Raw genomic sequence first — 57,671 nt, forward strand, 5'->3', positions numbered from 1 at the left:
ATGATACTGTTTATTCAATAAAAAATATGGTTGTCAGAGGTGCTCCTCTTATCGGTGTTACTGCAGCCTGGGGTTTTTATATGGCAATTAAAAAAACAGGTGCTGATGATGATTTTGTGCTTGAGACTGAAAAAAAAATAAACAGTTCAAGACCAACAGCAATGAATCTTTTTTATGCTACAAAAAAAGTAAGAACAGCTGTTTTAAAAGAAAGTTCCCTGGAAAAAAGAATTGAGGCTGCAAAAAAAATTGCTGAAGAAATTGAAGCCGCAGAAGTTTATAATTGTAGAAAAATAGGTGAATTCGGTCTTGGTCTTATTGAAGATATTTATTTAAATAAAAAAGATGTGGTAAACATTCTAACACATTGCAATGCAGGATGGCTTGCTTGCGTTGAATATGGAACTGCAACCTCTCCAATTTATTTTGCCCATCAAAAAGGAATTCCGGTTCATGTCTGGGTTGATGAAACAAGACCTTTAAATCAGGGTGCAAGACTCACTGCGTGGGAGTTGATGGAAGCAGGGGTTCCATTTACTGTAATTGCAGATAATACAGGTGGATATCTTATGCAAAATGGTCATGTTGATATGGTAATTGTGGGAAGCGATCGAACCACAGTTAACGGAGATGTGGCAAATAAGATAGGAACATATTTAAAAGCTCTTGCAGCAAGGGACAACAAAATTCCTTTTTATTCAGCACTTCCGGGTTCAACTATAGACTGGGAACTTGAAGATGGAGTAAAAAACATTCCAATTGAACTAAGAAATGAAGATGAAGTCAGATATATTGAAGGCCTTGGTTCAAATGGGGTGGAAAAAGTTCTTCTTACTCCTGAAAATGCCCGGGCTGCAAATTATGCTTTTGATGTTACACCTTCAAGACTTGTTACAGGAATTATAACTGAAAGAGGAATTGCAAGGGCTGAAAAAGAAGACCTTTTAAGGCTTTTCCCTGAATACAGATAAAATTTTATTTTAATGCTTAAAAAGATTTGGGGCTGCCATACTTAGCGGCAGCCTGTTTATTTTATTATTGGAATAATTTGTTTAGCTTTTAAGCTGAATTTTTATTGTTTTTGAAGAATCTAACTTTTAGAATCAACTGCCAAATCTGTCCTTACCAAACCACAGATAGAACATTTTGTATTTCAATAAATTGTTCTATGATTTTGTGTTTGTGCTTGTTCGTTAATTTTCTGCTTCGTATATCAAGGCCAAGGGTTCTTTGATTTTCTTTAATATCAGCTGAAACTGAAGTGTTTTGAACTATAATTGGATATTCCTTAAGTATTTTAAGGCATTGTTCTTCAATAAATTCAGCGTGGGTAAGTTCTGAAACTATTGAAATTTTACTGTATTTTACAGAAGGTATCATTCTGCCTATAGGATCTAATCCGATAAGGACAAAAAGGCCGATTGCTGTTCCTGCAATTGCAGGTATATAAAAACCAAGCCCTATTATTATACCTATTGCAGCAATAAACCATACGCAAGCGGCAGTTGTAAGCCCTCTTATCAAGTCATTTGACTTAAGAATAGTTCCCCCTCCAATAAAGCCCACACCTGTAACAATCCCTGCTGGAATTCTCCAGGGGTCTATTCTAAAAACAGAGTCTACTCCCATGGGGATATAAAACGCTTGAAGAGTTTGGGAGCTTGCCATTAACATTGTTGAGCCAAGGCATACAAAAATATGGGTTCTAAGCCCTGCGGCTCTGCCATGGAATTCCCTTTCCATTCCCACAAGACCACTTAAAAAGGTTGCAAGTAAAAGTTTAATTCCAAGCTCCATATATTCGTTTGAAATTTCAAACATAGCCTATCCTTTCATATCAAAAAAATTTACACTTTAATTGGTTTAAGTTAAGGACTGTTTTGAAAAAAAGTCAAATTTAAAAAGAGTTTGATTCAGTTTATTAAGAGGGTCAACTTAAAAATTTCTCTTTCCAGATTTCAGGCCTGTTGTAAATTTTAATTCTTTCTAAGAATCTATGAGCAAATGCTTCTTCGTAAGGTAGTTTAAGAGTTTTAGCTCTTTGGCATTCAATAATGTTTGCGGCATGAACTGCTCCGGTTACTCCAAATTCTTTGTCTGACGACATTGAGGGGTTGTGATGATATAAAATTGCTTCAATTATTTCAAGTGGAAGCCCCCAGGCCCCCATTAAAAATGCTCCGATTATTTCATGGGAAGAGTTGAAAATCAGCCTTTCTTCTTTAATAAAATCTGAGTTTTTGTTTTCAATATTTTCAAGAGCCTGTTTGTATTCTTCAGGAAAATTTGAAGCTAAAACAAGCTTTCCACAGTCATGAATAAGGCCTGCCATAAAAGCCTGGTCAGCACTGTAGTCAGATAGACCTTCCATAATTGCTATTTCTTTTGCAGTTTTTGCTGTTGCCATTGAGTGAAAGTGGAGTTCTTTTTGAAAATTAAGGAAGTGTTTTTCAAGCTTTAGTTTTGAAAAAATTTCATGGTTCAGCACAAGAGATTTTACAATGTCTATTCCAAGAAGAACAACAGCTTCATCAACTCTGGAAATTTTTCTAGGAAGGTAAAAAAAACCTGAATTTATCAGTTGAAGTATTTTAGATGTCATTGAGGGATCTGTTGAAATGATTTCACCTGTTTTTTTTGTGGATGATATTGGCGAATTAAGTTCCCTGACTATTTCATTGTATTTTGAAGGAAGACTTGGAAGAGAGTCAAGTTTTGAAATTGTTGTGCGTAAACTTTTGTTTTTTAGAATACTTTTCATTGCAATGGTTCGTTTAATCATTGATTTAAGCTTTGAGCCGCTTACAGGCTTGTAAATAAACTGATGGGCAATTGGAACTGCGGTCATTATTTTTTTTTCATCGGTTTCTCCGGAAAGAAGAACTCTGTCAGTATGGGGAAATCTTTTTTTTATTTCTTTTAAAAACTCATTGCCGTTTATTTCTTTCATTTTGTATTCTGTAATAATTATATCGGCTGGCTTTTTTTCCATAAATTCAAGTGCGGTTTTTGTTGAATCAAAAAAATGAAGATCCCATTGATTTTCATTGGATTTGAGCATTCTTTGAAGGCTTTTCAGGATGTTTTTATCTTCATCAACAAAAAAGATTAAAGGTTTTTCATCTGGTTTTGATTTCATCAACAGACTTTTTGATTCTTTTTTTGGTTCCGATTTTTGTGTTTCAGTTATAGCTGGAAGCGTTATTGTAAAAACAGTTCCAAATTCAGGGTTTGAAGAAACTGAAAGTTTACCATTATGCCTTTCAATTATTGCTTTTGAAATTGAAAGACCCTGACCTGTTCCCTTATTAATTTTTTTTGTTGTAAAAAAAGGATTGAAAATTTTATTTATTATGTTCTTTGGTATTCCTTTTCCTGAATCGCTTACTTTTATTTTTAAAAGGTTGTTTTCAAGGCTGGTTTTAATTTTTATAAGATGATTTTTTCTTTCTGTATTTTCCTCTATAGCATGAACGGCGTTGATTATAAGATTTATAATGACCTGGCTGATTTCTCCTGGCTGGCATTTAATTAAAGGAAGGTTGTTTTTAAAGCTGGTTTCAAGTTCTGCAGAGTTTTTCCATTTGCTTTTTGTAATGGTTACTGCATTTTCAATGATTTTATTTATATCTGAAGATACAGCTTGATGAACAACCTGCCTTGATATGTTTCTTATGGAAAGAAGAATAGCTGTGATTTTTTCTATCCCGTCTATAGACTGTTTTAAAGCTTGGGGGACTTCATCTTTCAAATAATCCAGATCTTGTTTTTTTGCTGATTTTTCTGCATCATAGATAGTTTTTTCGTTTATTTTTCCTTTTTTTGCACTTTCAATAAATTTTGAAAAACTGGTTAATGACTCAAAAATAATAGGAAGGGATTTATTAAGAAAACTCATATTGTCTGCAATATATTGAACAGGGGTTGCAATTTCATGCATAATTCCTGAGGTAAGTTTCCCAATTGTTTCAAGCCGTCCCCATTCAATTAGTGTATCCTGTGATATGTCTTTTATATCCAAAATCTTTTTTCTTTCAGACTTAATGTGTTTTATAGTCTTTGCAACCATGGTTTCAGCTTTGCTAAGTTTGAGCAAAGTATCTAAAGTTGAAAGGAAAAGGTTTTTATCAAGAGGTTTGATAAGAAAATTTTCGTAACCGTATTTTTTAAATTCTGGAATAAGATTAGAATTATCTTTGTTAAGTAAAATGGAAAAAATTGCTTTAAAGTTTGTTTTTGATGAATTTATTTTTTCAGGAAGTTCCTTAATACTTATTTGATCTGTTTTAGAATCCACAAAAATTATGGAAAAATCTGTTTTTGATGCTAGCTGAATAAGTTCTTCACTCGAATCTGTAAAAAACCCAAAAATATTTTTTGAATTAAGAAAGTCCTCAATCTCTGCTTTTTCTTTATCAGATTTTATAAGTGATATTATCTTTACTGTTTTTTCAGTATGATTCATTGGGTGTTCCTGTGTTTATTGTCTTTTATTTACAAATTTTTCAAAATCCAAAGTTAGAATTGGCGGTTCATTGTTTTCTTCAGGTTCGGGTATATTTGAAAAAGAAGTTTCAGGTTGAGGTTTATTGTCTAATAAAATTTTTTTGATAATTTCCAGTTCATTTGAAATTTTATCTGTATTTTCAACAAATTTTTTTAAAAGCCCTAGGGCTTCAATTTTATTTATTTCTTCATCGGGTTTAAATTTGTTTTTATCAGAAGTTTTTTTGGGTTGTTTTCTTATTTCTGAATTGTTTTTTCCAGAAGACTGTTTGACAAGTTTGAGACTGCTTTGAAAAAAATCAGAACAGTTTTTTATAAAAGAATCAAAGGTCTTTGTCTCATGGGGGGATTCATGCTCTGATTTTAAAATAAATTTTGTAATTTCATTTACTGCTTCAGAGGCAGGGCTGTCGGGGTATTTGATAAAAAAAGGGGACTGGCTTGAAACAGAATCAGAAACTCGCTCATCTTCTGGGATCATTCCAAGATATCTGAGATCAAGCTTTATATATTTGGAAACAGTTAGATTAAATTTTTCAAAAACCTTTTTACCTAAATTTAAGTTTTTGCATCTGTTTACAATTATATTGACCCTGTTTTTGTAACCGTTGAATTTAAGCACTTTCAAAAGGGAATATGCGTCTGTAAGGGATGTAGGCTCTGGAACAATTGCAAGAACAAGAAAAGATGAGGCAAGGCAAAATGAAATAACCTCCCTGGATATTCCTGCTCCTGTATCTATAATAATATAATCATAGCCCTTTAGGTTGGAAAATTGGTTCAAAAGACTGCCAAGGGTTTTTTTATCAATAAATTCAAATTGCTCAACGCCAGAGCTTCCCGGAATTATATCTATTTTGTTCCAGTTTTTTATTATTATTTCTTTTAGTTTCTTTTTGCCGGAAATTACGTCTTCCAAATTAATGGAAGAAGCAAGTCCCATTAAAATATTTACATTTGCAAGACCTATGTCTGCATCAAAAAGGCAGGTTTTATATCCTTGTGAGGCTAGTGAGACAGCAAGATTAACCGCTATATTTGTTTTTCCTGCTCCGCCTTTTCCGCTTGTTATTGTGATTATTTTCAAGAAAAACTCCTTTTAATTTTTTACAACCTGATAAGTTTTATCAAATTTTTCAGGATTTATTTTAAAATGTGAACCTTTACTGAATAGTTTAATCTGTCTGGTTTTTTGATAAAACAGGAGAGGCCATTATTTTTAGATTGTTATTGGGAAATTCAAACCAGAATGAGACGTTGCTGCAATCATACTCAGAGCATATTTTAAAATAGTTTTCCCTGATAAAGTCATGGAAGACTTTTCTGTCAGGGTTGAGGTTTTTGTCTTTTATAAGTTTAAGATATTTTTCAAAGAGGTCGTTTATCAGTCTGTATTGAGAATCAGGCTGGGAAATAACTGTTTTTTTGCCGGGGGTATAGGTATGTGAATGCCCTGCAATAAGATCGTTTGTTGTGTTTAAGATTTCTCCGTATAAAAGAGCATATAGTTGTTCAAACTTATTGTGAGTAATGAGAACACAGCTTATCTTTAGATCGCTGTATTTTGATATTATGTCATTTATATCTGCTACATGAGAAGGGTTGAACACTCCAATCATCAGGTTATTGTAAGTGAGTAAAATAGGAATTATAAAATTTTGTTCAGCTATTTTTCTGTCTACAATTCCCCTGAGTTCAATTTTTTGTGAGTCTGAATATGTAAAGTTTGATAGCTGTCTAAAAGGGATATTATATTGAATTGAAAGTGCAAAGTACAGTTGCTGAATAGAAATTTTTTTTTGGTTAACCAGGATACTTCCAAAGGAAAGGCCTGATTTTGATTGCTCTTTAAGGGTGTTGGAAAGTGTTTTTTCGTCTATTAAGCCAAGGTTTGAAAGAATTCCTCCCAGCTTAAGGGAGTTGTCTAGCTTAATGAAGATATGGTTAAGTTCGGAAAGGGTGACAAGATGCTGTTCATACAAGATTTCACAAAAGCTTATTTTCTTTTTTTGTTTTCTGAACGCTGCCTCAAGAGAATCTTCAAAGAGAAGACCCATGCTTGCTAGTGTTTTAGCGGCTGTCTTGAGATTTAAAACTTTATTTAAAAGAAGATTCCTTTTGTTTAAGGAAATTATATTGTTATTGGTAAGCTCATTTAAAAGTTTTAAGATGTTGTTATTTTTGCTTATATAGCTTGAAGTTTTGTTTTGATCTAAGCTTTTGTCGTTTTTAATAAGTTCTACTGCTTCCTTATAAACAGGTTTGGATGTCAATAGTTTTGTAATATCTGATTTTTTGAGCTGGTTTTCCTCTGCAAGAATAAGACAAACAGGAGTTGAAGCTCTTTTGTTAAATAAAAAGGCTGCTGATTTTGCCGTTTTTATTTCTTTTTGACTGGTAATTTTTTGATTCACTAAAAGCTGTTCTAGTTTTGAGCAGTCAGGTTGTTTAGGTAATTCTGCTGTCATTTTTTTCCCCATGATCTTTTCTTTTTGCCGCTTCCATCAATATGTTCATTAGAGGGGTCTCTATAATATTTTCATTTTTATGGCAGTAGTCTTCGATTTCAATTTCAGCTTTTTCCCAGCAAATAATAGTATAGGCAGCCTGTTTGCCAATAACTTCATTAAAAGAAGCGTCAATTAAAGAGCCTTTTTTGAAATACATGGTCCCTTGTTTGTCATCTTGAGTTATTTTAAGAGTGCAGGTTTTTTCTTCCATTTCAATCATTTGAAGAAATGTTGATATGCTTATCCCGTCAATTATTCCCTTTGGGCCCGAATAAAATTCTTCTGTAATTATTTGGCAGAGATTGTTAAAATTAATGGGTTTTTCAAAAACTTTGTCTATACCAAGTGGTTTAAGAGCGTTTTTTAAAGAGTTTGATTCATACCAGGTTGTTACAGCCACATTTATATCAGGATAATTCTTTTTTATTTTTTTTAAAAAGCTGCAATCATCTGCTTTTGCATGAGAAGAAGATATTAAAATTAAATTTATTTTTAAGATGTTAAGAATTTGCTCTGCAATATCAATGTTTTCTGCGGTAACAGATTCAATGTTTTTTTCATTATTCAAAGCAGAAGAGATAAGATGTAATTCCTCTTCGTCTTCATCTATGACAAGAATTTTTTTGCGATTATTTTTTTTACCTATTTGGTGAAAGTTGTCCTGGGCTTCTTTTTTTTCATTATATTTTTCAATGCCCTGTCTTATTGTTTGCTCAAGAATATTTATTTTGCATGGTTTGGTGAGAAATCTGAAGATATAGCCTTCATTGAAGGCTTTAAGAGAAGCTTTTAGTTCTGCAAACCCGGTAAGCATTATACATATGGTGAGAGGACTTTTTTTGTTCACTTGTGATAAAAATTCAAATCCGTCCATGTCGGGCATGTTCAAATCAGAAACAATAACTTGGAAGGGTTCCTCATTATCAATAAGTTTAAGCCCTTCAGCTCCGGAAGCAGCTACGTAAACATTAAACTCTTTTCTTAAATGCCTTTTGTATCCTGCTAATATATTTTCGTCATCATCAACTATAAGCAGTTTATACTTCATTTTGTTTATCCAGATTAGAAAATTTAAAAATTACAGTTTATATATTGAGGCTTAGATAAGAAAAATTCAAGGTCTTTATTCTTTATTTTGGAAGAAAATATTGCTAAAAACTAAAGTAAATTTTTTTAAAACATCAAAAAAAAGAAAAGACTATGATTTTTCATTAAGTAAAATATGAAATCATTGGAAATGATATACAATTTAATTGAAGTTGAACTTGATCCCGTGGAAACTGTGATTGCGAAAGCAGGTGCAATGAATTAAATGGATCATGAAATTAGTTTTAACCCCTGCCTGTTTTTGAATTGTTTTGTTAATTAATTCTTTTTGTATTATTATTGTAAAGATATGAGGTTAATGCTTGATGAGTTAAAAAATCAGATGGCTGTAAAATTTATACAGGTGAAAAAATGAAAAAGTTTTTAAAGAAAATATTTAAGTTCTTTTTATATTTAATTGGTTTTTTTCTTCTTTTATTACTGATTTTGTATTTTTTAAGAAATATTATCTTAGATTTTGCAATCGAAAAAGGCGGTTCAAAAATAAATAAGGCAAAAGTTGAAGTTTTTAATGTAGATCTTGATATTTTTTCCCAAAGCATATCCTGGGATAAACTTGAGGCAGCAGATCGAAATGATCCCTGGAAAAATATTTTTGAAACAGGATTTACTGAATTTAAAATTCAAATAATGCCTTTGACAGACGGTAAATTTATAATTGATAATATGGTGATAAAGGATGTTCAGTCAAATACAAAAAGAAAAACAAACGGTAGCCTTCCTCAATATGAAAAGTCTTTAAAAGATGATGAAAAGCCTTCATGGATAAAGGATTTTGCATTAAAACAGATTGAAAAGGAAAAGGAAGCTATTCCTGTTTTGAACAAGGAGTTGTTCAAGGATTTTTCTGATACAGATAAAATAATTGAACAGCTTGATCTTGAAACTCCTAAAAAAGTTGATGAAGCAAGGCTGTATTTTGAAGAGCGTAAAATTTTTTGGAAAAATCATTTTGAAAAAAGAAATTATGAGCAAAGATCAAAGGAAATTCAAAATGATTTTAAAGAAATTAAATCTTTTGAAAATAAAAAACCTGAAGAAATTTTGAAAAGTATTGAAAAAATTCAGGATTTAAAAGAAAAATGCGAGAGTTTTAAAAATGATTTAAAAGAAGATCGTAAGCTTGCAGCCTTAGATCTTGAAAAAGCAAATCAGTATAAAAAAGATTTTTCTGTATGGGTTAATTCCGACTATGAAAAAGCAAAAAATGCTATAAATATTAAAGATGGCGGGCTTGAAAAGATTTCTGAAATGCTTTTTGGAAAACGGCTTACTCTTGCTGGAGAAAAACTTGTTGGTCTTATAGCTCAAATCAGGGAAGCAGGAAGAAAATCTTCAGAAAAAGAAAAGCCTGAAAAAGTTAAAGTTGACAAATACCCCCACCTTCCAAAATTTTGGATAAAAAGTTCTCAAGTTTCTGTTCTTGCTCCGGGCAATACCTATTCATTTAAAGGAGAGGTATTAAATATAAGTTCTGATCAGAATAAAACAGGGCAGCCTATCACCCTTGATTTTCTTCACAATGATGAAAAAACAGGGAAGATATCATTTAATGGAATAATAGATTTCAGGGATTCAAATGATCTTTTAAGCTTTGAGTTTGATTTAAAAGGATTTATTTTAAAGAATCTAAAGCTTACTTCAGAGGATCTTCTTTCCCTTGTGATAAAAGATGGAAAATCAGATATTAAGGCGTCTTTTGTGTCCAAGCCCAGGTTAATCAAATCTTTGGCTAAGATAAAGATCCATGATCATATTTTTGACAGAGCTGTTCTTGAAAAAAATCCTTCAAAGCTTGAGCAGCTTGTATTTGAAGCCGTAGAATCTGCCGAAGTAATTGATATTGGAATTATTTTAACTCTTGAGGACAATACAAAAAACATTTCAGTTAACAGCTCTCTTGGTTCTGTTGTTTCAAGCCGGGTTAATGATTATATAAAACAAAAAGCTAAAGCAGAGATAAAAAAGGTTGAAACCGGTGTAAATCTTAAAATAGATGAAAAAAGAAAAGAGTTTGTTTCATTTTCAGAAGAAGGTTCTGTACTTGAAAATATTTTACATTATGAAGTAAATCTTAAAACAGAAGAAGAAAAGCTGAACAGGGAAAAGGAAGAATTGGAAAAGAAAATAAAAGGTAAGATAGACGATAAAAAGAATTCTCTTTTAGAGAATCTTAAAATTAAACTCTAAGGTGGATCAAATGAGAAAAACAGTATCGTTGACTTCGCTTTTGGCCTTTGTATTTGTTGTGATTACAAGTGCAGTTCTTTTTATTGTGCCTCAGGGAAGAATAGCCTATTGGGCTGACTGGAGACTTTTAGGCCTTACAAAGGAGCAGTGGGAAGCTGTTCATATAAATCTTGGGATACTTTTTATAATAAGCCTTTTTTTTCATATTTATTATAATTGGAATTCAATTTTGCTTTATTTGAAAAATAAAGCCAGGGAGTTTAAGGTTTTTACCCCTGAATTTAATATTTCCATTTTAGTTGTTTTTATCTTTATTGGAGGAACAATTGGAAATTTTCCTTTTTTTTCAACAATTATAAATTTGAGTGAGAATATAAAAAACAAGGCAGCAGTAAAATATGGGGAACCTCCATACGGTCATGCAGAGCTTTCAACCCTTGAAAGTTTTTCAAGACGAATGGGTCTTGGTTTTGATGAAAGTATTATTCTTCTAAGAAGTAAAGGGTTTGAAATTCACAATAGATCTGCAAGCTTAAAGGAAATAGCAAGGTTTAATAAAACTTCGCCCCAAAACCTTTATCTTTCTTTAAAAACCGGTAGTTCACAGCCTATGAAATTTGAAAATAAATCTAAATCTTTTTTTTCAGGAAAAGGGAAGTCAAGCTTAGTTGAAATAGCAAAAGACTATAATCTCAATCCAGAAGAGCTTTTTTCATATTTTAATAAAAAGAATTTAAAAATAGATATGAATCTTAGTTTGAGAGAAAATTCAGAAGCAAACAATATGAGACCCTTGGAGCTTTATAAAATTATTGTTGAGTTTTCCAATAAAAAATAAGTGTTTATTTATCAAAGGCCGGACACAAAAATCCGGCCTTGAAAGAAATTATTAGTTACCAAGATTGTGAATTGTAAGCTGTGGGAATGGTATTTCCCAGTTATTTTTTATTGAAGCCTCTACACACCATTTTTGAATATGCCTTCTAAGCTTGTTGTAAATATCTGCAGCTTCTCCTTTAAAGTCTGCTTTTATAACAAGATCAAGTGATGAACTGCCTATGTTTTGGAACTCAGTTTCAAGTTTTAAAAGAATTTTATCATAGCCGGTTTCTTTCATTTTTTTATTTATATAATCATCTACCAAGTTTGGAATTTTATCTGTAATTTCGTTTTGATGATTATAGCTTAGACAAAAGGTTTCTTTAATCCTGTAATTTCTTGAAAGGTTTAAAGGAGACTGGGATAGAAAATTAGATGTTTGATAGGTTTTTATTGCTCCTCCTCTAAGAGCCAATTTTACCATTTCATGGGAAAGACTGACGGCCTGTCCCCTTGTTTTGTCAGACAAAATTACCCACTCATTTAATCTGCAAGGAAAAAAGGGATCATCAGGGTTGTTTGGCCTTGAAACTTTATCAAGAAGAATTTCAATGGGAATTCTAAGAGTGATACCAAGGTCTGGGTTTTCAATTTTTGAATAGAAATTTATATCCTGGACAATCCAGGGCACACCAAGATAATTTATTCTTTCTCCTTCTCTTACAGCCCCTACATTTAGCATCAACTTGGTCTGTTTGAACATTTTTGGAATTGTATTTTTGAGCCCCCATGCAAGACCAAGCAAAAAAATTATTGCAAAGCTCAATAATGTCCAGTCCTGTGCAACATAGAAAACAAGGATAATGGAAATCATTGTAAGAAGGAAGGTGAAAACTCTGTATCCAAGCTCAAATGCCTTGTAATGAAAAGGCTTTTGTTCATTATCATAGCCTAAAAATTTTTTTGCGATAAGATTATGGATAAGCCTTAGAAAGAGTACTATCATTATACTGATAGCTATAGCTGTAAGTATGAAAAGTCCTTTTGTTTTAAAAAAGTTTTTAACATTGCTTTGAGTGGCGTCAACAAAAGATTTTTCTTTAGCTTCCATTTGTTTTAGCTTCAGATTTGCTATATGTTTTTTATTTTCAATCTGTTTTTTTATCCCTGTCCAGTTTTTCAGCAGGTTTTCTAGGTAGTCTGTAAGAGATTTGTCTTCTGACGTCTGAATAAGATTTTTAATGTTTTTAACTGCTGTTTCTGCGTAGGGGAGAAGTTCGTCAAATCTTTCAATTTCATCTTTTAAAACTGACTTTTGTCTTGATTTTTCTGTGATTCTTTTAAGTTCACTTATTCCAGGTTCTATAAGTGAAACAATTTCATTTTTCCAGTCAAATTGTTCTTCTTTTTTTTCAGCAAACAGGCTTATATCAATTTGTGTTGCAATTCGTTCAAAATCTTTTTGGGTCTCATGTAGCTGCTTGTCAAGAATTTTGATTTCTTCATTGAGGTTTGATATTTCAGATGCTGAGCTGGTAGTTTTAAGTAATTTTTGTTTTTCTATAATTCTTTCAATTATTGTTTTTCTAAGGGAGGCAATTGATTTTAAAATTTCTGGGGAAGGCTCTTGTTCATTGAGTTTCTGGGCTGTTGTCTCCAGAGCAGAATTGATGTTTAGCTCCTCCTCCTGGGAAAAAACAGGGGATGAAGCAAACGCAATGACGAAAAATAAATAAAAAATAAATAAAAATTTAAAAAATCTCATTGGTTTCCTCATTTTTATGATTTATTAAAAAGTACAGAGTTAAGTGATTTTATTTTAATTTTAAAAGTTGTAAAGATAAAATTTTAAAATTAGCATTATTTAATATTTAAAATTAAAATTTATAAAAATTAAAGGAGATCTTATGATTACATATTTTTATTGGGGTTTGGTGCTTTTAATTGTTTTTTTTATATTGTTTATTTTTGGAGCCAAGCTTGAAAAATGGAAACTTGGGCTAATAATTGGGCTTGTTTTTTTATTTGCAGGATGGGCAGTGTATTATTTTCATTTTGAGCAGGTTTTTGTCAAACGTTATGGAGGAGTTATGTCTCTTACAATTCCAGAAGGTCAAGTACATCTAAATGCTACATGGAAAGGAGACAACCTCTGGATAGAAAATTATGATCCAAAAACCAATAAATGTATATTCAGCGAATATTCAAAAGGAAGTCTTCTTGAAGGAAAAGTTATTATAAAAAACTGTAATCCTTTAATCCTTCAGGAAAAACAATAATTGATTGGGTAAAATCATGATTGAATCCGGCTTTTGGGTTGATTAAAGAGGAAGTTTTTTGCTCAGCTGCTTTTTAATTCTTGGTTAGTCAATTCAGTGGACCAGGTCGGATAAATGTTTTGTGAAATCGTATAGTCTTTTATTTAAAAAGTAAGTCTTTGAAAATAAAATAAAAATACTTCTTGCTATTAGTTTTTTTTAATGTCATATTGACAAAGTTTCTCAAAAGAGAACAAAGAGTTTCGCTATAAAGGAATATCCATTTAAAAAAGTGGCATTGCCCCCAAGTATCGAAATAAATTTAAATTAATTAGTTAAGGAAAAGTCACTATGGCAAATGGAACAGTAAAATGGTTTAATGACGCAAAAGGTTTTGGATTTATTGAGCAGGAAAATGGAACTGATGTATTTGTACATCATACAGGGATTAACTCCACAGGTTTTAAATCTCTTCAAGAAGGTGCAAGAGTTACATTTGATATTCAGGAAGGTCCAAAAGGTTCTTCTGCAATAAACGTAACCGAATAATAAAAATAAAATAATAGATATTAAGGCACTTTATTAACATAAAATGCCTTTTTTTTATTTTTGTATTATAATTTTAAGTCATAAAAAACTTTAAAACCTAATAGCCCTGCCTTAAAAAAACATTTAAAAAGTTTTAAATCCCCTATTCCAGGTAAAAATTAAATTTGTAAACCAGAGCTTTATCTATATAATTTTAGAATTATTTTTGGACTTAGATGCCAATCAGGCTCAGGTATGGCAAATTTTCTAAAAATCAGGTATTATTGTTAAGTTTTTTATTAATCTTTTTATCATAAAGGAAAGTAAAACATGGTAATCTTGGATAAAGCTAAAAGTTACATGGAAAGCCGGATTCTTCTTACAGGTGCTGAACTTGATATCTTTACTCTTATTGGTAAAAAAATAAATAGGGCAGAAGAAATTGCCAAAAAAACAAATGCTGACTTAAGGTCCCTTACCCGTCTCCTTGATGCTCTTGCGGTTTCCGGATTCCTTGAAAAAGACGGCCTTGTTTACAGCCTTGCCAAAGGATGTGAATCTTTGTCTTCAGAGCATCCTAAATCAGTACTTCCAATGGTTCTTCATATAAATGATATCTGGAATGACTGGCATCATCTTACTAAGACTGTAATTCAAGGGAAGAAGCAAAGCAAAGCTCCTTATCCCGATATGCATGAAAAAGATAGAGAAGCCTTTATTTACGGGATGCATGTTGCTGGAAGAGAATTATCATCAGATATTGCCGCAGATCTTGATTTATCTTCATATAAAAAACTTTTAGATATCGGGGGTGCTTCTGGAACCTATACAATTGCATTCCTTGAAAAAAATTCTCAAATGAAAGGGATAATTTTTGATCTTTCCGAAGTAATTCCCATGTCAAAAAAAGGGATTGATTCAGCTGGATTAAATGAAAGGGTAGAGTTTATTTCTGGTGATTTTTATCTTAATGAACTTCCTAAAGGATGTGATCTTGCTCTTTTATCAGCAATAATTCATCAAAACAGCCCAAAAGAAAATCTTGCTCTTTACTCAAAGATTTATAAAGTTCTTGAACCCGGAGGAATGCTGGTAATTAGAGATCATATTATGGATAAGAGCAGGACTTATCCTCCTGACGGTGCTGTTTTTGCAATTAATATGCTCGTTGGAACAAACGGCGGAGATACCTATACTTTTGAGGAAGTTAAGTCAGCCCTTGAAAAAGCAGGTTTTAAAGACGTTACTTTTGCCCGTAAAGGTGAAAAAATGGATTGTCTGGTAACTTGCAAAAAATAAAACAATATCCCCGGAATTACCGGGGACAGTTTTATAAATTTATTTTTTATTTTCCCTGTCAAGGATACAGCTATTGCTTTCAGGTGTGAAACAAAGACTGCAGGACGTACATCTGGGCTTGAAGTTTTTGTCTTTTTTCCATTGATTTATAAGGTCTGGTTCACTTAAAAGCGGCCTTGAAATAGAAAAAAATTCAATTTTTGTTTGGTTTAAAAGATTTTCCATCACTTCAAAATTTCTATTTCCTCCCACAAGAATTAGAGGAACCTCAATTTCAGAAGCAAGTTCTTTAGCATATTCGCTGAAGTATGAATCATTTGAGGAAAGACTAACTTTTTTTGTGGGCTCTTTTTCTGTTTTTGGAGCTCTGAAAACAGGTCCTCCGCTGATTTCAACAGCAGTAATTCCTTTTTTTGAAAGATTTTTGCAAACCTCTTTGCATTCTTCAAATACAAAACCTTTATTTTCCATGAAGTCAGAGCAGTTAAGTTTTATAAGAATTGGAAAATCAGGCGAAGTGCTTGATCTTATCCTGTCAAAAACCTCATAGATTATTCTTGCTCTGTTTTCAATGCTCCCGCCATATTTGTCTTCTCTTCTATTAAAATAGGGAGATAAAAACTGACTTAAAAGATATCCATGTCCAGCGTGGATTTCAACTCCGTCAAATCCTCCTTCCATGGCTCTTTTTGCTGATTTTCCGAAAGCTTTTACCAGGGCATCAATGTTTTCAATTGACATTTCTTTGGGAGTTATTCCTGAAATTTTATTTAAAACAGCAGAAGGACCCCAGATTTCTCTTTTATCAACATTAAACCATGTAAAAGAGCCGCCGTAAACAAGCTGCAAAATTATTTTGCTGTTGTTTTTATGGACAATTTTTGTAAGTTTTTTATAATCTTCAATAAATGAATCATCGTATGCCCCAAACATTTTCGGACTTGGTTGTTCTTCCTTTAAAACATAAGCATATCCAGTTATTATTGCTCCGACTCCGCCTTTTGCAAGGTTTTCGTAAATTTCATAGATTTTGTCATTAAAATGTCCATTGTCCTCTGCCATTCCTTCCCAGGTTGCAGAGCGGATAAATCTGTTTTTAAGTTCAAGGTTACCAATATTTGCCGGCTCAAACAGTTGTTTCATTTTTCCTCCTGAGAATTATTTATAAATACTTTTTAAGTTTGTTTTAATTAAAGGAAATACCAATCTAACCTTTGGGATAAGTGTTTTGAGATTAAATTGCACTCTGACCTAGAAAAGGAGCAAAACCAGATTTTAATTTTTAATTGGTTATATAAAGAAAATCCATGGGTAATTAAAGGTAAAACTAAGTTTTTATAGATTTATGTTGTTTTTATTAAAAAAAACCATGGTAGATTATTTATAAAATCTGATTGTAATGGGAAGTTAAAAAAATTATCCATTAGTAATTTAATTTTGTTTCTGTTAGTTTTATCTATCCTTAAATATTTAAAATATTGGACATTAATTATGTTATCATTGTTCAGTCGCTTTATTTCTTTTCTTCCGTTAGGTGTAGCTCTGGCCTTTGGGCGATTTATCGGCTTGATTTGGTATTATATTGTTCCTGTAAGAAAAAAATTGTGCATGGAAAATGTTAATCGTGTTTTTGGCAATGAACTTTCAAAAAAAGAGCAGAAAAAGATTGTCAGGAGATTTTTTTCAAAATTTTGTATGTCTTTTATGGAAGTTTTGCGTATCCCCCATATGTCCCTTGCTGAAAATAAAAAGCTTGTGAGGATAGAGGGCTGGGAGAATATGGAAAAAGCCCTTGAGCTTGGAAAAGGAGCAATTTTGTTTGCAACACATATAGATAATGTTGATCTTGGAGGTTGTTCAATGGCTATGCGTGGAGCTCCAATTTCAGTTGTGGTTAGGAAAATGGGCAAATCAGCAGAAAAATTTCTTTCAAGTGTCAGAAAAAATACGGGTGTAACAATTATAAGCAGCAAGAATTCAAAAAGCCGTATTAAAGAACTTCTCTCAGAAAATAAAATTGTAACAATTGTTGCAGATCAGCATCTTTCAAAACATAGATCCATTGCCTGTAAATTTTTTGATCAATGGGCGTCCACAACTCATGCTCCCAGTCGTTTTGGCTTTGAGACAGGTGCTCCTATAATTCCTGCTGTGATTAACCGCAAAGGAAAAACAGGATATCACCACGCCAGGGTTTTTCCTGCCTTTGAACAGGAAACACCCTATGATGACATTGATTTGAATATACGTCATAATACAGAAAGACTGAATCGAATTATAGAAACCTGGCTACTGGAAGCACCGGATCAATGGTGGTGGTTTCATAAACGCTGGAAAGTTCAGGACGATCCAGAAGGGTGGGATCTGCCAGGAGATTCTTTATTAAAAGATTAAGATAAAAAGTTTTTTCAGCTAGATTCTTAAAGTTAAGAAATCCGGCTGAAAAAATTTGTTTATTTTTCAAAAACATAGGTTCCCGGGGCATCTCCAAGATCATAGTCTTTAGACACCGGACATTTTGGAGCAGGAATATCATCCCCGGTTCTTTTTTTCAGCCATTCCACCCATTCGGTCCACCAGCTTCCCTCTTGGATTTTTGCAGTTGCAAGCCAATGCTCAGGACCCTTTCCAAGGATTCCGTTTCTAAAATATTTTCCCTTGTTGTTTTCAGGAGGATTTATAATTCCGGCTATATGTCCCCCTGAGGTAAGGATAAATTTAATAGGGGATGTTACAAAATGTGGAATTCTGTATACTGATTTCCAGGGTGCAATATGGTCTCTTTCAGTTCCCACTGAAAAAAGGTCCATATCAATAGCTCTTAAATCAAGGCTTCTTCCGCCCATTATAAACTTACCTTCTGTTAGCTGATCTTCAAGGTAAAGCTTTTTTAAAATATCAATATGAAGCTTTTTAGGCATTCTTGTTCCATCATCATTCCAGTAAAGAAAGTCAAAGTTAAAAGGCTCTTTTGCAAGAAAGTATGTGTCAATAAAATAGTTCCAGTAAAGATCTCTTGGCTTTAAGAGGCTGAATGTGGTTGCCATATTGGATTTATCAAGAAACCCATTGTCAACCATCAGATCTTCAAGAAAAGCTATCTGGCTTTCATCAATAAAGCTTTTAAGTTCTCCTGCATCAGAAAAGTCTATCTGCCCTGCAAAAAATGAAAGAGTTTTGATGGAGGAGTTTTTCTTCCCCCTTAAATATGCAGCAGCAGTTGTGCATAAAATTGACCCCATGCAGTATCCTGTGAGATGAACACTATCAGTTGAGAGCATTTCTTTTATTATTTCAATGGGCTCAAGAACACCTTTTCCTGTATACTCAATCATTCCATATTCACTATAATCTTTTGTGCTGATATTTTTCCAGGAAATTACAAAAACAGTAAACCCCTGATTAACCAGATATGCAACCATTGAGTTATTGCGACTTAAATCGAAAATATAATATTTGTTGATCCAGGCTGGTACAAGAAGAATTGGGGTAGAACTGACTTTTTCAGTCTTTGGAACATACTGGATTAATTCTATGATTTCATTTTTATAGACAACTTTACCTTTTGTTGTGGCCAGGGTTTCACCAACCTTGTGATACTGATCCTTAGAATGTCTTATTTTAATTCCGCCCTCGGTTTTTATATCTTCAAGAAAGGTGACAAAGCCTTTTAAAAGGTTAATTCCATTTTCCTCCATTGTTTTTTCAATTACCTCAGGGTTGGTGAAAGGAAAATTCATTGGGTTTATCATTGCTGTAATCTGTTTTAGCCAGAACTCTATTAAAAGCTTGGACTGACCTTGAACCCCTTTTATCTCAGAAAAAAATTCCTGGATAAAAGGTTCTATAATAAGAAAGAAGTTTTTATAATGTATGAAAGGACGTTCTTCCCACATTTTATGGCTGAATCTTTTGTCTTTTGGAAGATTTTCTCCTTCAGAGATAAAGGCTTGGTTCAGTTCCCAAGTTAATTTAACAAAGTCAAGATACTTGTTAAATCTTGTTCCAGGACTCCATGCAAGGTGGACAAAACCGTCATAAAAAGATCTTGCAAAAGCCGGGATGTCAACCGGACCAATTATATTGGACATTTTTTTTCTGAAAAGTCTGTCCATATGAAGAGCTGCTTTTTTCAGTTCGTCCATGGGTTCAGGAGTGTCTGAAAAATATTCTAGGTTGGCTGTTTTTTTAAACTCAGCATCAGGCATTCTTTTGATTGGTTTTTGGTGCATGGGACCTCCTTAAAATAATTTTGTACTTTAAATCTTGGGGAAGTATAGATACCATATTGTTTAAGTATTCTTGAAAAAGATATTAATCCATTATATATTAATTCTAGTAATTTAAAAGGCTTTTGTGTGTTTTGCGGCTAACGATGAATTAATCCATATTCAAAAATTTCAGTTTTTAGTTAACTTGAAAATTAAGGAAAAAATTTTGGGGGACATCTCAAAATGGAGCAATATTTCGAAAACTCTTCTTCTTCCTCTTTATTTTCGAGCTATTGAGTCACAAAAAAAGGGTGGAAATTTTTCTGATGAAAAGGCTGCTGAAATAATAAAAAAGATTGATTATGACTTTGATAGAATGGATGGCTTCAAAGTTCTTCAATCAGCCACAATAATGAGAGAAAAATCTTTTGATTTTTTAGTCAGCGAGTTTATTAAGGAAAATCCCTTTTCCATTGTAATAAATATCGGGGCAGGGCTGGATACAAGGTTTTTTCGGATGGACAATGGAAAAATCAATTGGTATGAGCTTGATCTTCCGGAAATAATTGGAGTAAGAAAAGAGTTGTTTGATGAAACAGATCGCTATAAATTCATAGCTGCTTCTGCCTTTGATATAAGATGGGTTAAAAAAATTAAAAATAAAGACCAAAGACCTGTTCTTATAATTGCAGAGGGTATTTTGCTTTATTTTTCAAAGCCTATGGTAAAAAAATTTGTAAAGGAGTTAAGAATTAAATTTGCCGGGGCAAATTTAATTTTTGATGCTGTAACTCCTGAGCAGGCAGCTGCAAGTTTTTTTAATCCAGCCCTTTCAATGATGGATGTATGTTTTAAGTGGGGGATGCGAACTATAGATGAACTAGCTTTATGGGACAGCAACATTGAAACAAAAGATGTTATATATTATTTTAAACCTTCTTTTGAAAAACTTGGGTGGTATGGATGGTTTTCCATGGTGCCTGCAATAAGATTTGGTTTTTATATAGTTTCCTGTGTACTTGGAAAAGAAAGTGGAGAGAAATAGTTTATGCTAAGCGATAATGAAAAAAAAGTTGTGGCTCTTATTCAGGGGGATATCCCAATAGAAAAAAATCCATACGAAATCCTTGCTAAACAAGCAGGTATTTCAGAAGATGAATTTATTGAAGCTTTAAAAAGTCTTGATGACAAAAAAATAATAAGAAGATTTGGAGCCACATTAAGACATCAAAAATCAGGTTATTCAACCAATGCAATGGTAGCCTGGAACGTTCCCGAAGATAAAATCCATGAAATAGGAAAAATCATGGCAGAATTTTCTTTTGTTTCCCATTGCTATAGAAGAGATCCCAAACCTGAATGGCCTTTTAATCTTTATACAATGGTCCATGCTAAAAGTAAGGAAGGCTGCATTCATAAAGTAAATAAGATGTCCAAAAAGTCTCAAATTAGTGATTTTGATGTTTTATATAGTGCAAAAGAGCTTAAAAAGACTTCTATGAAATACTTTACAAAAGAGTTTTAAAAACCCGGGTTTGTTTTAGTTAAGTGTAAAGATTTACTTTCCCCATTGGGGTAAAAGCCTGTTTTCAACTCCAAGGTGATTTAAAATTTTTGACACAACAGAGTCAGTGAGATCTTCAATTGACTTGGGATGGTTGTAAAAAGAAGGGGAAGCAGGCAGAATAACAGCTCCTGAATCATTTACTCTTATCATGTTTTCAAGTTGAATTCTGTTAAAAGGAGTTTCCCTTGGGACTAAAATAAGTTTTCTTTTTTCCTTGAGGCAAACATCAGCACTTCTTGAAATAAGAGAGTCTGCAATTCCTGATGCAATTGATCCCAGAGTTTTCATTGAGCAGGGCACAATAGCCATTCCATTGTGAAGAAATGAGCCGCTTGCAGGAGGAGAGAAAAAATCATTTTCTTTATGTATAAAGATTTGGGCTTTAATCTCTGAATCTTTTTTGTCTTTTAAAAGAAAATCAATTAAAGGTCCGTTTTTATAATCTGTTTCGTGAAAAAGAACCTGGTGTCCAGAAGCTGAAACAATTAAATGGAGTTCAAGGTCTTTTTTTACAAGCTCATTTAAGAGTCTTAAAAAATAGATCACTCCGGATGCTCCTGTACAGGCAATTACAAACTTTTTGTTAAATCCATCTGAAGAATAACTCATCAAGAAAAAATCCAAGAAATAGGGTTATTGAAATAACGCTGTTTATGTTAAAAAAAGCAAGATCAATTTTTTCCATCTTACCGGGCCTTACAACTATATGCTCCATTATAAGGAGAATCCCAATAAGAAAAGCAGATAAAAGAAAAATATAATTCATTGAAAAAATAAAATATAAAGACATAAAGGAGACAAAGGTAATTAAATGTAAAATATCTGAAATAAAAAAGGCTTTTTTTTCCCCAAGCTTTGCAGGAATTGAATGAAGGTTGTTTTCATTGTCAAAATCCAGATCCTGACAGGCATATAAAATATCAAAGCCAGAAATATATGTAAGAAGGGTAAGAGAAAGAATTATTATTCCCCAATTTATTGAATTTGTAAGTGCAATAAAAGCACCTGCTGGAGCAAGGGAAATTGCAAATCCAAGATAAATATGGGCAAGGCTTGTAAATCTTTTTGTATATGAATAAAAAAAAAGAACTAAAAGAACTGGAAAAGAAAGATAAAAGCAAAGACTTCCCAACATAAAAGCCGAGAATATAAAAAGAGCTGATGAAAAGAAAACAAAAAACCAGGCAGATTTTGAACTTATTTTACCCGAAGGAAGCTCTCTTTGTCTTGTTCTTGGGTTTGAACTGTCGATTTTCTTGTCTGCTATTCTGTTGAATCCCATTGCTGCAGATCTTGCTCCTGTCATTGCAAGAATAATAAACAAAATCTGATTAAAGTTTATATCAGTGTATCTTGAGGCCAAAACAACAGCTGAAAGAGCAAAGGGAAGAGCAAAAATTGTGTGTGAAATTTTAATCATTTCACTATAGGTTTTTATTGCAAAAACATATTTTTTCATTCAAAAATTCCGCTTATTTTATGTCCACATTCACCACATTTTCCATTTTTTATATGGTTTCCTATAACATAAAACCCTTTTCTTTCAACTACTTTGTTTTTGCACTGGGGGCATATGGTTGATTCAAAATCATCTCCAAAGATATTTCCTGGATAAATATAATTAAGGCCTTGTTTTTGACCAGTTTCAATTGCTTTGTGAATTGTACCAGCAGGAGTTGGCTTTATATCGGTCATTTTAAAACATGGATGAAATGCTGAAATATGCCAGGGAGTATCTTGTCCAAGTTCATTTTTTATAAATTTTGCAATATTTTCTATTTCTTCTTTACTATCGTTTATTCCTGAAATTAAAAGGGTGGTTATCTCAATAAAAATATTTTCTTTTTTCATTCTTTTTAAGGTTTCAAGAACAGGCTTTAGTTTTCCCCCGCAGATTTTTTCATAAAAATTATTGCTAAAGGATTTAAGGTCAATATTTGCAGCATCAATAAATTCCTTTATTTCATCAAAACCCTGCTTTGAAATAAAACCGTTTGAAACCATTAAATTTAAAATGCCTTTGTCTTTTGCAATAAGGGCTGTATCTTTCATAAGTTCAAAAAAAACAGTAGGTTCTGAATACGTGTAGCTTATTGATTTTGCTTTATTTGCAATGGCTTCTTTTACAAGGTCTTCTGGAATAATTTCATATGCATCAATTTCATCCAAAACAGCCGGTAACTGGGCAAGAGTTGCATTTTGACAGAATTTGCAGGTAAAATTGCATCCAGGAGATCCAATGGAATATGAAAAGCTTCCGGGCAGAACATGAAACAGCGGTTTTTTTTCAATTGGATCAAGAGCTTTTACAGCTATTTTATTTTTTATAAGTGAAATTATTTCATCAGAAATATTTTGCCTTACTCCGCATTTGCCTTTTTCATTTTTTTTAAGAACGCAAAAATGACTGCACAAAAGGCAGATTGATTTATTGTTGTTTATTTTTTTGTATAATTTCTTTTCCATTGAGCACACCTCTGAGGAATTGCATTTACAGGTTTTATTGCAGGATTTTCAACTTTAAGCTCAAGGGGTTTCAGCCTGAATCTGGGTTGTAAGCACACACAAATACCTGCAAAGTTTCCAAAAGGACTTTTTTGAAAAAGTTCGGGATAACCAAGATATTCTAAAACAGGGCTTCCAATGAGATCAAAAGTTGAAACTGTTCTCCATTTTACAGGAACATCGCCTAAAAGATTTTTTATTATCTGTTTTATTTCAAAAATACTGAAAAGTTTGAGTTTGTGTGATTCAGGGAATAAAAACCCTTTTATTGTTTTTTGAACCCCTTTGATTGCAAATCTGTTTGTGACTCCTATGAAAACATAGTTTTTTGTAACACGAAATGATTCTTCCAGTGCTTTTACAGGATCTTTTGTATTTCCAAGGGAATTGAAAAAAAAGGAATATTCAAAGCTGTTATCATCAAAGGGAAGATCTTCTGCTTCACTTTGATGATATGAAATTTTATGTGAAAATTCTCTTTGTGCAATTTGAAGCTTTGATTTTTCCGGATCTGTAAGAGTTAAGTCAAGATTTATTTCAAGGCAGGCCTTTAAAATTTCGTGGGAATTTGAACCTATTGAAAGAATTGAATCTCCGGGGATTGGATTTAAAAGACTGAAAAAAAGCTGGATTTCCCTTGAAAGGTTTGGAAAATCTGCAGAGCGGTAAGTTTTGCTATTGAAATCAAATTTTTTTTTGAACATAAGATTACCTGCTGCATTAAAATATTTTTTTATTCCAAACTTGAAAATTGCTTAATCCAGGTTGTTATTAATTTGAAAATCAAACTTTAATACAAACTGATTTTGTCCTAAAACTTTTTACTAGTTATAACAATAGTGCTTTTTTCATTTAATTCAACCATGGGAAAGTAAAACCCAATGATTTTTAAAGAAATTATTTTCTGTTCCAATATCTTTGGTAAACTTATTAAAGAACTAAATTAGTTTTTTTAAAAGGAAATTGGATTTTGTAAAAAAAGGGGATTCCCGGTCAGTGGATAACCTGACCGGGAAGGAGGAAGATTAAATCTAGTTTTTTTAAATCAAAGACAAAAAACAGATAAGTCTTTAAGTAAGTTTGGAAGACCTATATCTTCTTAAGATAAGTGATACAATCTTTGGTTACCCAAAGTTTGGATATTGTATAAAATATTTTATTGTTTTTTGTCAATGAAGATTTTTTTATTCAAGCTCCTGTTTAAGGATTTCAAGAAATAAAGAAGCATCTTCAACAATACAAAGATCTGAATGGCTGAAAATAGATGAGTAGGGGTCACTATTAACAGAAATAACAAATTCAGAATCTTTCATTCCATAAATATGCTGGGAAGAGCCGGAAATTCCAAAAGCTGAATACACTTTGGGAGAAACAGTTCTTCCTGTGATTCCAACTTGTCTTTCATACCCAAGAAGCCCTTCGTCAACAATGGGTCTTGAACAGCCTACAGCTGAATTCGGTATTAATTTTGAAACTTCAAAAATTTTTTCAATTTCTTCACTTGAGTTCAGTCCCCTTCCTATGGAGAGAATGATTTTTGCGTTATCAAGAGAGGAGCTTTCAGATTTTGACATTGTTTCAACTATCTCAACCCCCGATGTTTTTGGTTTTATTTCTGTTTCTTCAAAACTTTCTTTTGAAAAAGGAGAAGGGTTTTTTTCAAAACTTGAACCTGAAACAGTTAATACAGCTTTTTTTTTCTTGTTTTTTACCAGGGCTTCAAGTTTGGAATTGAAAATCATCCTTGAAAACTTGTTTTTTGCTTCAATTTTTAAAATATTTGTAATTATTGATGCCTTAGATTTACCAGCAATAAAAGAAGCTGATTCAAGGGACTTGGTGGAAGAGTCAAAGCAGAGATAAGAAAAGTCTGTTTTTTCAATGATTTTTTCAAGGCAGAAACCTATTTCATCTGGATTATGATCTTTTAAACCGGTTTTTATATTTAAAATAGATCTAAAATCAATTTTACTTGAAAACTCTTTAATATCGGGTTCATTGAAAACAACAAGAAGTATTTCTTCTTTTGTATAAATATTAAGATTTTGTCCGAAATTTATAAGTTTTTTTGCCTGTTCAATTCTATTTTCCATACTGTCACAGACTAAAATTATTTTTTTATTCATTTTTTTTCCTTAAAGAATTTTTTTCTGTTTTAAAATTTCAAGAAAAGCCTTTGCTTTGTCTTCTATGCTTCCCTTAAGTATTTCACCTTTTCTTGTTTTGGAAGGCAGTTTAAGTTCTTTTGTTTCAAAACTGATTTTTGATTCCAGGCTTTCAATATTTTTTACAACAAGGGTTGATTCATCAACTTTTAGCATTCTTAATACATTTGGATATCCAGGCTTGTTTATCCCGGCCTGAAAATTTAAAATACATGGAAGTGCAAGTTCTGCCCTTTGTGAAGCTCCGCCTTCAAGTTCTCTTTTTACAATTATTTTATTTTTGGAAATTTTTTCAATGGAAGTCACTCCTGAAACAGAGGGAATGGAAAGTTTTGAAGCTGTTAAAAGACCTGTTGTTCCGTTCATCATATCTTCTGACATCATTCCGCTGAAAATCATTTTATAGTCATTTTCCATGAAAATGTTTTTTACTGCATTTGATACAAAATCAGGGTCATTTGCATTTTTTATTTCAGTTTGAATCAAAATCCCTTTATCCGCACCTTTTCCAATGGTTTTTTTTAGAATTTCAAGGCTAGGTTCTGTTCCCACAGAAATTGTATGAATTTCAATACTATTGTCTTTTTCCTTTAATTTAAGAGCTTCTTCAAGTGAATGATCATCAAATCTGTTTATTTTAAAGTTCAAATCCGGGTTTTTTAATGAAAAGTTGTTTTTTAAAATAGCTGGGTCAGTCATTTGAATTTCTTCAAAAACCGGTTTTATTGTTACAAGTATTTTCATTTTTAATCCTTTGTCAGTTGTCAGACAAAGCTAATTTAATACTTTAGCGATTAATATTTTAAAAATTAGTTTTGTCTGAATAAAGCAAGTCTAAGTTTTTTAAAAAATCTCTTATTTATATTTTATACAGGAATGAAAATTTATCAACAAAAAAATCGAACGTTCGTTCGTTTTTTTGTTGACATAAAATTTTCTAAGATTTAAAGTTTTATAAATCTTAGAAAAAAAAGAGATAATTTATTGGTTTACAAAGGAAAATTTAATGCCTCTTCTTTATGTTATCCGCCATGGCCAGGCTTCATTTGGGGAATCAGATTATGACGAACTTTCAAAAATCGGCATAAAACAAGCCCAGATTCTTGGAAAATTTTTTAAACAAACCAAAACAACCTTTGATTCAATTTTTTCAGGTTCTTTGGAAAGACAGGTTGATACTGCTGTCCATACCTTAGAAGGAATGGGGGAAAAGGGTAAAAAAGTAGAAATAAATAAAGGTTTCAATGAGTATAGTCATACAGATCTTATAAATGCCAGTCTTGATTATTATAGACAAAAAGAACCGGAAAAATCATACGATTTAGTTGAGCTTTCAAAAGATAAAAAAAAATTTCAGGTTTTTTTTTCCAGGCTGGTTGAGGATTGGATAAGCGGTGAATTTTCTGGTTATGGAGTTGAAGCCTATGAAACATATTCTCATAGGGTTTTAAAAGCCTTTGAGGAGGTATCAGATTTAAAAGAAAGAAAAGGTAAAATTGCAGTTTTTACTTCAGGAGGGGCAATTTCAGCACTTCTTGAAAATACTCTCCAGGTTCATCCTTTTAAAGCAGCCAAGATTGGATGGGGAATAAAAAACTGCTCAATTTCTATTGTAAGCTCAAAAGGAAGGTTCAATAGGAACTCAAACAGATTTTTATTAAGAAGTTTTAATTGTTCGGCTCATTTTGAGCTGGAAAATGACAAAGACCTTATTACCTACAGATAATCAAGGAGGAGTAAGATGGATTTTAGAATATCGGATAAAATTAAACTTATAGTGGATACAATAAACGAGTTTATTGACAAGGAACTTATTCCACTTGAGCCTGAATTTGTGATGGGAGATTTTAATGAAATGGAGCCGGCTATAAAAGAAAAGCAGGCAATGGCTAAAAAAATGGGATTATGGGCCCCTAATTTCCCTGAAGACTGCGGAGGGATGGGACTTTCCATGGTTGAGCATGGACTTGTTTCAGAGGCTCTTGGGCGTTCTCCTCTTGGACATTATGTTTTTTGGTGCCAGGCTCCTGATGCGGGAAACGTTGAAATTTTACATAAATACGGGACAGAAGAGCAAAAGGAAAAATATTTAAAACCTCTTGTAAGGGGGGATATAAGAAGCTGTTTTTCAATGACAGAAGTGGATATGCCGGGTTCAAATCCTGTAATGCTTGAGACAACTGCTGTAAAAGACGGGGATGATTATCTAATCAACGGGCACAAATGGTATACAACCTCTGCTGACGGGTCAAATTTTGCCATAGTAATGGCTGTGACAAATCCTGAAGCTTCAAAATATCTTCAGGCAAGCATGATAATTGTTCCAACAGAAACCAAGGGCTTTAATCTTGTAAGAAATATTCCTGTAATGGGCCATGAAGGAAGCGGATATGCAAGTCATGCAGAAATTTTATATCAGTCGTGCAGGGTTCCTCAAAAGAATCTTTTAGGGCCTGAAGGCCATGGTTTTGTAATAGCCCAGGACAGACTTGGGCCAGGAAGAATTCATCATTGCATGAGATGGCTTGGGATATGCAAAAGATCCTTTGATCTTATGTGTTCAAGGGCAAACTCCAGAGTAATTTCAGCTGATGGTAAAACCCTTGCCTCAAAACAGACAGTTCAGAACTGGGTTGCAGAATCAGCTGCTGAAATTCAGGCGGCAAGACTTCTTACCTTGAATGCAGCATGGCAGATAGATGAATACGGTGCTTCAGCCTCAAGAGATGCTGTTTCAATGATAAAATTTGTTGTTGCAAATACAATGAACAAAGTAATTGATAGAGCACTTCAGACATATGGAGGACTTGGGATGACAGATGATACAATTCTTGCATATTTTTACAGGCATGAAAGAGCTGCAAGGATTTATGACGGAGCAGACGAGGTTCACAAGTCATCTTTAGCCAGGAGAATGCTTAGAACCTATGAAGGAAAAGTTATAAGATAATTTTCTTTTGGGAAAAGTTTATGTTTATTCTTATTTTCAATCTGACTATTCAGTTATAATTGAACAATTGTATTTAATAAATATAAACCCCAAATTAAAAAGGAAATAAAAAAGTGGAAGAGTTTGATTTTACAGAATTTAAAAAAAGATTTGATACTTCAAAAAACACCCTTTGCAAAGAGGTTTTTTATCAAAATCAGGAAAGTATAAAAATAAAGAATGAAAAAAGGGCAGTGGAAAATCTTTATAAAATTTTTAACGCTGTATTTTCAATATCTTCCAAAAAGGGCTTTCAGGCAATGACAATGAGAGACTTAAGCAGGGAAGTTAATTTAAGTATGGGAGCCCTTTATGCATATTTTAAAAATAAGGAGGATTTGCTTCATATAATCCAGAAACAGGGAAGAGCAATGGTAAAAAATATTCTGGATTCCTTTGAATCAACTTCTCCTGATCCTCTTGGAAAGCTTAGAGCAGTAATAAAAGCTCATATTTTCTTAAGTGAGGTGGCAAGACCCTGGTTTTTTTTCACTTTTATGGAAGCAAGAAGTTTGAATGAAAAAGAACTGGAGGAGGCAAGAGCACTTGAGGCACATACTGAAAAAGTTGTGGTTGATATTTTAAAGCTTGGAGAAATTCAAGGTGTTTTTAAAAAAAGAAATCATTTTTTGACAGCAAGTATAATCAAGTCCATGCAACAGGACTGGTATCTTAAAAAGTGGAAGTACAAATCAAGAAAGATAGGCCCTGATGAGTTTGCTGATTATGTTATAGGATTTGTTGAATCCTTTGTTCTTGCTGAGCCAAAAATAATTTAAGGGGGTTCAAAAATGGAAGATCAGGCAGTTGATGTAAGAAAAGGAGAAGAGCTTGACCATGAAAAGATTAGGGAGTTTTTAAGGGAAAATGTTGAAGGGATAGATGGAGATATCTATGTAAAGCAATTTCCCGGAGGTTTTTCCAATCTTACCTACTTGATAGAATCCAATGGAAAGCAAATGGTTTTAAGAAGACCGCCAAAAGGAGCTGATATAAAATCAGCCCATGATATGGGAAGGGAATATAAAATTTTAACAGCTTTAAAGCCGCTTTTTCCATATTGCCCCACACCATTGGCATACACAGAAGATCTATCAATAATGGGCTGTCCCTTTTATATAATGGAAAAAATATCAGGGATAATTTTGAGAAAGGAGCTTCCCAAAGGCCTTGATTTAAGCTCTGAAGATGCAGGAAATTTATGTAAAAAACTTCTTGATGTTCATGTTGAACTTCATTCAATAGATGTTGAAAAAAATAATCTTTCATTTCTTGGAAAACCTCAAGGCTATGTTCAAAGACAGGTTGAAGGCTGGAGCAGAAGATATGTAAATGCTAAAACAGACGATGCTCCTGGATTTGAAAAGGTTATGGAATGGCTCAATGACAGGCAGCCCAAAGATACTGATTCTCCCTCAATAATTCACAATGATTATAAATTTGATAATGTTGTTCTTGATAAAGACAATCCCATGAAAATAATCGGGGTTCTTGACTGGGAAATGGCAACATATGGAGATCCGCTGATGGATCTTGGCAGTTCTCTGGGTTATTGGATTGACAGGAATGATTCAGATGAATTCAAGCTTTTAAAAACCATGCCAACAGATATTGAAGGTGCTTTAACAAGAAATGAAATGATAGAAAGATATGGGGAAAAAACAGGCAGAAACATGGATAATTTTGATTTTTATCTATGTTTTGGAACCTTTAGGTTGGCTGTAATTGCCCAGCAGATATACAAGAGGTTTTTTCTTGGGTATACCAAGGACAAAAGATTTGGAATGCTTATTCATGCAGTCAATATTCTTGAAAAGCTTTCTGGTAAAATTATTGATAATTCCAAATTGTAATTTATAAAAAGTAAAAACTTTGTTTCAGCTGTCAAATTTAAAAAAAGATAAACATAAACAAGGAGGCAAAATGGCCGGGTTTTCACTTGAAAATAAGGTAGCTCTTATAACAGGAGCAAGCCGGGGAATAGGAGAAGCTATTGCACATTGCTTAAGCGAGAATGGTGCAAAAATTATTTTGGTGAGCAGAAAAATAGATGCTCTTCAAAAAGTTGAAAACGATATCAAGACAAAAGGCGGTCAGGCTGAATCAATGGCCTGTCATATGGGCGAAATTGATCAGATAAAAGCTCTTGTTCAATCAGTTAAAGAAAAATACGGAAAACTTGATATTTTAGTAAATAACGCAGCTGCAAACCCATATTTTGGTGATATGATTGATGCTGAAGAATGGGCCTGGGACAAGATTTTTGATGTAAACCTGAAAGGCCCTTTTTTTACAATAGTTGAATTTGCAAAGCTTATGAGGGAAAACGGAGGAGGAAGCATAGTAAATGTTTCTTCAATAAATGGAGTTCGTCCTGCAGCTTTTCAGGGAATGTATTCGATTTCAAAGGCAGCTCTTATTTCTCTTACAAAAGCATTTGCCAGGGAACTTGCTCCCCATAAAATAAGAGTAAACGCTCTTCTTCCTGGACTTACAGATACAAAATTTGCAAGTGCTCTTACAAGTGATGAAAATTTAAAGAAAATGATAGTTTCCCAGATTCCCCTTGGAAGAATTGCAGATCCTGAAGATATGGCAGGAGCGGTTTTATATCTTGTTTCAGATGCTGCTTCATATACAACAGGTTCATTGATTGTGTGTGATGGGGGTATGATTGCATAAAAAATAAAATTTTTTATTCCTCGGAACTTGTTAGAGGACCAATTACGCAAGTCAGGGCAGGAATTCTCCTGCCCTGCAATTTTTGTTTAAAACTTTAGTTCAGCCCAGTGTTTTTGTGAATATTTTTATATGCTTTTTTCATAATCTTTGTAAGCAAGTCAATGTCTGCTGGTTTTTCAAGGTAGGCAAAGGCTCCTAGTTCCATACATCTTTGTCTTTCAGTTTGATTTCCATGACCTGTAAGAATAATAATTTTAGTTCCCGGGCTTTTTTTCTTGGTTTCTTTCAAAACCTCATATCTGTCAAATCCAGGTAAATTCAGGTCAAGAATAATAACCTCGGGATGATCTCTTTTTATTATTTCAATAGCCTCCCTTCCTGTTGAAACCGGGAATGAAGGCAGGTCTCTTATGGCAAGCCGCTCTGAAAGTGTCTGGATAAAATCAGCCTCTTTATCAACAAGAAGGACCTTGTGGGGTCTTTTAAAATTTCGATCTGCCAAAATATCTGGCTTATAAAAGTTCTGTCCTATTTTTATTTTAACATTTGAAACTCCATCAATTGCTTTTGCAGCGTTTTTAAGTTCGCTTTTAAGTTTGGAAAGAAAAAGAACTTTTTTGTTTATTATAAGAGTGATATCACTGCCCTGGGCATCAACATCAAGATCAAAGCCTTGTTTGCAAAGCTCTAACCCAAGATTTGATTCAAGTTTAAAATCATTAATATGTTTTTTTGATAAATTTGAAAATTGGAGAAGAGGATTACCAAGGTAGCTTGAAATAAGTTTATATGCTCTTTCTGTTGTTGTTTTATCCATTGGAACCACCATATCATATAGTGATGGGTTCCATGGACCTGAGTTTTTTATATAATAAGAGAATTCATCTGCTTTTTCATCAGAATCAAGAATTTCTTTTTTTGCATTTTCTTTACTTATTCCCAAACTGGCTGCATTTTCAATTCTGTGCTGGTGTTCAGCAATTATAAGTATTCTTATGAGATGGTTTATTTTTTTGGGAAGAAGAAGGCTTGAAAATCCGTAAAATATCTGATCGTCCCCAATAAGCTTTGATACTGAAACTTTAAGTTCTGCCAGGGATTTTTCCTTTTCTCTGGTAAAGCTGTTGAAAAAAGAAGGAGGATTTAAAAAAACTTTTTTATAAGTATCTTTATTTTCATTGAATATTTTTGCAGCGGCTTCAACAATCTCATTGTCAGTTATAATTTTATACCCGTGATTTTTTCCCAGCTTTTTTACTAATTCTAAAGCCCCTGAATATTTGTCTGAAAATATGCTTATTATTGGCATTTAAATTTCTCCCGGTACTGATTTTGTGTTTCTTGCTGGTTTCCAGGTTGATCACTGCTTAGAGTACAGCAAAATTAGTGCCAAATTTAGTAAATCAAAAGCATAAATCCGGGATTTTAAGATTTTGTTATTTGAAAATTTCTTTAATTTTTTTTGTTAACTGATTAATATCAAGGGGTTTCATTAAATAATCTTCAGCTCCAAGTTTCATTCCTTCCATTCCTTCTTTTGTTGACCCGTGTCCTGTAAGAAGAATTACTGGAAGAGAACTTTCAATTTTTTTTAGTTCAGCAAGCACTTCAAGCCCGCTCATACCAGGCATCATAAGATCAAGAACAACTAGATCAAAAGATTTTGAAAAAAAGATTTCAAGACAATTTTCTCCGCTGAGTGCAGTTGTAACCTCATAGCCCCTTAGTTTAAGCCTTTGAGCCAAAGTTTGGACAAATTCATATTCATCATCAACAAGTAATATTTTTTTCAAACTTATTCCTCCTCTGACATTGATTCATAGGTCTCTTCTTCGGGAAGAAGGATAGTGAACTTTGTTCCTTCATTTACTTTGCTGGTAAAGCTTAATTTGCCTTTCAGCTTTTTTACTATTCCATAGGTTATTGAAAGCCCAAGGCCTGAGCCTTGTCCGAGTTTTGTGGTAAAAAATGGATCAAAAATATGCTTTTTAATTTCTTCATTTATTCCGCATCCATTGTCTTTGAAGTCTATTCCAACCATTTTTTGTTCAGAAAGGTAGTAGGAGCTGATTTCTATTTTTCCACCAGTGTTAACGGCTGCCACGGCGTTTGTCATAATATTTAAAAAAACCTGCTGAACCTGTCCCTTGTCTGAAAAAATCTGAGGATTTTTAGGATCAAGGTCAAGCAAAAGCTCGATTTGTCTGAATGACGCTTCTTTTTCAAGAAATCCAAGGACTTCTTTAACTATGAAATTTACGTCCAGTTTTTCAAAATTAATATCAAACTTTTTTGCAAATCCAAGAAGCCTGTGAGTAACTGAACTGCATCTTGAAACTGAATTTATGATTGAGTTATTGTGCTTTAAAAACTCATCTTTTAATTCAAAATCTTTTGAAAAAGAAATAATGTCTTTCATAAGACCTGCTTTTTCATTGATTATGGCAAGGGGGTTGTTTATTTCATGGGCAACTCCTGCTGCAAGGCGACCTATTGAAGATAGTTTCTGGGTGTGCTGAAGCTGTTTCATTGCAGTCTCTCTTCTGTCATCAGCTGTTTTTATTCTATTTGTGACAAGGCTTGAAAGTTTCATTGAGGCAATTACAATTATAAGAATGCTTATTCCCAGAATAAAAAATATTTCACTTTTTAAGGAGTACCATGAATTGAGAAGCAGTGATTTTGGTTTGACTATTACAATTATATAGTCTGAGTGAACCCTTGTTAGCCCGGCAAGAACCTGTCTTTTTTTAGGATCTGTAATTTCAGTTATAAAAGTACCATGGATATTCTCCGGCAGATCAAGAAGGCATTTTTCCATTACATTGCCGTAATACCTTGATGATGTCTGAAGAATTTTATTTTTGTTTAAAATAAAAGCGTCACTTTCAGGGCCGAGATTGACTGAATTGACAAGTTCTTCGTATTTTTCTGTGTCAATAGTTGCCCTTAAATACCAGGTTTTTCCCTGGTCTGTAACTCTTTCAACGACATAAACTATATGGGGAAACTTTCTGTATCCCATAAAAACATCGCTGATATAGGTTCCTCTTACTTTTACTTCTTTGAAAGAATCCTGTTGGGAGTAGTCTTTTCCAAGGAGTTTATAGGGGCCTTCATAGCTTTGAAGGATTCCGTCTTCATTGATAACACCTAGATCAACAAATCCTGAAAACTCGTTTCTTAAAGATTTGAAAATTTTTTTTATAGTATCAGGATTCTGGAGTTCTTCATGGGAATATGCATTGGAAATAAATCTTATAGTCGAAAGCCTTTCTTCAATGAAGATTTCAAAGGCGTATTTTATATCATTAAGAATATTGTGAAGGGGTGCTTTTATTTCTTTTTGAAGGCTTTCTTTATATTGATGATAATTTATTATTGCCATTATAGTTAGGGGTAAAATGGTTATCATTGTGAAAAGAAAGGCTATGCTTCTTTTCATTTTCACATATCTGTAAGGCTGCCTTAAATGTTCAGGAGGGGTTTTGAAAAAATAAAAAAGATTATTCATAAAGGTTTTTTTCATTTACTTCCTTTCCTTCTATTCTTTTTTTAAGGAGAATATCCCCGTTTTTCAGTTTTCCATTAAAAAATCTTTTAGATGCTTTTCTGAAAGAACCTGCCACATTTTCAATGATTTTTATTTTCTTCCAGTTAAGATATTGGTAAAATTCATCTTCTATTCCGCAACAGATAAGGGTTTCAATTCCTCCTGTAAGAATCAGATGACAGAGCTTGTCAGCGGAAGCCTGGGGCAGAACTATTATTTTTTCCTCGGGCTTTTCTTCACCTTTTTCTTTGAAAAGTATAAGCACTTCTGTTGCCAAGTCGAATCTTGGAGCAATTTCATTTCCTGATATTGGTATGATTATTTTTTCAGCCATTGTTTTTTATCCGATCTCATATTTTTTCATCTTTCTCCACAGGGTGGTTCTTCCCCAGCCTAAGATTTCTGCTGCTTTGGATTTGCTTCCCCCTGATTTTAGAAGAGCATCTATGATAAGTTTTCTTTCAATTTCTGGAAAGGATGAAAAGCTTGCTGTTTCAATTGTTGTTTCTTTTTGTTCCGATTTGTCTGGGTTGCTATGTTTTAGCACTTCTTCTGACCCGGATGTTGTGTCTTTTGAAGGTTTGTCCCTGTGCTGAATATATGCTGGAAGATCTGGGGGGGCAATTTTTGAATTTTGGCAGACGTTTGCCGCATATTCTATTATATTTCTTACTTCTCTTACATTGCCGGGGTAAGTATATTTAACCAGAATTGATTTTGCCCGGGAGTTGAAACCAGATATTTTTTTATTTAAAGATTCATTGAATTTTTTAAGAAAATGGTTGAGAAGAAGGAGAAGGTCGTCGTCTCTTTCTCTTAATGGGGGAAGGTGAATTCTTGCCACATTAAGTCTGAATAACAAGTCCTGCCTGAAGTTACCTTCTCCTACCATTTGTTCAAGATTTCTATGGGTTGCTGCAATTATCCGGACATTTGCTTGGAATCCTTTTGTGCTGCCAAGGGGATATACCACTTTATCATCAAGAAAAGTCAGCAGTTTTACCTGAAGGGTCAAGGGAAGATCCCCAATTTCAGTGAGAAAAAGAGTTCCATTATGTGCTAGCTTAAATCTTCCGGGTTTGTTTTCAACAGCACCTGTAAAGGCTCCTTTGTTGTGTCCAAAAAGTTCACTTTCAAGCAGTGTCTCAGGAAGTGCACCGCAATTAACTTTTATAAAAGGGCCTTCAGATCTTTCAGATGCCCTGTGCATTTCTTCAGCAAGAAGATCTTTTCCTGTACCTGTTTCACCTGTGATAAGAGTTGAAGCATCGCTTTGGGCAAGCACAGGAAGAAGTCTGTAAATTTTAGCCATTTCCGGACTTCTTCCTATTATGCTTGAAAAACTTAAATCCTCTTGATAATTTTTTGTTTTATTTTTTTCTTTTTCCGGTTTTTTTACAATGAGGATATAGCCTTGTTTATTTGCTGAAGAATCGTAAATTTCTGAAAAAAGAATTTTTACAGGAATTATTTGTCTGAAGGAATTTAAAATATCTGTTTCAATAAAGTTGTTTTCCATTTTTGTTTCAGGTTTTTTTAAAGGACATTCATGGCCGCAATGCCTGGTTTTTAAAAAATATCTGCACGGGAGGCCCAGTGCTTTTTCAAGGGAAAGATCAGAAATTGTTTTTGTTTTTGAATTAAAAAAAACCAGATTGAGCTCATTATCTAGGATAATAATAGGATGATCAAAAGCATCAAAAAGTTTTTCTAAATTTGTTCCTTTTTGGAACAAGCCTCTAGCTATGGGAGGCGAAGTTAGCGGGTTCATTATGTTTCACCTTGGTTTTTCTTTTATAAAAAGAGTATCTTTAAGTTTTGCCCAACTTTAATTCAAAATGAAACATTGATTGAAACATTTATTGTGAATAGTTTAAAGAAAATATTTTTTTAAAGACAATAAAAAACTTCCGATCTGAATTATGGGGGAGGAAGTAACTTCAGATCGGAAGTTTAAGGGGGATGGATATTTTTAAGATACAATTTAAAGATTTAAGCTGACTGCAAGAGGCAGAAAAATAAATTTATAATATTAAATTAAACACTCATATGATCAGTTGTTTCATGGGATTTTAAGTCAATATTTGTAAAAAAATTTTCTGAAATTACCTCAGAAATTCTCCATTCAAGCTCTTTGTAATCAATAGGTTTTATAAAACAGTCAACAGCTCCTAAATCAATAATTTCCATGGCTTCAGAAAGGCTTAATATTTCTGCTGCAACAATTATTTTTGTGTAAGGCTTCAGCCTTAGTATTTTTAAAAGTGAAACAATGGCATCACTGGCATTTTTATAGTCAAGAACAATACAATTGGAGCTTAAGTCAATTGAAAAGGAAACAATATTTGCAGCTGAAGATTTTATTGGAGTCATGCCCATATTTTTAATTTGATTTATTATTTCATCTGATACAGCATCCCCTCCGACCAGAATTTCTGGCTTTTCAAGAGAATTTGTATAGGTATTTTCATATTTTTTAAAATTTTTCATCTTTCCACCTCATAAATTAATGAATAAAAAATCATCCCTTAATTTATTATATAGCAATAGATATGCCATAAAACTATTATCTTTGGCTTATCCTTAGAGTTGTCAAGGTTTAAAATCTCCATTTCAGTTTCCAGCAGCTGACAGTCTGGTGAACAAAGAAAAGAGAAAAAGAACCGATCCTATGGAAACAGCTATTACAATTAATGTTTGAATATTAGTCAGTTTGATATTTGTTTTGAGCCCTTTTCCTATAAGCCACCATTTCCAGACTTCAGCAAACCAGAGAAAAAAAGGGATGCCGGCTCCAATTATTGTTGTACCTGCTGAATAAGCAAAAATTGAAAAACATTTTTTATAATCTGCGTTGTCAGGTGTGATTACAAGAATAGCAGTAAATGCAAAAAATGCTGCAATCAATGTCATTCCTACAGCATTGATAAAGTATATGGAGCCTGTAATAGCTATATAGTCTGCTACAGATGTTGAAAAAATAAAAACTATTGCTGAAAAAAAACAGGAAATACATAAAAAATAAAAAGGAGGTTTAAGGCTTATATTTTTTGGAAGATTTTCAAAAAAAGCCCCTGGATTTTTTATCATTGTCGAAAGTGTATCAATATAACTTTTTATTGTAAGCTGATTCATTTTTCTACTCCTTGTTTTTTATGTCTTGGGTTGCTTTTATTTCATTGGCAACAACAGCAAATCCTCTGCCGGCATCGCCAGCTCTTGCAGCTTCTATTGCAACTTTTAGGGCAAAGAAGATTTATTTGATCAGATATTGCTGAAACAGCTTGAGTAATCTTTGCTTTTTCTTCCATTTATAATGGCGAGTAAAAAACATTTGAGTTCTTTTTTAGAGGCTTAAAACAAGATAGCCAACTCCGGTCCCAAGCATTATAATTGTCATGAAAAAGAAAATTTTTCTTTCAGCTTTTTTAGAAAACCAGAGCTTTCCGTTCTTGTAGTAGAATAATTTTTCAGATTTTTTTTTATTTTCCATTTTATCCTCTTTTTGGAAGGGCCTTTAATTTAAAAGGCCCTTGTTTAAAGTTAATTTGTTTAAATTTTAAAATCCGGGAAGTCCGCCAAAGCCTCTCATTCCCCAGTAAACCATGGTAAGAGCCAGGAGAACTACGTTTGCAACAACCCACATGATTCCACCGATTCTTAAAAAATCCTTGGGCTCAAGATAACCGCTGGCATATACAATTGCATTTGGAGGAGTACCTATAATAAGAAGGTATGCAAATGAAGATGCACAGGCAGTACTCATGGCTATAAAAGGAAGAAATGATGTGCCGGGATGTGCAAGAGCTGCAAGGTTAAGAGAGATAGGACCAACTGCAGCAGCAGCAGGACCGTCTGCCATAAGGTTTGTCATTATTGCTGTAAGTCCGTTGTTTACAAGCATAAGAGGAGCACCGCTGTTTATTCCTAAAGGAGCAAGCAGGTCTAGAACTGATCTTGCCATCCAGTAAGCAGCACCTGTGGAGTCAAGTGTACGTCCAAAAATAATTGCACCTGCATAAAGCCATACAACACCCCAGTCCACTCCTTCCTGATAATCCCTCCAGTTAACAATTCCTGCCATTATATAGGCAACAGCACCTGCAATAGCAATTACACCTATTCCAAGCCGTACTGGAATAATTCCTGAGGTGTAAAAAAGTTTTTCAGTAAACCATCCAAAAACCATGATAACAAAAATGATAAGGGCAATTATCTGATGCTTGTTCCAGGGTCCCATTTTATCAATTTCGCTTTGAAGATGCCTCATGGCAGGTCCAAGATCTGTAACCAGTGGTTTAAATCTCCAGTTTAAAACCAACCATGTTATTGGCATCATTACTATTACAAATGGCATTGCATAGGTTACCCACTCAAAATAACCAATGTTGAAGCCAAACATATCTTCAAGATAGGTCATCATTATTACGTTTCTGGCACCGCCTGAGGGAGCTCCAAATCCACCGATATTACATGCCATGGCAATACCAATCATAAGCATTTTTCCAAGTTCGGGATCTGAAGGCACATCTTTTGTAAGGCTGTTTTCGTATAAAAGAATACCAATAGGCAAAAACATTGCTGCAAGTGCATGATCTGAAATAAATGCAGCAAGAGGCGAGATTATAAGAAAAAATATAAGAGTAATCCATTTCACATTGGGGGTTGCAAGTTTTCTGAACATCATAAGGCAGACTCGCTTGTCTACACCGGTTCTGACAAATGCCACAGCAAACATCAAGCTACCCATGATAAACCAACAGGCATCACTCCAGTAGAGCATGGCAACTTCTTGACGTGTTACAACATTGGTAAACATAAAAATAAGGCCTATGCAGAAAGCAACTGCTGGAAGAGGGATACATTCTGTAAAAAAACAGAATACTATGAAAATTGTTACCCCTATTGAAACCTTGATTTTCCAGGCACTTTTATCTGCGGCAGCCCTGTCTTTTACTGAAAGATCTTCATATTTTAAAACATCTCTTCTTAAATCAAGAAGTTCTTGTGAAAGAGCTGAAAAAGATTCCTCAGTAAAATTTGCTTCAACAAATTTATGGGCTTTTGCTAAGTTTTGTGAATCACAATCAATTTTGTATTTTTTGCACCATTTTGCATCTCTTTTTAAAAACCTTGCTTTTGACATTGCACCCATCTGCATGTTTTGATCCATCATTCTTCCCGTCAAAAGCTGCCATTGTTCGGCATCCGATGCTTTTACCTTAAAAACTTTTTCTGTTACATGGTTTACCACTACCTTAGGGCCTATAGCATACTCTGTCCCAACATCTTTCATTCCATAAGGTGTAGGCATGAAAAGGACTACAAACAATAACACCACCGGGATAATAAAAAGTTTCCAGTCAACATACTTGTCATATCCCGTTGCTTTCTCTTTTTTAGTGTTTTCCATTTTTAACTCCCTCTTATATTATAGTCTTGATCAGACAATAATGTTTATCATTGCAAAGAAAATATCCTGCTCTCTGACTATTCCAATCACCCTGTCCTTATCTTTTACAAGTACCCTTCTTCTTCCGCTTGTGTAAATCAAGTCAGCCACCTCCATGAGGTTTGCGTCTTTATCTACTATAGGCGGTTTTTCAGACATTAGTTCACTGACCTTTTTATTTTCTATTTTTTTTGTCTGAAGGGTGAAAAGACCGTCCCAGAACATGCTTGAATACTGAACTGAATCAGCCATTGAAGGTTTTGGAGCTGAGAGGTAGCCAGGCCTTATTGACTCGAGAAGATCATAAATTGTTAGAAGACCGATTTGTTCTTGTTTGTCGTTCATTACAATTATTGATCTATGTCCCGACACAATAAAAGATTCGCTTGTAAGTGAGGGCTTAAAAGAGGCAAGAAGAATGGTCATAGCTTCTTTTACAGTTGCATTCATGGAAACAGAGGAATAGTTTTCAATCCATGTCATTACATCAAAAGCTTTTTTTTCTTTTTTCTTTTCAAGGTGATACCTGTCGTCATAGGCTTCTCTGATTTTCATTGACAAGATATCAATTCCACAAGGTTTGCTAAGATAGTCAAAAGCCTTTTCTTTTAGTGCTTTTTCAGCAGAATCTGCTGAGCCGTGGCCTGTGAGCATTATTACCCTGATTTCAGAGTCGATTTCCTTGATTTTTGAAAGGGCGGCATGGCCATCCATTCCTTTCATTTTTATATCAAGAACAACAACATCCTGTGGCTGTTTTCTCACAATTTCAATAGCTTCTTCTCCGCTTTCAGCCATGGTAACTTCAAAACCTTTTTTTTGTAGAAGTTTTGAGGTTGTTTCACGAAATCTGGCTTCGTCATCAACCATTAGAACTTTGACTTTTTCCATTGTTTAAGCCTCCTTCAAAGATGTTAGTTTGTTTTTGCCAACCGGTTTCATGAATTTTTCTCCTTATCTTTCATATTTATATTTTTTCTGAATCAAAGGGGAGTCTGATTAGAAATTGGGAACCCTGTCCATATTCGCTTGTAAGGGTCATATCTCCTCCAAGTCCTTTGATGATTCCATAGACTGTGCTCAGTCCAAGGCCTGTGCCTTCACCAACAGGCTTTGTTGTAAAAAATGGCACAAAAGCTTTTTCAAGCTCTTCTTTGGTAAATCCGCAGCCATTGTCCTGAAAAATTATTACTGCATCTGAGTTTTCTTTTTTAATGGATATTTTTATTTGCCCGTCTGACCTGCCCTTGAGAGCATAAATCGAGTTGTTTAAAAGGTTTAAAATTACCTGTTGAATCTGGCCGGCATCGCTTTTCATCAAAGGGAGATTTTTTTCAATTTCCTGGATTATTTTTACATTTTCAACCCTTGCTTTTTCATCAACCATATGAACAATTCCAGGAATTGTTTCTTCAAGGGAAAAGGCTTCAAAACTTGCTTCATCTTTTCTTGCAAAAGTAAGAAGGCCCCTTGTTATTTTTCCGCATCTTGTTACCTGAAGTTTTATTTGCTCAACACAGTCGGTTAAGGTGAAAAGTTCGTCTTTAATTTTTGAAGTATCTGTTTTGTTTATATCTTTAAGACATTCATCAATCATTGCTGTTTCTGATTTGATAACCTGGAGGGGGTTGTTGATTTCATGGGCTATTCCTGTGCTCATTTCTCCAACTTCAGCAAGTTTTCCTGCGATTATTAGTTGGGTTTTCATTTCTTTTTTTTCAGCATTGGCAACTCTTAATCGGTTTGCCATGTTTGAAGCCATTATAAATCCTGTTACAACTACAATGGTTCCTCCTGAAAAAATTATTAAAACAGAAACCACGGCTGCCATAAAAAGAGGAAAATACGCATCAAGAGCCTCCTGTCTTACAACAAGGGCCCATTTGACTTCAGAAAGAGGGACTGCACAGTAAATGTATTTAAATCCAGACATTCCTCCTCCAAAAAACGAAGAGGGATTATTGTCTTTGTTGCTTTCAATATGGTTAAAATAATTTACCATACTTGAGTTGTCGTCTTTTCCTTTCATGGTTTTTAAAACACCTTCCTTGTTTATTATATAAGCATGGCCTGTTCTTCCTATTCTTATACTGTAAACAAGAGTGTTGAAAAAATGGGTATCAATTGTAGTTCTTAAATACCATTTGCCTTGGTTGTCCTCTTTTTTTGCAGCAATTATAAAATGGGGGATTTGTCTGAAGCCAAGAAATTCATCGGAAATAAAAAAACCATTTTTTTCAACCATCTTAAACCAGGTCTCATTGTAGTAGTTTTTCCCTTCCAGGTTGTAGGGGCCTGCATAGGCAACATGGTTTCCTTTTGAGTCAAAAACGCCTAGGTCAACAAAGGCTGTTGATTGGGATTGGAGGTTATTGAATATTTTTAATAAATACTCTTTATTTTTAAGGTCTTCAAAATCGTGGTTGTCTGCAAGAAGTTTTAAAATTCCTGATTTTTCATTTAAAAAGGAGTCGACCATGTCTCTGTGATCACTGGCTATCCTGATTAATTTGTTTTCAACTTCTTTTCCTGAGTATGAAACAAAGTAAAAAACTATAACAGCACAAACCAGGAGAAGAAGGGTTACAGGAAGCATGACAACCCTTGTAAAAATCATTTTCCCCATTTTTTTTCTATAAGCTTGTTCTTCCACTTTAATTTCCCCTTTTCAGTTTTAAGCTTTAAGAAATGAGCTTAATCTTTCTTTTATAAGAGCAAAGAGAGTGCCATGTTTTTCAAAAAATATTTTCGATTAATATCAGCATGTTATCTTGGTTGGCGTTTGGGGGGCGGTGGCGGTGTTAAGGAGTTTTACAAAGTATAAAAAAATATTTTACAATTTCGTTATTTACAGATCTTGTTATTCTGCGTTTTGGAGACAAAATTCTTTGATTAAATAAAGAAAAACGGAAAATTTAATCCAGGAAAGATTGAATTGTTTGGAGATGTGAAATTTGAGTAAGATCTGTCTGGAAAGGGCCTGGCAAAATCAAGGATAACGGGCTTTACTTTAAAGCCCGCAGTATAATTAGAATCCTTTTTGGCTTGTAGTTTTTTGAAATTTTATCTGAGTGATTCTTTCTTCCGCATTTTTTTTTCTTTTGTCAGCTAAAAGAACCTTGTCAATAAGAGCTTCAATATCGCAGGGCTTCAGAAGATAGTCATAAGCCCCAAGCTTCATTCCTTCAATTGCAGAATCAGTGGTGGAATGTCCTGTGAGCATGATTACTTCAATAAGGGGTTTTTCCCTTTTTATTTCTCTTAAAACTTCAACTCCATCCATTCCCGGCATTTTAACGTCAAGAATAACCACATCTATATTGTTGTTTCTAATAATTTCAAGACACTCCTTTCCTCCGGGAGCAGTCATTACTTTGAAATCTTTTTTTTGTTTTTTTATAAGCTTTGAAGTTGTTTGAAGAAATCTTTCTTCGTCATCAACAAGAAGTAAATCTGTGCTAATCATTGGCGGGCCTCCTGGTGGAAAATTTATAAATTTAATTTTTAGTGTCAAAATTTAAAAGCTTACTCAATAATTAAGTTCGCAAAATCGATGCCATAAAAAAAAGAGACTTGGAAAAGAAATATAATTAGAAACTGGCCAAAGATTAAAGCTTTGTTTCAGGAAGATAAAAGCTTAACAGGATGAATTTTAGGTAATTGCTGGGTTGAACATCAATTTTGAGCCTGAATAAAAAATGGTTTTTGCTCAAAATTGATTGTTCATAGCAACAAAAAAACTCCTGCTGGTTGTTTTTGGTGATTTATAGAAAACTAATTGGTTTTTATTCTTTTATTTCTATATTGAATTTTTCAATTTTTGTATGCAGGGTTGGTCTTGAAACTCCAATAAGTTTAGAGGCTTTTGAAATATTGCCTTTTGTTATGGAAAGGGCCTCAGAAATAATTATCTCACTGAGTTTGTCCATCAAGACTTCATAAGGTCTTTCATTTACTTCAGACAAAAGAGAGTTTTTTACCCATTCACTGAGTTTGTTTATTTTGTTTTTGCTTTCTTCCTCTAATTGGTCAAGGTTTTTTTGGGGGAGGTTAATTTCTTCTTTTTTAATGGGGGTTCCCATATTGAAAATCACAGCTTTTTGCAAGATATTGAAAAGTTCTCTTATATTGCCGGGCCAGTTATAGGTTTTCAGGTGGTTTATTGCTTCGTCTGAAATTCCCGGATTGTTAAGCTCAGATTCAATGGAAAATTTTTTAAGAAGATAGTTGCTTAAACTGGGAATATCTTCTTTTCTGTCCCTTAGAGGAGGCATTGTTATTGTTACAACTTTAAGTCTGTAATATAGATCTTCCCGAAAGCTTCCTTCTTCAACTGCTTTTTCAAGATTTCTGTTTGTTGCGGCAATAACTCTTACATCAACTGAAAGAGGATCTTTTCCTCCCAGCCTTTCAATACTTTTTTCCTGGAGAAGGCGTAAGAATTTTGCCTGAATTTCAAGGGGCATGTCTCCGATTTCATCAAGAAAAACTGTTCCCTTATGTGCTTGTTCTATTTTTCCCACTTTTTTATGAACTGCTCCTGTAAAAGCCCCTTTTTCATAACCAAAAAGTTCACTTTCAAGAAGGGTTTCAGGGATTGCCACACAATTTATTATAATAAAAGGATTTGTGCTTCTCGAGGAATGATGAAAAACCGCCCTTGCACAAAGCTCTTTTCCTGTACCTGATTCACCTCTTATAAGAACAGTTGCATCGGTTGGAGCCACTTTCCCAATGGATTTATACACTTCTATCATTTCATTGCTGTTGCCTATCAAGGCTTCTTTGTTAAATTCTTCTTCATCAGGATTTATTATTACCGGAGAATTTCTGTATTTAGAAGATTCCACTCCTTTTTCTATCAGTTCGAACATTGGAGGTATATCAAAAGGCTTGTAAATATAGTCAAAAGCTCCTTTTTTTATTGCTCCTATTGCTGTTTCTGTGTCTCCGTAGGCAGTGATAATAATAACAGGAAGATTTGGAAGTTTTTTGTTAAGTTTTTCAAAGACTTCTATTCCGTTTATATCAGGAAGCTTGATGTCTAAAATCACAAGCTTTGGAGGATCTGCCAATATGCTTTGAATTCCTGTTTTCCCGGTAAATGATGTTTTTACCAGATATCCTTCTTTTGAAAGTATTTTTGAAAAGCTTTTCGCAAGCTGGATATCGTCGTCAATTATGTGAATATCAGTCATTTTTCTTTTCTCCTAAGGGAAAACTTAGTATGAAAACAGTTCCCTTTCCTTCTTCAGACTCAAAAAATACAATGCCCTTATGTTCTGCCATGATTTTGTGTACAATACTAAGCCCAAGGCCTGAACCGTATTCCTTTGTAGTGAAAAAAGGATTTAAAATATTTGATTTAGCCTCTTCTGAAATTCCTGGGCCCGAGTCTTTAAATTTAATTTTGACAAAATTATCATCTGTGATTTCTTCGGAAATTTCAATTTCACCTCCGTTTTCCATGGCTTCACATGCATTGATTATAATATTTATAAGAGCTTCTCTTATTCTGTCTGCATCAGCAAAGATAACAGGATTGAATCTTGATCTTATGTATTTTGTGTGTACGTCGTAGGTTTTTAGTCTGTGTTCAAGAAGCTGAATAACAGAGGTTATGATTGGATAGGTATGACAATATTCCATTTTAAGTTTTGGAAGCCTTGAAAATTCTAGAAAATTTTGAATAATATTATCAATTCTTCCGATTTCATCTGAAATAACCTGGAAATCTTCTTCATGGGTAAATGAAAGATTTAGTGAACGGCTTAAGGAAAAAAGTCTCATTTTAACAGATGTAAAGGGATTTCTAATTGAATGTGCAACTCCTGCTGCCAGTTTTCCAACAAGGGCAAGTCTTTCCGATTGCTCAAGGCTTTCCCTGCTTTTTGTAAGTTCTGTTTCAGCATTAGCATAGAGTTGTTTTATTCCTTTTAAATTTTCTGAAATCAGTTCAATTTGATTTTTTGATTTTAAATTACTTTCAGTACCTGATTCCTCTGCAATTTTTGCAATGGGCTCAAGTATTTTTTTTGAGATAAAGTGTAAAATTACCAAATAAATAAAACACAAAAAAAGAATTGAGATTATTGTAAGTTTTCTCATGGTTTCAGCTTTTGAATTAAGTTTTTGTTTTAGGTCAATCACTGAATTCCATTGGTAATCGCAAAGCTTTTCACAACTTACAAGCAGGTTGAAAAACATTTTTCTTTGATGTATGTGAATGTCTGTAATCGATTCTTTCATCTTTGATTTATAAAGTTTGATTGCTTGATCTTTTGTTTTTATATATTGAGCATAATCTTTTTCGATTTTTTCTATGAGTTCAAGTTCTTCAGTGTCAGATACCAGCTCTTTTATCTGGTTAAGTTCGTTTTGGAAAATTTCCATATATTTGCCAAGTTCTTCAAGCCATTTGTACTCTTCATCGACAAAAAAATATGTTAAAAAACCTTTTTGATTTGAAAGAGCGTTTTCAAGATTTTTGGCGGCTTTATATGTTTCAATATTTTCATTTACCATTTTATTTAAAGCAGAATCAGTTTTAACTGAATAGCTTACTATGCTTACAGCCCAGATAAAAGTCATGAAAACTATAATTGAAAGAAGGAAAAACACCTTAAATTTAAGACTTAACCCTATGCGCATTTGATAATTCCGAGTTTAATGATTGTATTAAATTAACGTTAAGCAATAATTATGCCTTTAGCAAGAGTCAATATTTGAAAGTTTATTAAATGTAATTGTAAATAAAATTTGTAAAAATAAAAATGTATAATATTTTTACAAAAATGCGGTTGTTTGAATAAATTTTTTTACAGTTTCAATACTTTCAGCATTTTTTTCCACAAAATAAAGTTTTTTATTTGGGTAAAAAATATCTCTCCATTCATCGTAGGCATGAACTATAATAATGGTTTCAGGAGATATTTCATTGATTTTTTTTATAAATATCAAAGGGTTTATTGTCAAAAACTCAGGATCAAGAATTATTGTAAAAGTTGTTGGAAATTTTAAAAATTCAATTATTTCCTCCTGGTTAAAATCCTTTTTAATTTTACAGTTAAGGTCTTCAAACTCCCGTGAAATAAGCTTTCTAATATGAGGACTTTTATCTGTTACTATTATTGTTTCCATTTTCCCACCTTTTATTAAAGGTTCTTTTTTATTAACTAGCAAAACTTGTGCCTTTATATTTTTTGTTAATATTCCTAGTAAAAACAGTCGGTTGTTTTTTGTAAGTTTAAAGGCATGTATTTTGCTCGGATAACAAATAGCAGCTTTTTGGTAGAGGCTGTTTTTTAGATATGGAGGGTTTTATGAGAAAAGATAAATTTAAAGGTTTGATTTTAATTTTTATAGTGGTTTTTCTTTTTGCTTATCCTGGGTTTTGCTTTGAAGATATTCCAGAAAATATTGGCTTTGAGTCAAAAAATATTTTTTATCCTGTTGTATTAAGTGTGTTTGCAGGTTTTGTCTTTTTTCTCATGGGGATGGATTCCATGACTCTTGCCTTGAAAAATTTTGCAGGAACAAGTTTTGGGAAAAGAATTAAAAATATTACAGGAAACAGAATAAAAGGATTTTTTACAGGAATATTTTTAAGTGCATTGTTCCAGTCCAATTCTGCAGCCACAGTAATGGTTGTTGGTTTTGTTCAGGCAGGTCTTGTCAGGTTTTCTTCCAGCCTTGCCATTATTCTTGGTGCAAATGTCGGAGCAACTCTTACAACCCAGATAATTGCCTTTAGCATTTTTCAATATTCAGTTTTTTTTGTGGGTGGAGGGTTTTTTTTAAAAATATTTTCCAAAAAGGCGGTTTTTAAAAATATTGGAAATACTCTTATTGGTTTTGGTCTTCTTTTTTATGGGATGGATCTTATGTCCCAGGCTGTTCTTCCTTTAAAAGAAAGTCCTGAAGCAGTAGTTTTTTTGCAAAAATTTTCACCTCCTTTTTATTCCCTTTTAGTTGGTGTTCTTTTTACCGCTGTAATCCAGAGCAGCGCTGCATCAACCGGTATTGCAATGGTAATGGCTGAAGGAGGTCTAATCTCTGTTACCTCTGCTGTGTCTGTGATGATAGGTGCCAATATAGGAACCTGTGTTACAGCACTTCTTGCCTGTATTGGAGCTTCAAGAGAAGCAAAAAGAACAGCTTTAGCACATTTGTTTTTCAAGACATGTGGTGCTGTGGTGTTTTTTTCAATGATTCATTCTTTTACATTTTTTTCTGAATATATAACTTCTTTTTTTAGTGAGTCCCCCTCAAGAATAATTGCAAATGCACATACTCTCTATAATATTGGAATAGCTTTAATTTTTCTTCCTTTCTGCGGAATTATAAGTGTTTTTCTTATGAGAATTTTTCCTGATAAAAAATCTGATTATGAAATTGTTTTTGAATCGGTTCTTGATACTGATAATCTTCCTCCCCCAGAAGCTGCCCTTGACCTTGTAAAAAATGAAATTTCAAAAATTATTGGAATTTTAAATGAAATGGTTATTGCAGGTTCTCTTTTGTTTATAAAAGAAAAACCTCCTCAGGATAAAAGGTTTTTTTCCAAAAATGTCCTTGAAGGGATTTCTATAAGAGGTGATGAAATAAGATTTTTAGAAGAAAAAATAAGCTCCTATCTTTTTAGGATTGTAAGAAATGATATTCCAAGAAACAAGGTTGCAAAGGCTTATGCTTATATTTCTATTTCAAAGGATCTTGAGAGTATAGGTTCCACAATTTCCCAAACATTGCCAAGACTTTATGAAACAAGGAAAAATATAAAAACTTATTTTTCAGAGGCTGGTTTTAAAGAGCTTTCCGAATTTCAGCTGAAAACCTTGAAACAGATTTCCAGACTTAAAAGTGTTTTTGATGAATCTGATGTTGATGCTGTGGTAAAAGTTATGAAAAAGGAACAGGCCTATCTTGATCTTCATATGAAGTATCGTGTCAGTCATTTTGCAAGAATAAGCCAGCTCAGAAAAGAGTCGGTAGAAACCCACAAGCTTCACATGGGCCTTATGGATCTTATGATTTCTCTTATTGCCTATTCAGGAAATATTGCAAAAACCTATTTTGAAATGTCTGGAATTAAAGGTGATTGAGTTTAGGCATGAAACTATATGAAACAAAAAAGGTTTCATATAGTTTCATGCTTTTGGGCGTTAACTATTCTATGGTTATTTTTAATCTTCTCTTTTCTTGATTCTCATTAAAGAAACGTATAATCTTTATCCTTGTTATTTAATAAAGCCTTGATAATTTAGTAAAAGGTGGAAAATAACGGTTTCCTTTTATTTTTTTATCTTGTAGCTTTTTTAAAACTTCAAATGTCTTTTGATCTGGTTGGCATGAAAGTTGCCAATCTAAATGAGTTTAATGAGATTTTAAAAATTTTAAAAAATATAAATAAGGAATAAAAATATAATTTATGTGAGGAGTGAATTATGGAATTTAAATCTCTGGAAGGATTTAAAGGTAAAACAGTTTTTAAACTTAAAAGTTCTGAGCATTGGAGGTAAGGGTCATGGCATCGATTGCAACGCGAATGGGTAAGCTTGATATTGATTGGATGAAGTTAGGTTTTCTTTTTTTTGGGGTAGCTCTTTTTATTATAGTCTATTTTTCACCACAATGGGTTGATGCGGTTGACCCTGAAGGAAAGCATTTTCAGCTTTCAAGGGAAGGGAAAGGTGCTCTGGCAGTATTTCTTCTTGCGGGTATCTGGTGGGTGTTTGAAGTACTTCCCATTGGGATTACAAGTCTTACAATTGGAGTTTTACAGGTATTGTTTTTAATAAGGCCTGCTAAAGTCGCATTCAAGGATTTTATGGATCCTTCGGTTCTTTTTATTTTTGCATCTTTGGTAATAGGAATGGTTTTTACCAAAACCGGGCTTACAAAGCGGCTTGCATATAAAATGCTTTCTTTTGTTGGTGAGCGAACAAGTATGATTTATTTGGGATGCTTTGTTGTGACTGCACTTTTAACCCATATAATGGCACATACTGCAGTAGCAGCAACTGTTTATCCCCTTCTTATGACAATTTACAGCATGTATTCCGACGATGATAAGCCTACAAAGTTTGGTAAGGGTCTTTTTATAGGAATGGCTTTTGTTGCTGGAGCTGGAAGTATTGTAACTCTTCTTGGTGCTGCCCGAGGAGCTGTTGCCTTGGGGTTTTTCAAGGATATTATAGGAAGAGAAGTGTCTTTTTTTGAGCTTTCTTTTTATATGTTTCCAATAGGCTGGCTTATGGTTTTGATCCTTTGGGGCTTTTTCATGATATTTTTCAAGCCTGAAAAAAAGACAATACCCGGGCTTAAAGAAAGAGCCAAGCAGATGAGCAAAGAAATGGGTAAATTTACAAGACAGGAAATACTTGCTGCTGTAATTATATTTTCATGCATTTTTGCTCTTTCACTTCGTTCATTTGTTCCAGCTCTTGAACCATTTGATAAAACCGCAATTATTCTTGTATCTACAATTTTATTTTATGTTTTTGGAATTTTAGATCTTCAGGATCTTGAAGCTGTTCCATGGAATATAGTTCTTCTTTTTGGTGGAGCCATGAGTATAGGTTTTTGCCTCTGGGAAACAGGTGCTGCAGAATGGCTTGCTATTCACTGGTTGGGCTTTTTTCTGGAATCACACTGGTTTGTATTTGTCATAGGAATTTCATTTTTTGTGATGGTAATGACAAACTTTATTATGAACGTTGCAGCCATAGCTATTTCTCTACCTGTGGCACTTGTTGTTGCTCCATATCTTGGAGTTGCTCCTGAAGTTATTCTTTTTGCGTCCCTTATAACAGCAGGTATGCCGTTCTTACTTCTTGTTGGTGCTGCTCCAAACGCTATTGCATACGACTCAAAACAATTTACAACAGGTGAATTTTTCCTTGCAGGAATTCCGGCAAGTATTATTCTTATCATAGTGGTTGGTCTTGCAGTTTCTGTAATTTGGCCTATGATGGGAATGCCAATTACAATTCCAACTCCATAATCCAACTTTATTAATTGGAGTGGTAAATCCTGTCATCATAAGATTTATGGGGCGGCTTTTTTACGGGTCGCCCCATAAATTTATTTTTTTGTCTTAGCTGATATATTCTTCAATCTCTTTTAGAAATCTTGATGTTTTTGCAAGCCTGTTTTGTCTGAAGTCCGCTGATGTCAGGAAGGTTCTAAATTCCGCTCTTGTTATTGCAACATACATAAGCCTTCTTTCTTCCTGAAGTTCCATGGTAGAATCCATTGATTTCCAGTGGGGAAAAAGTTCTTCTTCGCATCCTGCTACAAAAACAGTGTTAAACTCAAGCCCTTTGCAGGAATGAACCGTTGAAAGGTTAACTCCTCTTCCAAGATCATTTTCATCTTCCGACTCTTTGTCTTGCCTTACCAGGGCGGCTTCTTCTAGGTATTCTGCTATTGAATCCCTTTGCCCAGCTGTTGCAATTAGCTCCTGGATGTTTTCTTTTCTCGTTGTTATTTCCCGGGGAGTTTTGGCTATAGATTCCAGATAATTAATATATTCTGTTTGAGATATTATATATTCAATTGCAAGGTTTGGAGGCAGATCTTTTATTTCCTCCAAAATTTCCAAAAGGTTTTTTAAGTTTTTATGGACTTTTTGCGATAAAAGAGATTTTTGGACCGCTTCTTTTGCCGCATCTAAAAAAGACATTCCCTCAATTCTCATTGAGCTTATCTTTTTAAGCATTGCAGGCCCTATTCCTCTTTTGGGAATGTTTATAATTCTTGCAAACGCAGTGTCATCCATGGGAAAGCAGGCAGAGGTAAGATAACAATTAAGATCAAGAATTTCTTTTCTTTCAAAAAATCCTTTGTCACCAAGAAGTCTGTATGGGATTTTTAGCATTCGGAATGCTTTTTCAAAAGCCCTTGAGCAGAATTTTGTTCTGTATATCACTGCCATTTCTTCATAGTTTATACCTGCGTTATTCAGTGTTTGAAGTTTTTTTCCTATCCACAAAGCTTCTTGTTCCTCATCTCCCAAGTAGTGAACAGAAACTTCACCTCCGGTTTTTGAAGAAAAGCAGGATTTTTCCATCCGATCTGCATTGTATCCTATGAGATGGTTGGCTGCTTTTACAATTTCGTCGCAGGATCTGAAGTTTTCTTCAAGCCTGAAAATTTTGCTTTTTGGATATTTTTTTTTGAACGAAAGAAAATGATCCACATTGCTTCCCCTGAATCCATATACTGACTGCCAATCATCACCTACACAAAAAAGATTGTCATGGCCTAGAAGAAGCTGAGTGATTTCTTCCTGGAGATTGTTTGTATCCTGATATTCGTCAATTAGAACATAATGAAACATATCCTGGTATTTTACTCTTACCTCTTTGTTGTCCCTGAGTAGGTTTCTGGTAAGATACAAAATATTATCAAAATCAAGGGCATTTTGTTCCTTTTGAATGTTTTCGTATTCTTTGAAAATGTCTTCTATTCTAAACCCTTTGGTTAATGGATTTAATTGAAAGTATTCAAAGGGATCTCCATAGTTTTTAGCTATTGAAATTCTTGCTCTTATTTCCCCAAGATTTTTTTTGTCTATATTCATTTTTACAAGAACTTCTTCAAGAATTTTCTGCTGATGATAAATATCTAAAATCTGCAAAGGATTTTTATATCCCATTTGATGGGCTTCAGCTTTAAAAATTTTAAAACATGCTGAGTGATAGGTTCTCACCCAGGGAAAAGAAATCTCGTCAAGGCCGGTAAGATCAAACAGCCTTTGTTTCATTTCATCTGCTGCCTTGTTTGTGAAGGTAATTGCAAGTATTTTTTTTGGATCAAATCCTAAATTGACAAGATGGGCTATTTTTGCAGTAAGGGTTCTTGTTTTTCCTGAGCCTGCACCTGCAACTACAAGTGCGGGGCTATTTATATGATTTACAGCTTCCTGCTGGCTTTTGGATAGATTGAACATAATGTCTCCGGTTAAAATATTCAGGTGGAATTTACATTGAAATGTTTTGTTTGGTGTAAAAATTGAATTTCCATTGGTGTTTGTCAAGTTGGTTGTCCAGTTTTGTTAGAAAACTGAATTTCTTTGTTTTATTTTCAAATTTATTAAGCAATAAATTTCAGACTAAATCAAGATGCTTTTTTAATCTTGATTTTAGTATGATCAATTTTTTCTGGATTTAAGGTGGCTTTTTTGCTGGATTTCAATTTTTGATATTTTTGTTCCGGCGGGATGGAGGTTTTTTGTTTTTTTATAACGGCACGGCCGGATCAAGAAAGGCATCCGGCCACAATAAAATTTGAAAGGCTGAGAATTATGCCCATTGATAAGAGTTTTTCAAACTATAAGAATCCCGCTTTTGTTGTTTTTTAAAAGAGTTTTAAAATTTATAAAATTGAGTATAAAAAAAACAGATTCATTAAAAAAATTCTTATGTCAAACAAACCTCTTCAAGGGCATTTTCTAAATTCAGCCAGCATCAATTTCCTTTAACCGTTTCAAAATATCCCTTGGAGAGCTTGACTGGGAGATTTTGAGTAATTCATTCATATGTTTTTCTTCGATGTCGTTTTTGTTCATCACTCGTTTTTTATAGGCGTTTTTCAGCGCTTCGAGCAGTTCTTCAAGCTCACAGGGCTTTTGCAGATATAAATAGGCTCCGTCTTTAGTGGATTGAACAGCTGAATCAATGCTGCCGTGACCGGTTAGAATCACAATTTCCATCCAGTGATGTTCTTTTTTTAGTAATCTCAAAGTTTCTTCCCCGTCAATTCCGGGCATTTTTAAATCCACCAATGCAATGTCCACAGGATGATTTCTGGCGGCTTCAATGGCTTTTTCACCCCGGTTGACGGCTATCACGTCAAAACCTCTGGCTTCCAGGAGTTGAGTCATGGATTTTAGAAACCGCTCTTCATCATCCACAAATAAAAGGTTAATTTTTTGGTTCTGCATTTTTTCCTCTCCTTTATTAAATCTGCCGTTAGCATAATCCTCAATGGAAATGTTTCCGGCAAGGGTAATAGGATTTATGATTGCTAGATACCGCCAGTGCGCCTTAGAAGGGTTCGCTCTTCAGCCTTACGAATCCTTTCTTCTTGCTCTTCTTTTCTTTTCCGGGCACCTTCGAGTTTTTGGGCCATTTCTCTGGCATCTGCTGGCTTGAGTAGATAATCGTAAGCCCCAAGCTTCATACCGGTTACTGCTGTTTCAATGGCTCCGTGTCCGGTGAGCAGAATAACCTCTACAATGGGATGACGCTTTTTAATTTCCCGCAACACCTCAATACCATCCATCTCGGGCATTTTTATATCCAGCACCACTACATCAATATCTTCTACTGCCAGAGTATCAAGGCATTCCTTTCCGCCGTAGGCGGTAAACACCTTCTCACCGGTTTCCTGAAGCCGTAGTGAAAACATTTCTACAAAATCTTTTTCATCATCCACAATCAGGACCTTTGTCGGAATTTTAATCATTTGGCTGATCTCCTTTAATCGTGTTTAATATATTTAGGCAAATATCTTTATTGTCTCCCATAAGGGAACATGCTTTCATGGTCCGGGGCAGGGTGATGGTAAATACCGTGCCCGTACCCACCCGGCTGGATACTTCGATCTTTCCGCCCAGGCGTTTCATAATTCCAAATGTTACGTAAAGGCCGAGTCCTGTTCCTTTTCCAGGGGGTTTGGTGGTAAAAAAAGGTTCAAAAATCTTTTCTAAATTTTCTTTTGGAATACCGCTTCCAGTGTCTTCTACCTGAATTTTTGTTAATAAATCGGTTTCTTTGATGGAAACAGTAATTGTATCCTCACTGTTCACCGCAGCTAAGGCGTTTGTGATCAGATTGATCAGCACCTGCCGGATGGCATAAGCATCACTCCAGATTTTTCCGTTGACCTTATCCAGATCTTGAACAATCTCAACTTTTTTATTTTGCGCTTCTTTTTTTACAAATTCAATAGTTTCTGAAATCAATACCTTTAAGTCGGTTTTTGAAAAAACTGTTTCCGGCTGGCGGACAAAACCCAGAAGCTGATGAGTGATCCGCCGTGCCCGGTCAATGGCGGTTTCGATCTTTCCTACGGCCTTTTCAAAATCTTTTTTCCGGGGGAAAACCGCATCTTCTGTTTTATCCAGCAGAAGTCGCATAAATTCGGTGCATTCCATGATAATGGCTAGGGGATTGTCAATTTCATGGGCAATTCCTGTGGACAGGGTTCCCAGGGACGCTAAGCGCTCTGTAGCAACCATTTGTTGTTCCATCCGGGCTTTGAATTCAGCTTCCTGCTTTTTTTCTTCCTCCCGCTTTTGTTTTTCCAGAGCCTGATTAATTTTTTGCACCAGATGATCCAGTTCCACCGGCTTTGTTAGGTAGTCAAAGGCACCTTTTTTAATCCCCTCCACACCGTCTGCTGCACAGGCATGACCTGTTAGCAAAATGACTTCGGTTTTTGGAAACTGATCCCGAATCCAGGTCAAAACCTCAATTCCTCCCATTCCGGGCATTTTAATGTCCAGAACAACCACATCCACCGGCTCTTGTTTCATTAGGGACTGGCATTCTTTTCCGTTGCCTGCTTCAAAAACAATAAACCCGCGTTTATGGAGCCGTTTTTTTAGCGGCGATCGAAAATGACTTTCATCATCCACCAGTAGTAGTCGTGTTTTTATCATGGATATTTTCTCCGGTTTTGATTCCCTGTCTTCCACTTTAAGCTTTCTCCTACACCAATCCCAAAATTTTCCACCATACCGCAGCTACAACTACCAAAACTCCGATTAGGATAGGTGTTGCCACTAGACCGGCTTTGGTAAGATCAGAGGCCTTAAAATACCTATAGCTATAAGAAATAGCATTGGGAGGACACCCAATAACCAGCAGCATAGCAAAAGAGGTAGCCATTCCAAGACCAAGGGCTAGAATGGTTGGGTCAACTCCTTCCATTTGGGCCATGGGGATTACTATGGGCAAAATCAGGGCAGCCGCAGCTACATTGGCCATGGCATTGGTAACCAGAGCTCCGAAAATACACATTCCTATAAAAAGCACCAGCCAGCCTTTTCCCTGGATCAACGGGAAAAAGAGATTGGCAAAATAGTCTGCAGCTCCAGAGTAGCCCATGGCAAGGCCAAGAGAAATACCACCACCAAAAATAAACAAAGCAGTACCCCATTCCATGTTGTCATTGATGTTTTCCCATTTAAGCACCTTAAACAAAACCAGTGCTGCTACTCCCAGCATACCTGTAATAGAGTAATCAATACCGTGGATGCCTTTGGTCAACCAGGTGGCAAAGGTTAGGCCAATTATTACAAGAGTTTTAATTTCAAGAGGTGTCATTGGTCCAAGGGTTCCATCAAATTTTGGCAGTTTATATTTAGGATCGGGCCGGTAGACCAGATAAACAACCCCCACAGCCACAGGTACAGTAAGCAAAGCAGCTGGCATGGCGTAAAGAATCCACTGGAAAAACGTAATCTCCAGCCCGGTGAATTCTTGCAAAAAGGCAGCTGCCACCATACAACGGCCTCCACCGATCAGGGTTCCCATTCCGCCGCAGGAGCAGGCAAAGGGAAGCGACAGCATCATAAACTTAGCAGTGTTGGTGCCAGGTTCGATGCCGGCAGCCCTCATCATGGGGAGCATGGTGATAATGCCTATGGCACAGGCTGCAGCATCATGCATTAAAGAGGACGCCCAACCAAGACCCAGGGCAATGATAAATGTGAAACGAGTGACATTATCTCCGGCTTTTTTAACGATTAAATATCCCAGCCGTTTGGTGAGTCCGGCCTCATCCAGGGCAATGGCAAAAATCAGACAGCACATAATAAAAATTACTACTGGATGCATATACGGTGCCCAGGCATCCTTGGGACTTGCAATTCCCATGACGACCAGGGATACACCTATACAGATTGCTGTAATTTCAAGAGGAATGGGTTCCACAACAAAAAGAAAAATAAGCACAGCCAAAATAGCCAGGAACCGTTTGGCCATGGGCGACAACCCGTCCACATAACTTACCTCAATGTCAGTGTTTTCCAAGGCTTTAGCCTGGTGTTTTAAAAACTCACCTGTGGCAGTTTCCATCCCTGGATTTTTTGATTCTAAAATATAGGTTTTATTTTTTTTATTAGGTTCTCCAGTTAATTGAAAATGCGTATCTACCATTGAATATAAACTTTGGCCTGGGTCGCCGGATATTTTGTATTTTGTGCCCTCAGGCCGAGGCAACAGCATTACAATAACCCCAAGCATGAGACCGATACAGAGTTTGAATCCATTTGATTTGAAAAACATATTATTACTCCTTAACAATAGTTCGTGGTC

General features: G+C 34.2%; 51 protein-coding genes (1 of these 51 cut by a window edge). 16 read left to right on the plus strand and 35 right to left on the minus strand.

What is annotated here, in order from left to right; all coding sequences use genetic code 11:
* Positions 1-971: the 3' portion of an S-methyl-5-thioribose-1-phosphate isomerase gene (gene mtnA / locus RBR53_03735; protein ID MDY0131759.1), read on the plus strand. Its footprint begins 109 nt before the window's first position; the window shows 971 of its 1,080 coding nt (coding positions 110-1,080); the start codon falls outside the window, past its left edge; its stop codon occupies positions 969-971.
* Between the two features lie 151 nt (positions 972-1,122).
* Here mtnA and RBR53_03740 read toward each other — a convergent pair whose 3' ends face one another.
* From RBR53_03740 to RBR53_03760, 5 genes are all read right to left on the minus strand, one after another.
* Positions 1,123-1,821, minus strand: a complete 699-nt coding sequence (locus RBR53_03740; GenBank protein MDY0131760.1) for an MgtC/SapB family protein — start codon at positions 1,819-1,821, stop codon at positions 1,123-1,125.
* Positions 1,822-1,930: 109 nt separating this feature from the next.
* On the minus strand, positions 1,931-4,465 hold the full coding sequence (locus RBR53_03745; GenBank protein MDY0131761.1) for an HDOD domain-containing protein: 2,535 nt from the start codon (positions 4,463-4,465) through the stop codon (positions 1,931-1,933).
* A gap of 15 nt (positions 4,466-4,480) precedes the next feature.
* A complete protein-coding gene (locus RBR53_03750) occupies positions 4,481-5,593 on the minus strand; it encodes a P-loop NTPase (protein MDY0131762.1) in 1,113 nt (370 codons plus the stop codon).
* Positions 5,594-5,681: 88 nt separating this feature from the next.
* Positions 5,682-6,974: a hypothetical protein gene (locus tag RBR53_03755; GenBank protein MDY0131763.1), complete on the minus strand. Its 1,293-nt coding sequence runs from the start codon at positions 6,972-6,974 to the stop codon at positions 5,682-5,684.
* On the minus strand, positions 6,955-8,064 hold the full coding sequence (locus RBR53_03760; protein ID MDY0131764.1) for a response regulator: 1,110 nt from the start codon (positions 8,062-8,064) through the stop codon (positions 6,955-6,957). Before RBR53_03760 ends, RBR53_03755 begins: the two co-directional genes overlap by 20 nt.
* A 410-nt stretch (positions 8,065-8,474) precedes the next feature.
* Between RBR53_03760 and RBR53_03765 the strand changes: the two genes are divergently transcribed.
* Both RBR53_03765 and RBR53_03770 read left to right on the plus strand, forming a co-directional pair.
* Positions 8,475-10,313, plus strand: coding sequence for a TIGR03545 family protein (locus tag RBR53_03765; protein MDY0131765.1), 1,839 nt, complete (start codon positions 8,475-8,477; stop codon positions 10,311-10,313).
* 10 nt (positions 10,314-10,323) lie between these two features.
* The gene (locus tag RBR53_03770; GenBank protein MDY0131766.1) at positions 10,324-11,151 is read left to right on the plus strand and encodes a DUF4405 domain-containing protein; all 828 of its coding nucleotides are present in this window, start codon (positions 10,324-10,326) and stop codon (positions 11,149-11,151) included.
* 51 nt (positions 11,152-11,202) lie between these two features.
* On the opposite strand, the gene RBR53_03775 is transcribed toward RBR53_03770, so the two are convergent.
* A complete protein-coding gene (locus RBR53_03775) occupies positions 11,203-12,897 on the minus strand; it encodes a hypothetical protein (GenBank protein MDY0131767.1) in 1,695 nt (564 codons plus the stop codon).
* Between the two features lie 142 nt (positions 12,898-13,039).
* Between RBR53_03775 and RBR53_03780 the strand changes: the two genes are divergently transcribed.
* The 3 genes from RBR53_03780 (at position 13,040) to RBR53_03790 (ending at position 15,217) form a co-directional block, all read left to right on the plus strand.
* Positions 13,040-13,411 carry a hypothetical protein gene (locus RBR53_03780; GenBank protein MDY0131768.1) on the plus strand — a complete coding sequence of 124 codons (372 nt, stop codon included), beginning with the start codon at positions 13,040-13,042 and terminating at the stop codon, positions 13,409-13,411.
* A gap of 330 nt (positions 13,412-13,741) precedes the next feature.
* The gene (locus RBR53_03785; GenBank protein MDY0131769.1) at positions 13,742-13,939 is read left to right on the plus strand and encodes a cold-shock protein; all 198 of its coding nucleotides are present in this window, start codon (positions 13,742-13,744) and stop codon (positions 13,937-13,939) included.
* A 309-nt stretch (positions 13,940-14,248) separates the two neighbouring features.
* Positions 14,249-15,217: a methyltransferase gene (locus RBR53_03790; protein MDY0131770.1), complete on the plus strand. Its 969-nt coding sequence runs from the start codon at positions 14,249-14,251 to the stop codon at positions 15,215-15,217.
* Positions 15,218-15,256: 39 nt separating this feature from the next.
* On the opposite strand, the gene RBR53_03795 is transcribed toward RBR53_03790, so the two are convergent.
* Complete coding sequence (locus RBR53_03795) at positions 15,257-16,360, minus strand: NADH:flavin oxidoreductase (protein MDY0131771.1); 1,104 nt, start codon at positions 16,358-16,360, stop codon at positions 15,257-15,259.
* A gap of 294 nt (positions 16,361-16,654) precedes the next feature.
* On the opposite strand from RBR53_03795, the gene RBR53_03800 reads away from it, so the two are divergent.
* Complete coding sequence (locus RBR53_03800; GenBank protein MDY0131772.1) at positions 16,655-17,611, plus strand: hypothetical protein; 957 nt, start codon at positions 16,655-16,657, stop codon at positions 17,609-17,611.
* Between the two features lie 59 nt (positions 17,612-17,670).
* On the opposite strand, the gene RBR53_03805 is transcribed toward RBR53_03800, so the two are convergent.
* Positions 17,671-19,449, minus strand: coding sequence for an alpha/beta fold hydrolase (locus tag RBR53_03805; GenBank protein ID MDY0131773.1), 1,779 nt, complete (start codon positions 19,447-19,449; stop codon positions 17,671-17,673).
* 205 nt (positions 19,450-19,654) lie between these two features.
* Between RBR53_03805 and RBR53_03810 the strand changes: the two genes are divergently transcribed.
* Both RBR53_03810 and RBR53_03815 read left to right on the plus strand, forming a co-directional pair.
* The gene (locus tag RBR53_03810; GenBank protein MDY0131774.1) at positions 19,655-20,473 is read left to right on the plus strand and encodes a class I SAM-dependent methyltransferase; all 819 of its coding nucleotides are present in this window, start codon (positions 19,655-19,657) and stop codon (positions 20,471-20,473) included.
* A 3-nt stretch (positions 20,474-20,476) separates the two neighbouring features.
* A complete protein-coding gene (locus RBR53_03815) occupies positions 20,477-20,953 on the plus strand; it encodes an Lrp/AsnC family transcriptional regulator (GenBank protein MDY0131775.1) in 477 nt (158 codons plus the stop codon).
* Positions 20,954-20,986: 33 nt separating this feature from the next.
* Here RBR53_03815 and RBR53_03820 read toward each other — a convergent pair whose 3' ends face one another.
* The 6 genes from RBR53_03820 to RBR53_03845 form a co-directional block, all read right to left on the minus strand.
* Positions 20,987-21,604 carry a flavin prenyltransferase UbiX gene (locus RBR53_03820; GenBank protein ID MDY0131776.1) on the minus strand — a complete coding sequence of 206 codons (618 nt, stop codon included), beginning with the start codon at positions 21,602-21,604 and terminating at the stop codon, positions 20,987-20,989.
* Entirely contained in the window at positions 21,579-22,454 is an 876-nt protein-coding gene (locus RBR53_03825) for a UbiA-like polyprenyltransferase (GenBank protein MDY0131777.1), read from the minus strand. The genes RBR53_03820 and RBR53_03825 overlap by 26 nt, the downstream gene beginning before the upstream one ends.
* Positions 22,451-23,461: an AmmeMemoRadiSam system radical SAM enzyme gene (gene amrS / locus RBR53_03830; GenBank protein ID MDY0131778.1), complete on the minus strand. Its 1,011-nt coding sequence runs from the start codon at positions 23,459-23,461 to the stop codon at positions 22,451-22,453. Before amrS ends, RBR53_03825 begins: the two co-directional genes overlap by 4 nt.
* Entirely contained in the window at positions 23,434-24,204 is a 771-nt protein-coding gene (locus RBR53_03835; GenBank protein MDY0131779.1) for a methyltransferase domain-containing protein, read from the minus strand. The genes amrS and RBR53_03835 overlap by 28 nt, the downstream gene beginning before the upstream one ends.
* Before the next feature lie 480 nt (positions 24,205-24,684).
* Entirely contained in the window at positions 24,685-25,626 is a 942-nt protein-coding gene (locus RBR53_03840) for an electron transfer flavoprotein subunit alpha/FixB family protein (GenBank protein MDY0131780.1), read from the minus strand.
* 9 nt (positions 25,627-25,635) lie between these two features.
* The gene (locus RBR53_03845; GenBank protein ID MDY0131781.1) at positions 25,636-26,409 is read right to left on the minus strand and encodes an electron transfer flavoprotein subunit beta/FixA family protein; all 774 of its coding nucleotides are present in this window, start codon (positions 26,407-26,409) and stop codon (positions 25,636-25,638) included.
* Between the two features lie 262 nt (positions 26,410-26,671).
* Between RBR53_03845 and RBR53_03850 the strand changes: the two genes are divergently transcribed.
* The 5 genes from RBR53_03850 (at position 26,672) to RBR53_03870 (ending at position 31,336) form a co-directional block, all read left to right on the plus strand.
* Positions 26,672-27,391, plus strand: coding sequence for a histidine phosphatase family protein (locus tag RBR53_03850; protein ID MDY0131782.1), 720 nt, complete (start codon positions 26,672-26,674; stop codon positions 27,389-27,391).
* Between the two features lie 15 nt (positions 27,392-27,406).
* Positions 27,407-28,615: an acyl-CoA dehydrogenase family protein gene (locus tag RBR53_03855; GenBank protein ID MDY0131783.1), complete on the plus strand. Its 1,209-nt coding sequence runs from the start codon at positions 27,407-27,409 to the stop codon at positions 28,613-28,615.
* Positions 28,616-28,728: 113 nt separating this feature from the next.
* Complete coding sequence (locus tag RBR53_03860; protein ID MDY0131784.1) at positions 28,729-29,433, plus strand: TetR/AcrR family transcriptional regulator; 705 nt, start codon at positions 28,729-28,731, stop codon at positions 29,431-29,433.
* A 12-nt stretch (positions 29,434-29,445) separates the two neighbouring features.
* Positions 29,446-30,507 carry a phosphotransferase family protein gene (locus RBR53_03865; protein ID MDY0131785.1) on the plus strand — a complete coding sequence of 354 codons (1,062 nt, stop codon included), beginning with the start codon at positions 29,446-29,448 and terminating at the stop codon, positions 30,505-30,507.
* A gap of 70 nt (positions 30,508-30,577) precedes the next feature.
* A complete protein-coding gene (locus RBR53_03870) occupies positions 30,578-31,336 on the plus strand; it encodes an SDR family oxidoreductase (GenBank protein ID MDY0131786.1) in 759 nt (252 codons plus the stop codon).
* 94 nt (positions 31,337-31,430) lie between these two features.
* Here the strand turns inward: RBR53_03870 and RBR53_03875 are convergent, their stop codons facing one another.
* The 16 genes from RBR53_03875 to RBR53_03950 form a co-directional block, all read right to left on the minus strand.
* Positions 31,431-32,645 (minus strand): response regulator, encoded by a 1,215-nt coding sequence (locus tag RBR53_03875; GenBank protein MDY0131787.1) that lies wholly within the window; start codon positions 32,643-32,645, stop codon positions 31,431-31,433.
* 127 nt (positions 32,646-32,772) lie between these two features.
* Positions 32,773-33,129 (minus strand): response regulator, encoded by a 357-nt coding sequence (locus RBR53_03880; GenBank protein ID MDY0131788.1) that lies wholly within the window; start codon positions 33,127-33,129, stop codon positions 32,773-32,775.
* A gap of 2 nt (positions 33,130-33,131) precedes the next feature.
* Positions 33,132-34,865, minus strand: a complete 1,734-nt coding sequence (locus tag RBR53_03885; GenBank protein MDY0131789.1) for an ATP-binding protein — start codon at positions 34,863-34,865, stop codon at positions 33,132-33,134.
* Positions 34,843-35,223, minus strand: coding sequence for a hypothetical protein (locus RBR53_03890; GenBank protein MDY0131790.1), 381 nt, complete (start codon positions 35,221-35,223; stop codon positions 34,843-34,845). The genes RBR53_03885 and RBR53_03890 overlap by 23 nt, the downstream gene beginning before the upstream one ends.
* A gap of 6 nt (positions 35,224-35,229) precedes the next feature.
* Positions 35,230-36,660 carry a sigma 54-interacting transcriptional regulator gene (locus RBR53_03895; protein ID MDY0131791.1) on the minus strand — a complete coding sequence of 477 codons (1,431 nt, stop codon included), beginning with the start codon at positions 36,658-36,660 and terminating at the stop codon, positions 35,230-35,232.
* A 266-nt stretch (positions 36,661-36,926) separates the two neighbouring features.
* On the minus strand, positions 36,927-37,379 hold the full coding sequence (locus RBR53_03900) for a hypothetical protein (protein MDY0131792.1): 453 nt from the start codon (positions 37,377-37,379) through the stop codon (positions 36,927-36,929).
* Positions 37,380-37,502: 123 nt separating this feature from the next.
* Entirely contained in the window at positions 37,503-38,024 is a 522-nt protein-coding gene (locus tag RBR53_03905) for a YIP1 family protein (protein MDY0131793.1), read from the minus strand.
* Positions 38,025-38,028: 4 nt separating this feature from the next.
* Complete coding sequence (locus RBR53_03910) at positions 38,029-38,145, minus strand: methyl-accepting chemotaxis protein (GenBank protein ID MDY0131794.1); 117 nt, start codon at positions 38,143-38,145, stop codon at positions 38,029-38,031.
* A gap of 90 nt (positions 38,146-38,235) precedes the next feature.
* Positions 38,236-38,382 carry a hypothetical protein gene (locus RBR53_03915; GenBank protein MDY0131795.1) on the minus strand — a complete coding sequence of 49 codons (147 nt, stop codon included), beginning with the start codon at positions 38,380-38,382 and terminating at the stop codon, positions 38,236-38,238.
* Positions 38,383-38,448: 66 nt separating this feature from the next.
* Complete coding sequence (locus tag RBR53_03920) at positions 38,449-40,302, minus strand: DASS family sodium-coupled anion symporter (GenBank protein ID MDY0131796.1); 1,854 nt, start codon at positions 40,300-40,302, stop codon at positions 38,449-38,451.
* 30 nt (positions 40,303-40,332) lie between these two features.
* A complete protein-coding gene (locus RBR53_03925; GenBank protein ID MDY0131797.1) occupies positions 40,333-41,232 on the minus strand; it encodes a response regulator in 900 nt (299 codons plus the stop codon).
* A gap of 76 nt (positions 41,233-41,308) precedes the next feature.
* Positions 41,309-42,994 carry an ATP-binding protein gene (locus tag RBR53_03930; GenBank protein MDY0131798.1) on the minus strand — a complete coding sequence of 562 codons (1,686 nt, stop codon included), beginning with the start codon at positions 42,992-42,994 and terminating at the stop codon, positions 41,309-41,311.
* A 375-nt stretch (positions 42,995-43,369) separates the two neighbouring features.
* Positions 43,370-43,807 carry a response regulator gene (locus RBR53_03935; protein MDY0131799.1) on the minus strand — a complete coding sequence of 146 codons (438 nt, stop codon included), beginning with the start codon at positions 43,805-43,807 and terminating at the stop codon, positions 43,370-43,372.
* 319 nt (positions 43,808-44,126) lie between these two features.
* Positions 44,127-45,539: a sigma-54 dependent transcriptional regulator gene (locus tag RBR53_03940; GenBank protein ID MDY0131800.1), complete on the minus strand. Its 1,413-nt coding sequence runs from the start codon at positions 45,537-45,539 to the stop codon at positions 44,127-44,129.
* Positions 45,532-46,992, minus strand: a complete 1,461-nt coding sequence (locus RBR53_03945; GenBank protein ID MDY0131801.1) for an ATP-binding protein — start codon at positions 46,990-46,992, stop codon at positions 45,532-45,534. The genes RBR53_03940 and RBR53_03945 overlap by 8 nt, the downstream gene beginning before the upstream one ends.
* 135 nt (positions 46,993-47,127) lie before the next feature.
* Positions 47,128-47,481, minus strand: a complete 354-nt coding sequence (locus RBR53_03950; protein MDY0131802.1) for a hypothetical protein — start codon at positions 47,479-47,481, stop codon at positions 47,128-47,130.
* A 182-nt stretch (positions 47,482-47,663) separates the two neighbouring features.
* Between RBR53_03950 and RBR53_03955 the strand changes: the two genes are divergently transcribed.
* Positions 47,664-49,445, plus strand: coding sequence for a Na/Pi cotransporter family protein (locus RBR53_03955; GenBank protein ID MDY0131803.1), 1,782 nt, complete (start codon positions 47,664-47,666; stop codon positions 49,443-49,445).
* Between the two features lie 422 nt (positions 49,446-49,867).
* The gene (locus RBR53_03960) at positions 49,868-51,346 is read left to right on the plus strand and encodes an SLC13 family permease (protein ID MDY0131804.1); all 1,479 of its coding nucleotides are present in this window, start codon (positions 49,868-49,870) and stop codon (positions 51,344-51,346) included.
* A 93-nt stretch (positions 51,347-51,439) separates the two neighbouring features.
* Here RBR53_03960 and RBR53_03965 read toward each other — a convergent pair whose 3' ends face one another.
* The 5 genes from RBR53_03965 to RBR53_03985 form a co-directional block, all read right to left on the minus strand.
* On the minus strand, positions 51,440-53,296 hold the full coding sequence (locus tag RBR53_03965) for an ATP-dependent helicase (GenBank protein MDY0131805.1): 1,857 nt from the start codon (positions 53,294-53,296) through the stop codon (positions 51,440-51,442).
* A gap of 507 nt (positions 53,297-53,803) precedes the next feature.
* On the minus strand, positions 53,804-54,289 hold the full coding sequence (locus RBR53_03970) for a response regulator (protein ID MDY0131806.1): 486 nt from the start codon (positions 54,287-54,289) through the stop codon (positions 53,804-53,806).
* Positions 54,290-54,372: 83 nt separating this feature from the next.
* Positions 54,373-54,813, minus strand: a complete 441-nt coding sequence (locus RBR53_03975) for a response regulator (protein MDY0131807.1) — start codon at positions 54,811-54,813, stop codon at positions 54,373-54,375.
* Complete coding sequence (locus RBR53_03980) at positions 54,806-56,047, minus strand: response regulator (protein ID MDY0131808.1); 1,242 nt, start codon at positions 56,045-56,047, stop codon at positions 54,806-54,808. Before RBR53_03980 ends, RBR53_03975 begins: the two co-directional genes overlap by 8 nt.
* 13 nt (positions 56,048-56,060) lie before the next feature.
* Positions 56,061-57,641, minus strand: coding sequence for a DASS family sodium-coupled anion symporter (locus RBR53_03985; protein MDY0131809.1), 1,581 nt, complete (start codon positions 57,639-57,641; stop codon positions 56,061-56,063).
* Between the last annotated feature and the right edge of the window lie 30 nt (positions 57,642-57,671).

This window comes from Desulforegulaceae bacterium (assembly GCA_034006035.1).
GTDB lineage: Bacteria > Desulfobacterota > Desulfobacteria > Desulfobacterales > JACKCP01 > JACKCP01.

Bases quoted from the DNA above. Each gene is read 5' to 3' on its own strand.
- RBR53_03920 (MDY0131796.1), bottom strand. From the start codon at position 40,302: ATGGAAAACACTAAAAAAGAGAAAGCAACGGGATATGACAAGTATGTT.
- RBR53_03775 (MDY0131767.1), bottom strand. From the start codon at position 12,897: ATGAGATTTTTTAAATTTTTATTTATTTTTTATTTATTTTTCGTCATT.
- RBR53_03840 (MDY0131780.1), bottom strand. From the start codon at position 25,626: ATGAATAAAAAAATAATTTTAGTCTGTGACAGTATGGAAAATAGAATT.
- RBR53_03755 (MDY0131763.1), bottom strand. From the start codon at position 6,974: ATGACAGCAGAATTACCTAAACAACCTGACTGCTCAAAACTAGAACAG.
- RBR53_03885 (MDY0131789.1), bottom strand. From the start codon at position 34,865: ATGAAAAAAACCTTTATGAATAATCTTTTTTATTTTTTCAAAACCCCT.
- RBR53_03790 (MDY0131770.1), top strand. From the start codon at position 14,249: ATGGTAATCTTGGATAAAGCTAAAAGTTACATGGAAAGCCGGATTCTT.
- RBR53_03855 (MDY0131783.1), top strand. From the start codon at position 27,407: ATGGATTTTAGAATATCGGATAAAATTAAACTTATAGTGGATACAATA.
- RBR53_03945 (MDY0131801.1), bottom strand. From the start codon at position 46,992: ATGCGCATAGGGTTAAGTCTTAAATTTAAGGTGTTTTTCCTTCTTTCA.
- RBR53_03950 (MDY0131802.1), bottom strand. From the start codon at position 47,481: ATGGAAACAATAATAGTAACAGATAAAAGTCCTCATATTAGAAAGCTT.
- RBR53_03975 (MDY0131807.1), bottom strand. From the start codon at position 54,813: ATGATTAAAATTCCGACAAAGGTCCTGATTGTGGATGATGAAAAAGAT.
- RBR53_03935 (MDY0131799.1), bottom strand. From the start codon at position 43,807: ATGATTAGCACAGATTTACTTCTTGTTGATGACGAAGAAAGATTTCTT.
- RBR53_03820 (MDY0131776.1), bottom strand. From the start codon at position 21,604: ATGAGTTATTCTTCAGATGGATTTAACAAAAAGTTTGTAATTGCCTGT.
- RBR53_03870 (MDY0131786.1), top strand. From the start codon at position 30,578: ATGGCCGGGTTTTCACTTGAAAATAAGGTAGCTCTTATAACAGGAGCA.
- RBR53_03765 (MDY0131765.1), top strand. From the start codon at position 8,475: ATGAAAAAGTTTTTAAAGAAAATATTTAAGTTCTTTTTATATTTAATT.
- RBR53_03865 (MDY0131785.1), top strand. From the start codon at position 29,446: ATGGAAGATCAGGCAGTTGATGTAAGAAAAGGAGAAGAGCTTGACCAT.
- amrS (MDY0131778.1), bottom strand. From the start codon at position 23,461: ATGGAAAAGAAATTATACAAAAAAATAAACAACAATAAATCAATCTGC.
- RBR53_03740 (MDY0131760.1), bottom strand. From the start codon at position 1,821: ATGTTTGAAATTTCAAACGAATATATGGAGCTTGGAATTAAACTTTTA.
- RBR53_03970 (MDY0131806.1), bottom strand. From the start codon at position 54,289: ATGCAGAACCAAAAAATTAACCTTTTATTTGTGGATGATGAAGAGCGG.
- RBR53_03905 (MDY0131793.1), bottom strand. From the start codon at position 38,024: ATGAATCAGCTTACAATAAAAAGTTATATTGATACACTTTCGACAATG.
- RBR53_03780 (MDY0131768.1), top strand. From the start codon at position 13,040: ATGATTACATATTTTTATTGGGGTTTGGTGCTTTTAATTGTTTTTTTT.
- RBR53_03960 (MDY0131804.1), top strand. From the start codon at position 49,868: ATGGCATCGATTGCAACGCGAATGGGTAAGCTTGATATTGATTGGATG.
- RBR53_03895 (MDY0131791.1), bottom strand. From the start codon at position 36,660: ATGAACCCGCTAACTTCGCCTCCCATAGCTAGAGGCTTGTTCCAAAAA.
- RBR53_03875 (MDY0131787.1), bottom strand. From the start codon at position 32,645: ATGCCAATAATAAGCATATTTTCAGACAAATATTCAGGGGCTTTAGAA.
- RBR53_03815 (MDY0131775.1), top strand. From the start codon at position 20,477: ATGCTAAGCGATAATGAAAAAAAAGTTGTGGCTCTTATTCAGGGGGAT.
- RBR53_03915 (MDY0131795.1), bottom strand. From the start codon at position 38,382: ATGGAAAATAAAAAAAAATCTGAAAAATTATTCTACTACAAGAACGGA.
- RBR53_03955 (MDY0131803.1), top strand. From the start codon at position 47,664: ATGAGAAAAGATAAATTTAAAGGTTTGATTTTAATTTTTATAGTGGTT.
- RBR53_03760 (MDY0131764.1), bottom strand. From the start codon at position 8,064: ATGAAGTATAAACTGCTTATAGTTGATGATGACGAAAATATATTAGCA.
- RBR53_03890 (MDY0131790.1), bottom strand. From the start codon at position 35,223: ATGGCTGAAAAAATAATCATACCAATATCAGGAAATGAAATTGCTCCA.
- RBR53_03825 (MDY0131777.1), bottom strand. From the start codon at position 22,454: ATGAAAAAATATGTTTTTGCAATAAAAACCTATAGTGAAATGATTAAA.
- RBR53_03940 (MDY0131800.1), bottom strand. From the start codon at position 45,539: ATGACTGATATTCACATAATTGACGACGATATCCAGCTTGCGAAAAGC.
- RBR53_03965 (MDY0131805.1), bottom strand. From the start codon at position 53,296: ATGTTCAATCTATCCAAAAGCCAGCAGGAAGCTGTAAATCATATAAAT.
- RBR53_03845 (MDY0131781.1), bottom strand. From the start codon at position 26,409: ATGAAAATACTTGTAACAATAAAACCGGTTTTTGAAGAAATTCAAATG.
- RBR53_03835 (MDY0131779.1), bottom strand. From the start codon at position 24,204: ATGTTCAAAAAAAAATTTGATTTCAATAGCAAAACTTACCGCTCTGCA.
- RBR53_03770 (MDY0131766.1), top strand. From the start codon at position 10,324: ATGAGAAAAACAGTATCGTTGACTTCGCTTTTGGCCTTTGTATTTGTT.
- RBR53_03785 (MDY0131769.1), top strand. From the start codon at position 13,742: ATGGCAAATGGAACAGTAAAATGGTTTAATGACGCAAAAGGTTTTGGA.
- RBR53_03925 (MDY0131797.1), bottom strand. From the start codon at position 41,232: ATGGAAAAAGTCAAAGTTCTAATGGTTGATGACGAAGCCAGATTTCGT.
- RBR53_03795 (MDY0131771.1), bottom strand. From the start codon at position 16,360: ATGAAACAACTGTTTGAGCCGGCAAATATTGGTAACCTTGAACTTAAA.
- RBR53_03745 (MDY0131761.1), bottom strand. From the start codon at position 4,465: ATGAATCATACTGAAAAAACAGTAAAGATAATATCACTTATAAAATCT.
- RBR53_03900 (MDY0131792.1), bottom strand. From the start codon at position 37,379: ATGAAAAATTTTAAAAAATATGAAAATACCTATACAAATTCTCTTGAA.
- RBR53_03985 (MDY0131809.1), bottom strand. From the start codon at position 57,641: ATGTTTTTCAAATCAAATGGATTCAAACTCTGTATCGGTCTCATGCTT.
- RBR53_03805 (MDY0131773.1), bottom strand. From the start codon at position 19,449: ATGCACCAAAAACCAATCAAAAGAATGCCTGATGCTGAGTTTAAAAAA.
- RBR53_03850 (MDY0131782.1), top strand. From the start codon at position 26,672: ATGCCTCTTCTTTATGTTATCCGCCATGGCCAGGCTTCATTTGGGGAA.